Here is a 57,671-nt window from a genome sequence, read left to right on the forward strand (position 1 = left end):
CCCCGGTCGATGCGGGATCCGCTCGCGTACACCGAACTGCTCTGCGGACTCCACCCGGTGGGCACCCCGCGGCTGTGCGTCGACCGGCTGGCCGCGACCTCCGAACGGACCGGCATCTCCCGTTTCGCCCTGCTGACCGAAGGCTCGGGGGATCTGACGGCCACCGAGGAGAACGTACGACGGCTGGGTGCCGAGGTACTGCCGCACCTCCGGTGACTCACCGCCGCGGGGAGCTTGCCGCCCCAGTGACTGATGCACCTCCCGCGTGTGGAGCGGCAAGCAAGCGGCTCACTGCGTCAGCAGTGCCGGAGCACGGCGTCAGCAGTCCCGTAGTTCCGGGGACTGGTTCAGCAACTGATTGCGTACAGAGGTGAAGCGGGCCAGCGTCTCGTCGACCGAGGCGTCCAGCGGGAACACCGCCACACGGTGGCAGTTCTGGAAGGCCAGCCGCACACCGAAGTGCCGCTGCAGGGCGCCGCGTATGGCGTCACTCGCGAGCGCACGCAGCAGCTGACCGCGTGCCTGCTCGTCCGGCGGGGGCGTCTGGTTGTCGGCGAACTGGCCGCCGTCCACCTTCAGCTGGGCCACCAGGGAGCTGATCATCTCCCATGCGTAGGGCAGGGAGGTCCGGACGCAGTCGACGAAATCCGCTTCGTCGACCTCGCCTCGCTCGGCCTGTTCGAGTAGGGCCGGTGAGACGTCGAGCGACATGGGTACTCCTCTCGCACCCCCGAACAGCAGGGGTTGGCGGACAGGTAAGGGAGTTCGCGATGCCAGACACGCTGAGTACACACTCCGCGACCTCCCGTTTACTACCGTAGGCAACGTACGGGGGCCCCACCAGGAGATTGCGTATATGCGACGGTCTCTTCAGGCACACAATCGGCCAGATTTGAACAGACGTGTGCAGGAGACTCTTCAGGACCGGTCACGGGGCGGACCCGGGGCGCGCCGGAGAGGGGCTGGAGAGGGCTGGGCGAATCGCGTCGAGGGCGGCGCGTCGAGTAGCGTTGCCGACCATGCGTCTCGTCATCGCCCGGTGCTCCGTCGACTACGCCGGCCGGCTCACCGCCCACCTCCCCTCCGCTCCCCGTCTGATCCTGGTCAAGGCGGACGGCAGTGTCTCGATCCACGCGGACGACCGGGCCTACAAGCCCCTCAACTGGATGTCGCCGCCGTGCACCCTCAAGGAGGGGGCGGGTGACGAGGACGGCGTCTGGACCGTCATCAACAAGGCGGGCGAGAAGCTCATCATCACGATGGAGGAGGTCCTGCACGACTCCTCGCACGAGCTGGGCGTCGACCCGGGCCTGATCAAGGACGGCGTGGAAGCGCACCTGCAGGAGCTGCTGGCCGACCGCATCGAGACGCTCGGCGACGGCTACACCCTCATCCGCCGCGAGTACATGACGGCGATCGGGCCGGTGGACATCCTCTGCCGCGACGCCGAGGGCCAGACCGTGGCCATCGAGATCAAACGCCGCGGCGAGATCGACGGCGTCGAACAGCTCACCCGCTACCTGGAACTCCTCAACCGCGACCCCCACCTCGCCCCCGTCCGCGGTATCTTCGCGGCCCAGGAGATCAAGCCCCAGGCGAAGGTCCTCGCCACCGACCGCGGCATCGGCTGCACCATCCTCGACTACAACGCCCTACGAGGCATCGAGGACGACAAACTCCGCCTGTTCTGACCGGGCCCGGCAAGCCACGCCGACCCTCCACCGGGCCCGACAGGCTGCGCCCGCTCCGAGCTGGGCGGACAAGCCACACCCGTGTCGAGAACTGCCGCAGGCCACCCCGCCGAAGGCACCGCGACGACGCTCAGCCCGCACGGCGGTGACCGGCGGCACCGAGCCGACCCGAGCCGCGGTCGGCACCGCCGGTTCGCATCGCCGTCGTCGCACGCCCTCGCGGCGGCATCGGAGAGGACCGTGGGCCTCCCGCACGCGGACCACGGCACGCCCACCCACCCCAAAACCGCCGCGACGACGCTCAGCCCGCACGGCGGTGACCGGCGGTGCCGGACCGGCCCGAGCCGGGTTCGGCACCGCCGGTTCCCGTCGCCGTGGTTGCGCGCCGTCGCGGCGGTAATTGGAGGGCGCGCGTGGGACGCCCTGGGCCTCAGATCAGCGTGCCGGTCGACGCTCCGCCGTCGCTGCCCTGCGACGCGCTCGACGTCGTGACGCTCGGGGAGTTGGAGGCGGGGCCGCTCGCCGAGTTGGTGGTGCTCGGCGTGCTGGACGGGGACGGCGAGGGCGACGGCGACTCGCTCGGCGGCGGCGACGACTTCGACGGGCTCGGTGACGGCGACGGTGACGCCGACTTCGAGGGAGACGCAGACGGCGAGTGCGTCGTACCGCCGCCGGACGACCCCTTCGTGCCCGTGGCCGAAGCCGAGGGCGTCGGCGTGTCCGAGGGCGCGCTCGGGTCGTCCGACGTGCCCAGGGTGCCGTCCGGACCCGGATTCGTCGGCTTGCTCGTGGCCGTGCCCGTGTCCCCCGCGCCCGACGTCTGCCCGGGGTCGGCGCCGAGGCTGCCGTCGCCCGTGCCCTCGCTCGCCGACGGGTTGACGCTCACGTTGTTGGACGGATTGTCGGCGTTGTCCTGGGAGGTCATGCCGAGCCCCACCACCGTGCCGAGGACCGCGGTGAGCAGGACGCCCGCCCCCACCCCCACCAGGTTGCGGCGCGCCATGCGCACGAGGCCGCCGCCCTGGGCCGGAGCCGGTTCGGCCGGGACCCGTGGGGTCACGATCGTGTCCAGGACCGGCGAGTGGACCGCAGGGAAGGGTGTCGTGCCCCCGCCCGCCGGGGACATGAACCCCTCGTGGCGGGCGTCGGTTGTCTCGTCGGCCGCCGTCGCGGCGAGGGCCGGAAGGGCATCGCCCGAGCGGTCGGCCACCAGGGCGAGGGCCCGTCGGCCCGCCGTCGTGCCCCGCTTGTCGGAGAGCGCCCCGCGCAGGCCGAGCGAGGCCTCCAGCTCGGCCCGCGCCCGGTCCAGCTGGTCGCCGCAGAGCGCGAGTATGCCGAGTTCGTGGTGGAAGTAGGCCTGATCGCCGACCTCACCGGACAGCCGGGCGGCCTCCGCCCCGGCCCGCAGCGCCCGTTCCCAGGCACTCCACCGCAGCCCCGCGGCGAACGCGGGCGCGGCCGTGCGGGCCAGTCGTACCGGCGTGCTCTCCTCGTCCTCCTTCGGCGGCACCGTCGCGGGGACCACCGCCGTCAGGGCGGCGAGGACCGCGTCGGCCTCGGCGCAGACCCGCTCGGGGGTGACCGAGGGGTGCCCGGCCCACCAGCTGTAGTGCTGGGCGGCGGTGAGGGCCTGGGCCGTCGCGCCGTCGGCGTATCCGGCGGCCTCCAGCTGCTGCAGGACGCCCGCGGCCAGCCGGTAGCGGGAGCCGACCGGGGAGACCAGTCCGCAGCCCGCCAGTTCGCCGAGGGCCGCGTCCGCGTGGGTGTCGCCGATGAGGGCCGGCAGGTGCGCCTGGTGGGGCACCTCGCCGCCCAGGGCGACCGCGAAGCGCAGGGTGGCCCGGGCGGAGGCGCTGAGCCGCGAGGCGAGCAGCGGAGCGGCCGCGGCGGCCTCGCCGAGGGACGGCAGGGGGGACGCTTCGGCGGCCTCGGTGTCGAAGGACGCCTCGGCCGGGAGATCGGACGGGCCGGACAGGCCTGCCAGATCGGACAGGCCGGCCGCGAAGACGCCGAACTCGTCGACGGCGCCCGTGCTGGCCCGCAGCTGGTCGCGCTGGCGCAGCAGCGCGCCGGCCTGGACGAACCGCAGCGGCAGGCCCTCGGACTCGAACCAGAGGTCGCCGGCCCAGTTGGCCTCCTCCTCGGTGAGCACCCGGCCGACCGCGCGCTCCAGGATGTCGACGCCACCGGCCCGCTCCAGGCCGCTGAGGAAGACCTCCTCGACGGCGGAGTCGGCGGCGGGCGCCGGCACGTCCGGGGTTGCGCCGATCAGGAAGGCGCACTCGGGAGTGGCGTCGATCAGCTCGTCGAGCCCGGCGCCGCCGAACTCGATGTCGTCGATGACGACGACCGCGCCGATGTCCCGGACCAGTTCGAGGAGTTCGTCGTGGACGGGGCGGTGCGCGGGCGCCTTGTAGACGGCGTGGAAGAGGTCGCGGAGCAGGTCGTCGGGCGTGCGGTGGAAGCCGTCGAGGCGGACCACGCCGTCGGGGGCGAGGTCGGAGCAGTCGTCGGCGACCAGGTCGAGGAGCGCGGTGCGGCCGGAGCCCGCGGGTCCGGTGAGGCGCACGGAGCGGCCGCGGGCGAGGAGCCGGACGAGCCGCTCGCGGTCGTCCTGGCGCTCCAGGAGCGGCAGTTCGGGCCGGGCGGGACCGGCCGGCACCGGCGGCCGGGCGGCGCGCTCGTAGTCGGCGCGCTCGGCGGCGGTGCGCTTCTCGGGCCTGGCCGGGCGCTCGGTCGGCGGGCAGGGCTCTATCTCACTGCCGTCGACGGGGTTGACGGTCAGCAGGAACTCGCCGCTGACCAGCCGTGTGACGCGGGCCGCCGCCGTCGCACTCTGGCCGAAGTCGGTGGTGAGGGATTCCCTGGGCGGGCGCTGGCGCGGCGTGCTGCCTCCGCCGGTCTCGAACAGGCTCGACCGGGAGGCACCCCCGTCGTCGTGGCCGTACCCCTCGGGTCCCGGGTTGATCGGATCCATAGGTTCCTAGCCCCCCAAAAGCGTCGTGTGCCGTGCATACCGGCCCCTCCCGGCCTTTGCACACCGCGCTGTCGCTTCTGGTCCGGGCCCGCGCTCGAAGGATGGCAAGGGCGGCGGGCGACCGAACCTTAAACCTTGGCACAGTATCTACGACAGTCCGGGGTACCGCGCCGTCCGAGACATCACGGTCTCGTGAGGATTGCGTCTGACGTGCGCTTGCGCGCCGTCCGACCGGGTGACCCCGGGCGCCCGGTTCACACCGGATCGCCGTGTCCCCGTGGTCTGCCGCCCCGCGAGAGCCCCGTCCCCGGCGGAGGGCCGGGTCCGGGCGGTTCGCCGGGTGACGGCGGACCGTCCTGTCCCGGCGGTTCGCGGCCGCACAGCCGGTCACCGGGTCTCGGTCACACCCGGGGCAGCGACTCCACCCCGATCCCTCCCTCGATCGCCAGGATCCGGTGCAGCCGGGTGGCCACCAGCAGGCGCTGCATCTGCGGCGGTACGTCGCGCAGCACCAGGCGGCGGCCGCAGCGGCCGGCCCGCCGGTGGGCACCCATGATCACCCCGAGTCCGGTGGCGTCCCAGGAGTCCAGCTCGGACAGGTCAAGCACCAGGTCGCCGACTCCGTCGTCGACGGCCGAGTGCAGGACCGTACGGGCGTCCGCCGCGCTGCGGACGTCGAGGCGGCCCCCGACGACCAGCTCGGCGTGGTCGCCCCTGATGTACATATGCGCTCCCCGAGAGTGCGTGTCCTACTCCGTAAAAGTGTTGTCCGGTAATGCAACGTCTGACGGCGTTCGCCGGTCAGAGGTTGCCATCTGTAAGCGAACCGATACCGAATTCACCCCCAAGGGTGAAACCTTGGGGTTGTGCGTGGTGAGGGGGTGGTCAGAGGGCCCATGTACTGGTGTCTCAGTACGTGTAGAACCCCTGCCCGCTCTTGCGTCCGATGTCACCGGCGTCAACCATCCGGCGCATCAGCTCCGGCGGGGCGAACTTCTCGTCCTGCGACTCGGTGTAGATGTTGCTGGTGGCGTGCAGCAGGATGTCGACGCCGGTGAGGTCGGCCGTGGCCAGCGGGCCCATGGCGTGCCCGAAGCCCAGCTTGCAGGCGAGGTCGATGTCCTCGGCGGTGGCGACGCCCGACTCGTACAGCTTGGTGGCCTCGACGACGAGCGCCGAGATCAGCCGGGTCGTCACGAAGCCGGCGACGTCGCGGTTGACGACGATGCAGGTCTTGCCGGTGGACTCGGCGAACTCCCGTGCGGTGGCGAGGGTTTCGTCACTCGTCTTGTAGCCGCGGACCAGTTCCACGAGCTGCATCATGGGCACCGGCGAGAAGAAGTGGACGCCGACGACGCGCTCGGGGTGCTCGGTGGCCGCCGCGATCTTGGTGATCGGGATGGCGGAGGTGTTGGAGGCGAGCACGGCCTCCGGGCGCACGATCTTGTCGAGCGCGCGGAAGATCTCGTGCTTGACTTCCAGCTTCTCGAAGACGGCCTCGACCACGATGTCCGCGTCGGCGGCCGCGTCCAGGTCGGTGGTCGTGGTGATGCGGGCCAGGGCGGCGTCGGCGTCGTGCGCCTCCAGTTTGCCCTTGCTCACGAACTTGTCGTACGAGGCCTGGATGCCGCCGACGGCACGGTTCAGTGCCTCGTCGGTGACGTCGCGCAGGACCACGTCCCACCCGGCCTGTGCGGCGACCTGGGCGATGCCGGAACCCATCAAGCCGGCTCCGATGACGGCAAGCTTCCGTGCCACTCCGCTCCCCTTACACGCTGTTGAGGTATGCCTCTTGGGCGGGACCCTAGCGCCCGTCGGGGGCCGGGAAACCCGGTAAGTAACGCGTGTCACGGTCTCAGGACGTGAGACAACCGTCACGTCCCGTCAGCCGGCCCCGGCGGCACCGTCCATGACGCGCCGCGTACGGCGCGGTCCCGCCCCCTCACGCTCCCCGGCCAGGGGCGGCACCGCGGCCTCCGCGGCCTTCGCGGCACCTCTACGCTGACCTCATGGTCAATCTGACGCGCATCTACACCAGGACCGGCGACCAGGGCACCACCGCCCTCGGGGACATGAGCCGGGTCGCCAAGACGGATCTGCGGATCTCGGCGTACGCGGACGCCAACGAGGCGAACGCGGTGATCGGGGCGGCGATCGCGCTGGGCCGGCTGGAGGAGGAGGTCGTCAAGGTGCTCACCCGGGTGCAGAACGACCTCTTCGACGTCGGTGCGGACCTGTCCACACCGGTGGTGGAGAACCCGCAGTTCCCGCCGCTGCGGGTCGAGCAGTTCTACATCGACAAGCTGGAGGCGGACTGCGACCGCTTCAACGAGCGGCTGGAGAATCTCCGCTCCTTCATCCTCCCGGGCGGCACCCCGGGCGCGGCCCTGCTCCACCAGGCCTGCACGGTCGTTCGGCGCGCCGAGCGCTCGACGTGGGCGGCGCTGGAGGTCCACGCCGACACGATGAACCCCCTGACCGCGACCTACCTCAACAGGCTGTCGGACCTGCTGTTCATTCTGGCCCGCACGGCCAACAAGGAAGCCGGGGACGTGCTGTGGGTGCCCGGCGGGGAGCGGTAACAACCCGCTGCGGCAAGGGAGTCGGGGAGCTGACGGACGTATACAGAGTGGTCCAGACCTATTGACCCATGGTCCAGACCTTTCTATTCTCGCGGCACCATGGGCATGAAGGCTCAGTCATGCCCACGTCACCCCCGATCAAGAGGGAGGCGCAGCATGCGCTTCAGACACAGAGCCGCGGCGGGGTTCGCGACCCTGTTGCTCCCCCTGGCCGGTCTGGTCGGCCTCGCGAGCCCGGCCCAGGCCGCGACGACGGCGACCGCGACCTACACCAAGACCCAGGACTGGGGTACCGGCTTCGGCGGCCAGTGGACCGTCAAGAACACCGGCACCGCCGCCATCAGTTCCTGGACCGTCGAATGGGACTTCCCCTCCGGCACCTCGGTCACCTCCGCGTGGGACGCGGACGTCACCTCCTCCGGCACCCACTGGACCGCCAAGAACAAGTCCTACAACGGCTCCCTGGCCCCCGGCGCCTCCGTCTCCTTCGGCTTCAACGGCGCCGGCTCGGGATCGCCCAGCAACTGCTCCCTCAACGGGGCCAGTTGTGACGGCGGCGGCACCGTCCCCGGGGACTCGGCGCCCTCCGCTCCCGGCACCCCGACCGCGTCCGGCATCACGGACACCTCGGTCAAGCTCTCCTGGTCCGCGGCCACCGACGACAACGGCGTCAAGAACTACGACGTCCTGCGCGACGGCAGGGTGGTCTCCACGGTGACCGCCACCTCGTACACCGACTCGGGGCTCACGGCCGGCACCGACTACTCCTACACCGTCCAGGCCCGCGACACCGCGGACCAGACCGGGCCGGTCAGCGGCGCGGTCGCGGTGCACACCACCGGCGGTACGACCACTCCCCCGCCCACCGGCTCCAAGGTCAGGCTCGGCTACTTCACCGAGTGGGGCATCTACGGCCGCAACTACCAGGTCAAGAACCTGGTGACGTCCGGTTCCGCGGCGAAGATCACGCACATCAACTACGCCTTCGGCAACGTCACCAACGGCCAGTGCGCGATCGGCGACGCCTACGCGGACTACCAGAAGACGTTCACCGCCGACCAGTCGGTCAGCGGTGTCGCCGACACCTGGGACCAGCCGCTGGCCGGCAACTTCAACCAGCTGCGCGAGCTGAAGGCCAAGTACCCGAACCTCAAGATCCTGTGGTCCTTCGGCGGCTGGACCTGGTCCGGCGGCTTCGCGCAGGCGGCGGCCAATCCGACCGCGTTCGCGGACTCCTGCTACAACCTGGTCAAGGACCCGCGCTGGGCCGATGTCTTCGACGGCATCGACATCGACTGGGAGTACCCGAACGCCTGCGGGCTGAGCTGTGACACCAGCGGCTCGGCGGCCTTCAAGAACCTGATGGCCGCGCTGCGCGCCAAGTTCGGCTCCTCCGCCCTGGTCACCGCGGCCACCACGGCCGACGGCTCCGCCGGCGGCAAGATCGACGCCACCGACTACGCGGGCGCCTCCCAGTACGTCGACTGGTACAACGTGATGTCGTACGACTTCTTCGGCGCCTGGGCGACCACCGGCCCGACGGCCCCGCACTCCCCGCTCACCTCGTACTCGGGCATCCCGACCGCCGGCTTCGACACGGCCGACGCGATGGCCAAGTTCAAGGCGCAGGGCGTACCGGCGAGCAAGCTGCTGATCGGGATCGGGTTCTACGGGCGCGGCTGGACCGGTGTGACGCAGGACGCGCCGGGCGGCACGGCCACCGGGGCGGCGACCGGAACGTACGAACAGGGCATCGAGGACTACAAGGTCCTCAAGACGTCCTGTCCGGTCACCGGCACCGTCGCGGGGACCGCGTACGCGCACTGCGGCACCAACTGGTGGTCGTACGACACCCCGTCGACGATCGCCGGGAAGATGAGCTGGGCCAAGTCCCAGGGGCTCGGGGGCGCGTTCTTCTGGGAGTTCAGCGGTGACACCAGCGACGGTGAGCTGGTGAGTGCCATCAACTCCGGCATGAGCTGACCCTTCGCCCCACCCACCCCCACCGCGTCGCGGGCGGCCGCCTGGCCGCCCGCGACAGCGCGTTGCAGGCCCCGCACGCCCTCGCGCGCCCCCCGCGTGCGCGGCGACGGGACGTTCGGCCCCCGCCGCGGTCCGGTCGGCCGCTGAGAGACGCCCGCTGACCGGGAAGAATCGTCGTCTCAGCCGAACACCGAGCACGTCCTTCGGGGGAAGAAATGAAGCGCCACAGGTCCCACACACCGCACCCGCCCGCCCGGTCCACGGGAACCGGAGGTCCAGGCTCCTCGCGGGCGACCTCCCTCGGAGTGTTCACCGGGGCAGCACTCGCGGCCCTGCTGGCCGCACTGCCTGTCGACGTGACGGTGACGTTGGGCGACTCCGCGGCCCGTCCCGTCGTGGTGGACGGTCAGGCCGAGGTCACCAACCCGATATGCCAGGCACACTGAACCTCCCCGGACCGCGTACGGGGCACCCTGTCCAACGGACAGAAGATCAGGCCACATTCACCCTCCCCCAGACTTCGTCCGGGGGCACCCCCACCCAACGGGCAGGGAATCAGGCGACATTGACCCTCCCCCAGACTCCGTCCGGGGGCACCCCCACCCAACGGGCAAGGAATCAGGCGACATTCACCCGTTGCCCGGGCGGCGCCGCCTCCAGCCATGCGAGGAAACCGGTCAGGGCATCGTCACTCATGGCGAGTTCGAGGCGGGTGCCGCGGTGGGTGCAGGCGAGGATGACGGCGTCGGAGAGCAGGGCGAGTTCCTCCTCGCCCTCGGGCAGGCGGCGGCCGGCCACCTCGATCCGGTCGCGTTCCAGGACCCGGCGGGGGCGGTAGGCGTAGGAGAAGACGCGGTACCACTCGACGCTGTCGCCGTTGTAGCGGGCGACGCCGTAGCTCCAGCCCTTGCCGCTGGTGTCCGTCTTCTCGGGGACCTCCCAGCGCAGGGAACAGTCGAAGGTGCCGCCGGAGCGCTGGATCAGTCTGCGGCGCAGACCGAAGAGGAAGAGTCCCACCACCAGCAGCGCGACCACGATTCCGGCCACAGTCAGAGCGAGGACCATCGGCACCGACCTCCCCGTCTCCTAGGTAATGGAACGTAAAAAGACCCAGATCTACCTCAGCCGCGGCTGGGACCGGAGTGGCTCCGGCCCCAGCCGCGGCTGGGTTACGTCAACGCATACGCGCAGTGTGTCAGCGCGCGGTCGCCGCCCGCAGACGGACGTCGGCGCGCCGCTCGGCGGTGGCGTCGCCCGCCGCCTTCGCGCGCTCCAGCTCCCGCTCCTCGCGCTGGACGTCGATCTCGTCCGACAGCTCGGCGGTCTCGGCGAGCAGCGAGAGCTTGTTGTCCGCGAACGAGATGAAACCGCCGTGCACCGCGGCGACGACCGTTCCACCATCACTCGTACGGATGGTCACCGGGCCCGACTCCAGCACACCGAGCAGCGGCTGGTGACCGGGCATGACGCCGATGTCGCCGGACGTGGTGCGCGCGACGACCAGGGTGGCCTCGCCGGACCAGACCTGGCGGTCGGCGGCGACCAGCTCGACGTGCAGCTCAGCAGCCAAGGGTGGCTCCTCGGGTCACCACCCGGCAGGGGCGCCGGGTGTTGGGGTCAATTCTAGTAGGCGTGCGTGAGGGGGCGGGACGCGCCCGCCCCCTCACACGAAGAACTCAATGAGTCCGCAAGAACTCACGGTGTTCAGGAGACGCCCAGCTCCTTGGCGTTGGCCTTGAGGTCCTCGATGCCACCGCACAGGAAGAACGCCTGCTCCGGGAAGTGGTCGTACTCGCCGTCGATGATCGCGTTGAACGCGGCGATCGACTCGTCCAGCGGGACGTCCGACCCGTCGACGCCGGTGAACTGCTTGGCGACGTGGGTGTTCTGGGACAGGAAGCGCTCCACGCGACGGGCACGGTGGACGGTGAGCTTGTCCTCCTCGCCCAGCTCGTCGATACCGAGGATCGCGATGATGTCCTGGAGGTCCTTGTACTTCTGGAGGACCGTCTTCACGCGCATGGCGGTGTTGTAGTGGTCCGCCGCGATGTAGCGCGGGTCCAGGATCCGGGACGTGGAGTCCAGCGGGTCCACGGCCGGGTAGATGCCCTTCTCCGAGATCGGACGGGAGAGCACCGTCGTCGCGTCGAGGTGGGCGAAGGTGGTGGCCGGGGCCGGGTCGGTCAGGTCGTCCGCGGGGACGTAGATCGCCTGCATCGAGGTGATCGAGTGACCGCGGGTCGAGGTGATGCGCTCCTGGAGGAGACCCATCTCGTCGGCCAGGTTCGGCTGGTAGCCCACCGCGGAGGGCATCCGGCCGAGCAGGGTCGACACCTCGGAACCGGCCTGCGTGAAGCGGAAGATGTTGTCGATGAAGAACAGCACGTCCTGCTTCTGCACATCGCGGAAGTACTCCGCCATGGTCAGACCCGCCAGGGCCACGCGCAGACGGGTGCCCGGGGGCTCGTCCATCTGACCGAAGACCAGGGCGGTCTTGTCGATGACGCCCGAGTCGGCCATCTCCTCGATGAGGTCGTTGCCCTCACGGGTGCGCTCACCGACACCGGCGAACACGGAGACACCGTCGTGGTTGTTGGCGACGCGGTAGATCATCTCCTGGATGAGCACCGTCTTGCCGACGCCGGCACCGCCGAACAGACCGATCTTGCCACCCTTGACGTACGGGGTGAGCAGGTCGATGACCTTGACGCCGGTCTCGAACATCTCGGTCTTCGACTCGAGCTCGTCGAAGTTGGGGGCCTTGCGGTGGATGGACCAGCGCTCGCCCTCGTACTGCTCGTCGACGTTCAGCACCTCACCGAGGGTGTTGAACACCTTGCCCTTGGTGAAGTCGCCCACCGGGACGGTGATGCCGTCGCCGGTGTCGGTGACCGGGGCCTGGCGGACCAGACCGTCGGTGGGCTGCATGGAGATGGTGCGGACCAGGCCGTCACCCAGGTGCTGGGCGACCTCCAGGGTCAGCGTCTTCTTCTCGCCGGCGTTGGCCGGGTCGGCCACCTCGACGTGAAGGGCGTTGTAGATTTCCGGCATCGCGTCGACGGGGAACTCCACGTCGACGACCGGGCCGATGACCCGGGCGACGCGGCCCGTGGCCGTCGCGGTCTCAACAGTGGTGGTCATTAGCGGTCACTCCCCGCGGTCGCGTCGGCCAGGGCGCTGGCGCCACCGACGATCTCGCTGATTTCCTGGGTGATTTCGGCCTGGCGGGCCGCGTTGGCAAGCCGGGAGAGCGTGTTGATCAGCTCGCCCGCGTTGTCGGTGGCCGACTTCATCGCACGCCGCGTGGCAGCGTGCTTCGAAGCCGCCGACTGGAGCAGCGCGTTGTAGATACGGCTCTCCACGTAGCGCGGCAGCAGGGCGTCGAGGACGTCCTCCGCCGAGGGCTCGAAGTCGTACAGCGGGAGGATCTCGTCGCCCTTGGCGGCGCCCTCCTCCGCGACCTCGTCGAGGCTGAGCGGCAGCAGCCGGTCGCCGAGCGCCGTCTGCGTCATCATCGACACGAACTCGGTGAAGACGATGTGGAGTTCGTCCACCCCGCCGTCTGCCGTCTCCGTCTCGATGGCCTCGATCAGCGGCGCCGCGACCTTCTTGGCGTCCGCGTACGAGGGCTCGTCGGTGAAGCCCGACCACGACTCCACGACCTTGCGCTCGCGGAAGTTATAGTGGGCCAGACCGCGGCGGCCGACGATGTACGTGTCGACCTCCTTGCCCTCCGTCACAAGGCGCGCCGTCAGCTGCTCGGCGGCCTTGATGGCGTTGGAGTTGAAGGCGCCGGCCAGACCGCGGTCGCTCGTGAGGAGCAGCACCGCGGCACGGACCGGGTTCTCCGCCTCCGTGGTGAGCGGGTGCTTGGTGTTCGACCCGGTACCGACCGCCGTGACCGCGCGGGTGAGCTCGGTCGCGTACGGCGCGGAGGCCCGCACCTTGCGCTGCGCCTTGACGACACGCGAGGCGGCGATCATCTCCATCGCCTTGGTGATCTTCTTGGTCGCGGTGACGGATCGGATGCGACGCTTGTAGACCCGGAGCTGGGCTCCCATGAGTCAGGTCCCTTCCTTACGTCACTTGGCCGCGGCCGGGGCGTCCTCGCCGAGAAGCTTGCCGTCCGAGGTCTCGAACTGCTTCTTGAACTCGGCGATCGCGTCGGCAACAGCGGTGAGGGTGTCGTCCGACATCTTGCCGCCCTCCTTGATGGAGGTCATGAGGCCCTGCTCCTTGCGGTGCAGGTACTCAAGGAGCTCCTTCTCGAAGCGGCGGATGTCGGCGACCGGGACGTCGTCCATCTTGCCGGTGGTACCGGCCCACACGGAGACGACCTGGTCCTCGGTCGGCATCGGCTGGTACTGAGCCTGCTTGAGCAGCTCGACCAGTCGCTGACCACGCTCCAGCTGCGACTTCGACGCGGCGTCCAGGTCGGAACCGAAGGCGGCGAACGCCTCCAGCTCGCGGTACTGGGCGAGGTCCAGACGCAGTCGGCCGGAGACCTGCTTCATCGCCTTGTGCTGCGCGGAACCACCGACTCGGGAGACGGAGATACCGACGTTCAGCGCAGGGCGCTGACCGGCGTTGAAGAGGTCCGACTCCAGGAAGCACTGGCCGTCGGTGATGGAGATGACGTTGGTCGGGATGAACGCCGAGACGTCGTTGGCCTTGGTCTCGACGATCGGCAGACCGGTCATCGAACCGGCACCCATGTCGTCGGAGAGCTTGGCGCAGCGCTCCAGCAGACGGGAGTGCAGGTAGAAGACGTCACCCGGGTAGGCCTCACGGCCCGGCGGGCGGCGCAGCAGCAGCGACACGGCGCGGTAGGCGTCGGCCTGCTTCGAGAGGTCGTCGAAGATGATGAGGACGTGCTTGCCGTCGTACATCCAGTGCTGGCCGATGGCCGAGCCGGTGTACGGCGCCAGGTACTTGAAGCCGGCCGGGTCGGACGCCGGGGCGGCGACGATGGTCGTGTACTCCAGCGCGCCGGCCTCTTCCAGGGCGCCACGCACGGAGGCGATGGTCGAGCCCTTCTGGCCGATGGCGACGTAGACGCAGCGGACCTGCTTGTTCGGGTCGCCCGAGCGCCAGTTGTCGCGCTGGTTGATGATCGTGTCGACGGCCAGGGCGGTCTTGCCGGTCTGGCGGTCACCGATGATCAGCTGGCGCTGGCCGCGGCCGACCGGGGTCATCGCGTCGACGGCCTTGTAGCCGGTCTCCATCGGCTCGTGCACCGACTTACGGGCCATGACGCCCGGAGCCTGCAGCTCCAGGGCGCGGCGGCCGGACGTCTCGATCTCGCCGAGGCCGTCGATCGGGTTGCCGAGCGGGTCGACGACGCGGCCGAGGTAGCCCTCGCCGACCGCGACGGAGAGGACCTCACCGGTGCGCTGCACCGGCTGACCCTCCTCGATGCCGCTGAACTCACCGAGGACGATGGCACCGATCTCGCGCTCTTCCAGGTTGAGCGCGAGGCCGAGGGTGCCGTCCTCGAACTTCAGCAGTTCGTTGGCCATGGCCGAGGGCAGGCCCTCGACCTTCGCGATGCCGTCGCCGGCAAGGGTGACCGTACCGACCTCCTCGCGCGAGGCCGCGTCCGGCTTGTACGACTGGACGAAGTTCTCCAGCGCGTCCCGGATCTCCTCCGGCCGGATCGTGAGCTCCGCCATCTGGGTTCCCTGCTCTCCTTGTTGGGCCCGAAGTTTCACTTGGGGGGTCTGGGGGCGACCCCCAGGATTCTTCTTGTACGGCCCAACCAGGGCCGTCGTGAGTACGTACTGCTCTTCTCGTGTACCGGGGGGCTAGCTCGCCATACGGCGGGCCGCGTCCTCCAGCCGGTCCGCGATGGAACCGTTGATGACCTCGTCACCGACCTGCACCCGGATCCCGCCGACGACCTCGGGGTCGACGTCGAGGTTGAGGTGCATCGTGCGGCCGTACAGCTTCGCGAGGGCGGCGCCCAGGCGCTGCTTCTGCGGTTCGCTGAGCGGTACCGCCGAGGTGACGACGGCGACGACGCGGTTGCGGCGCTCCGCGGCCAGCTTGGACAGGGCCTCCAGCCCCGCTTCCAGGCTACGTCCCCGCGGCGCGGTCACAAGGCGCGTCACCAGACGCTCGGTGACCGGCTTGGCACGGCCGCCGAGCAGCCGGTGCAGCAGCTCGGTCTTGGCCGCGGTGCCCGCCTTGCGGTCGGTGAGCGCGGCGCGCAGCTCGGTGTTCGAGGAGATGATCCGGCCGAACCGGAACAGCTCGTCCTCGGCGTCGTCCAGGGCGCCGGACTTCTCCGCGGCCGTGAGGTCGGCGGTGCTCGCCAGCTCCTCCAGCGCGTCCACCAGGTCGCGGGGCTGCGACCAGCGGGAGCGGACCAGGCCGGACACCACGTCGGCGGTCGCCTCGGAGACCTGCCCGCCGATCAGGCGCCGGACCAGCTCGGCCTTGGCCTCGCCGGACTGCGCCGGGTCGGTGAGGACCCGGCGCAGGCCTCCCTCGCGGTCGAGCAGCGCGGTGACGGCCGCCAGCTCGTCGGCGAGCCGCGTCGCGTCCGCGGACGTGGAGTCCGTCAGCGCGTCGAGACGCTCACGTGCGGCTGCCAGTGCCCCGCGGCTCGCTCCGTGCGCTGTCATCGAGCCGCCTCGGCCTTCTCCTCAAGCTCGTCGAGGAAGCGGTCGATCACGCGGCTCTGACGGGCGTGGTCCTCCAGGGACTCACCGACGAGCTTGCCGGCCAGGTCGGTGGCCAGCTGGCCGACGTCCTGACGGAGCGCCTGCGCGGCGGACTTGCGGTCGGCCTCGATCTGCGCGTGACCGGCGGCGACGATCTCCTCGCGCTGCCGCTGGCCCTCGGCGCGCATCTCGGCGATGAGCGTGGCGCCCTGCTCCTGAGCCTCCTGGCGCAGGCGCGCGGCCTCGTGCCGGGCCTCGGCCAGCTGCGCCTTGTACTGCTCAAGGACGCTCTGGGCCTCGGTCTGCGCGGCCTCGGCCTTCTCGATACCGCCCTCGATCGCCTCGCGGCGCTGCTCCAGAACCTTGTTGATGTTCGGAAGGAGCTTCTTGGCGAGGAAGCCGAAGACGATGACGAAGGCGATGAGGCCGATGACGAGCTCTGGAACCGGCGGGACGAGAGGGTTTTCGGGCTTCTCCGCCGCCAGCTGAACCAAGAGGCTCATATCAGTGCCTTTCGTCTAATGGTGCGCGACGGTCGGGTCAGGAGGTCGGGTAGACGAACGGCATGACCAGACCGATCAGGGCGAGCGCCTCACAGAAGGCGAAGCCCAGGATCTGGTTGGCGCGGATGAGGCCGGCGGCCTCGGGCTGACGGGCGAGCGCCTGCGTGCCGTTGCCGAAGATGATGCCGATGCCGACGCCCGGGCCGATCGCGGCGAGGCCGTAGCCGATCGAGCCGAGGTTGCCCTTGATCTGGGTGGCGGCGAGGGTGGCCTGCGCAAGAGCGGACATGCCGGTTCTTCCTTCTCTTTCAATGACCGGTGGGGGTTGGCCACCGGATGACTGGGTGAGTGGTCAGGTTGGCGCTCAGTGGTGCTCGGCGAGCGCGCCCTGGATGTAGCTGCAGGTCAGCAGTACGAAGACGTAAGCCTGGACAGCCTGGATGAAGAGCTCGAAGGCGGTCATCACGAGAACCATGACGAACGAGACACCGGAGTAGGCGATGCCGATGCCGTTCAGCATGTACCAGCTGGCGATCGTGAAGAGCAGCAGCAGGGTGTGACCGGCGAACATGTTCGCGAAGAGTCGCACGGCGTGCGTGAACGGGCGGACGATGAGGTTCGAGAAGAACTCGATCGTCATCGACAGCGGCAGGACCGCGCCGAGCGTCTTGTCGTAGCCGGTGACGTTCTTGAAGAAGCCGACGAAACCCTGGCGCTTGAAGGTGAGCGCGACCCACGTGATGTAGACGATGGCGGCCAGCGCCGCGGGGTACGAGATGATCGCGGTGACCGGGAACTGGGCGACCGGGATGATCGACCAGAGGTTCATCATCCAGATGAAGAAGAACAGCGAGACGACGAACGGAACGTACTTCTCGCCTTCCTTCTTGCCGATGGTCTCGTAGACGACGCCGCGCCGGACGAAGTCGTAGCCGGTCTCGGCGATCATCTGGAGCTTGCCCGGGACGACCTTCGGCTTGGCGAAGGCGGCCCAGAAGAAGCCCACGATGACGATCGAACCGAGCAGCGCCAGCAGCATCGTCTTGTTGAAGTACAGGTTGCTGTCCGCGTCGCCGAAGAGCGGCTTGAACAGGAACGAGTGGAGGCCCGGAGCCGGGAAGCCACACCCGTCGAACAGGTGACAGCTCGTGTCGAAAGCGAGCGTCTGCGTCGGGTCAGCACTCACCGCGGGCTCCTTCATCGTGGCGCATGGGTACGGCAACCTCGTTGTGTCGGCGCGGCGCAGGGCCGCGGTTCGGCACGGGACTGGTGTTACGGATGTGGGGGCGGCTGGGGGGCATCTCGCCTCGCGATTGAACAGGCGTCAGCTCAGATGCCCGCGCCCGCGATGCCGCAGTTGGCACCGGACGATAGCAGCATCTCTCCTGCGCCTTTATCCCGGCCCTACCTCTCACGACGCATGCCCGGTCTTCTCGGTCTCGCCGGCCTTGCCGGGTTCGACGTAGAGAATCTTGGCCTTCAGGTGGGCGCGGGTCTGCGCGACGATCCAGGTGAGCGTGGCGACCACGAGCGTGATGGCGAAGGCCCGCGGGTTGAACAGCGTCGTGTTCTTGAAGACGGCCATGAAGACGATCAGCAGCAGCAACTGCGCCGCGTAGAGCATCAGGCCCATCATCTGGAACAGCTGGGGAAACGACTTGGCGGTGCGTTGCAGGACGTAGAGACCGATCCCCATGAAGAGGATCACGATCACCGTCCCGACGACCGCCCCGATGGCCCCCTTGCCGCCCGCGACCACCCCGCCGACGACGGCGGCGAGCACGCCGACGGCGGCCGTGGGTACGGCGGCCTGGGCCAGGTTCCGGGCGTCATTGGACGGCATGGCGGCAACTCCGCTTTCAAGGGGGGCAGGTGTCGTCATGGACGAGCGTAGTCCCGGTCGGAGGGTCGAAGACCTCACGCTGACGGACCGTCGCAGTCGGGTCCTTCGACTCTGTCCGGGGTTCTCGTGAACCGTATCACAAACTATTTGATGAGGTCTTTACCTGGTAGGTGTGCTTGCTGTCACACATGAGAGTGACTCTGCGCGTCTGAGCGATAACCAGGCCGTTGTGTCTGGTATTGGGGGGCTTTGGTCCCCCACGACTTGGCAATGCTCTAGTCAGATTCTTACCTTGGCAGGGTCAGCGGGAGGTCTCGGAAGTGCGCCGGTCCAGGATGCGGGAACGGGCGCTGAGGGCGGTCGAGCCGTTGACCGAGGTCCTGCTCACGCCGTTCACCGGGGCCGCTCCGGTGGTCACCGGGGAGCGGTGCTCGTCGCACGGCTTCTCCGGTTCCTCCGTCTCCTCCGGCTCGTCGAAGGCCTCCGCCTCCGACGTCGCCGCCGCCGGTTCGACGGCCGCCGCGGCGGTCCCCCGGCGCCGGTAGCGCGGCGGCACGAAGGCCTGCGCCCACATCGGGGCGCGCGGCGTGAACCGCGGCAGCAGGAGCAGCCCCAGGCCGACCGCGCTGAGGATCGCCACACCGAGCACGATCCACATGGAGGCCGAGTTCACCGAGTAGGCCAGCGTGCCGAAGCCGATCAGCGCCGACCAGAAGTACATGATCAGCACGGCCCGGCTGTGCGAGTGGCCGATCTCCAGGAGCCGGTGGTGCAGGTGCCCGCGGTCCGCCGCGAACGGCGACTGGCCCCGCCAGGTGCGCCGCACGATCGCCAGGACCAGGTCGGCGGCCGGCACCGCGATGATGGTCAGCGGCAGGAGCAGCGGGATGTAGACCGGCACCGTCTGGTGCACGGCGTTGCGCTCGGACCCGGCGAACAGGTTCATCACGTCCGGGTCGACCTGACCGGTGATCGAGATCGCGCCCGCGGCCAGCACCAGCCCGATCAGCATCGAGCCCGAGTCACCCATGAAGATCCGCGCCGGATGGATGTTGTGCGGCAGGAAGCCCAGGCACATGCCCATCAGGATCGCCGCGAACAGCGTCGCCGGGGCGGCGGCCTCGATGCCGTACGAGTACCAGATGCGGTAGGCGTACAGGAAGAACGCCGCGGCCGCGATGCACACCATGCCGGAGGCCAGACCGTCCAGGCCGTCGACGAAGTTCACCGCGTTGATCGTGATGACGACCAGAGCGACCGTCAGCAGCGTGCCCTGCCACGGGGTCAGGGCCACGTTGCCGACACCCGGGACGGGCAGCCACAGGATCGTCAGACCCTGCATGACCATGACGCCGGCGGCGATCATCTGACCGCCCAGTTTGATCAGCGCGTCGATCTCGAACTTGTCGTCGAGCACACCGATCAGCCAGATCAGCGCCGCGCCGGAGAGCAGCGCCCGCGGCTCGTTCGACTTGGCGAAGACCTCGTTGAGGTTGGACATGTGGTCGGCGACCAGCAGCCCGGCGCACAGGCCGAAGAACATCGCGATCCCGCCGAGCCGCGGAGTGGGTTCCCGGTGCACGTCACGCGCCCGGATCTCCGGCATGGCCCCTGCCACGATCGCGAACTTCCGCACCGGCCCTGTCAGCAGGTACGTCACCGCGGCCGTGATGCAGAGCGTCAGCAGGTATTCACGCACAGGCTTCCCCACATGTCTCGCTGGCCATCACAGCCCCACACCCTAGCGAGGGACGCATATGTATGGGGACTTCCGGGTAGCGACGATGGTTGCACGTGCGGCTGTGAGCCGGGCGTACAACGCCGGCACGACGCTGCGCCTACCCCGTCTCAGTGGGGATACGGCGGAAATCTACCGGTGAGCTCCCGCACCTCCTCACGCGCCCTCCCCACGTCTGTGACACCGCTCACCACGCCCGCCAGCAACACCGCGATTCGGGTCATCTCCGCCTCGCCCATGCCCTGCGTGGTCACGGCGGCTGTGCCCAGCCGCAGGCCCCGGGAGTCGCCGTGCGGCAGGGCACAGCAGTCCAGCACGATCCCGGCGGCCGCGAGCCGCCCCCGGGCGACCCGGCCGTCGGCCCCGAGCGGCGCGGTGTCGGCGGTGATCAGATGCGTGTCGGTGCCCCCGGTCGTGACGACCAGCCCCTCCTGCGCCAGCCCGGCCGCCAGCGCCCTCGCGTTGGCGACCACCTGGTGGGCGTACGCGGTGAACGCCGGTGCCGCCGCCTCCCCGAACGCGACCGCCTTCGCGGCGATGGTGTGCATCTGCGCGCCGGCCTGGGTGAACGGGAACACCGCGCGGTCGAGCCGCTCGGCGAGCTCCGGCGCACCGCACAGCAGCATCCCGCCGCGCGGCCCGCGCAGCACCTTGTGCGTGGTCGCGCACACGACGTCGGCGTACGGCACCGGGTTCGGCGCGGCGCCGCCGGCGACCAGCCCGATGGGATGCGCCGCGTCGGCGATCAGGTAGGCGCCCACCTCGTCGGCGACCTCGCGGAAGAAGGCGTAGTCGATGTGGCGTGGATAGGCGATGGACCCGCACACGATCGCCTTGGGCCGGTGGCTGCGGGCCAGCGCCCGCACCTGGTCGTGGTCGATGAGCCCGCTCTCGGCGTCCACCCCGTACCCGACGAAGTCGAACCAGCGGCCGGAGAAGTTGGCCGGCGAGCCGTGCGTGAGATGACCGCCGTAGGGCAGCCCCAGGGCGAGCACGGTGTCCCCGGGGCGCAGCAGCGCGGCGTACGCGGCCAGCACGGCGGACGAGCCGGAATGGGGCTGCACATTGGCGTGCGCGGCGCCGAACAGGGCCTTGGCCCGGTCGACGGCGAGCCGCTCGGCGACGTCCACGAGCTCGCAGCCGCCGTGGTACCGGGCGCCCGGATACCCCTCGGCGTACTTGTTGGCGAGCGCCGAGCCCAGCGCCGCCAGCACGGCCGGCGAGGTGAAGTTCTCGGCGGCGATCAGCTGCAACGACGTCGACTGCCGCGCCAGCTCCCCCAGCAGGACCTCGGCCAGCTCCGGATCCTGCCGCCGCAGCAGATCGCCCTCGACGAGGGCGGAGGTGACCGACATGAGGGACTCCGGGCGGTCGACGGTGACGTATGACCAATGTAGGCCCGGTATGGGGCGGATGCGCGGTTTGTGCGTACGACCGTGGTGGCGGGTGTCGCCGCCGGAGGGGAGGTTGCGGAGGGTCGCGCGACCGCGGGAGCGTGGGGGTGTCGCCGCCGGAGGGGTGGTTGCGGAGGGTCGCGCGACCGCGGGGGCGTGGGGGTTGCTCCCGCAGCTCCCCGCGCCCCTTACGGGGCGCTTCGCCCCCGCCCCCGCCGTGGGCAGGCGTTCCGCAGGGCTATGGGGGTCCCCCCGCGCGAGCGAAGCCGAGCGTGGGGGAGGGTGGGCACGGCCTGCAGTGCCGGGTGCCGGTGTGAGGAACGCCGACAGCAGGGGGTTACATCCGCGCCGGCACCCCGGTGAGCGCCGTGACCACCGGGTCCAGCGCCTCGTGTATCTCGTCCCCGATCGACTGGAAGAACGGCAGCGGGGCCCCGTACGGGTCGTAGACCTCGTCCGCCTCCGCCGTAGGCGCCAGCAGCCACCCCCGCAGCGCCGCCGCGGCCCGCACCAGCGCACGCGCGCGGACCACCACGCCGTCCGAGAGCGGCGGCAGCGTCGCCGGGTCTATCGCGCGGACCAGCCGGGTGAACTCCTTCAGCGTGAAGGTGCGCAGACCCGCCGAGTGCCCCATGGAGATGACCTGGGCGCGGTGGTCACGGGTGGCGGTCAGGACCAGGTCGGCCCGGATCACATGCTCGTCGAGCAGTTCGCGGCCCACGAAGCCGGAGGCGTCCGCGCCGAATTCGGCCAGCACGGCCTCCGCGTTGGCTTCCATGGGCGCGCCCTCGTGGCCCCAGGTGCCCGCGCTCTCCACGACCAGCCCGCCGCCCAGGAAGGCGCCGAGCCGGTCCGTCACGAGATGGCGGGTCAGCCGCTCGGTGATCGGCGAGCGGCACACGTTGCCGGTGCTGACGTGGAGGATGCGGAAACTGTCACGAGGCAGCCCCACGAACGTCGTCGTGATCTCCGCCGCGCTTTCCCCGTTGCCTATGCCACGCCCCGCGTCAGGGGCTGTCAATTCGCCACCTCGAGGTCGGGTACGACCTTCCGCAGCTCCTCCGCCGAGATCGCGCCCGCGCGCAGCAGCAACGGAACTTCGCGGGTGACGTCGACGATCGACGAGGGCACGTTGGCGGGGGTCGGACCGCCGTCGAGGTACACGGAGACGGAGTCGCCGAGCATCTCCTGCGCGGCGTCACAGGTCTCCGGGGCCGGGTGTCCGGTGAGGTTGGCGGAGGAGACGGCCATCGGGCCGACCTCGGTGAGCAGTTCGATGGCGACGGGGTGCAGGGGCATCCGGACGGCCACCGTGCCCCTGGTGTCCCCCAGGTCCCACTGCAGGGACGGCTGGTGCTTGGCGACCAGCGTGAGGGCGCCCGGCCAGAACGCGTCGACCAGTTCCCAGGCCAGCTCGGAGAAGTCGGTGACGAGACCGTGGAGCGTGTTCGGGGACCCGATGAGCACAGGGGTGGGCATGTTGCGGCCCCGGCCCTTGGCCTCCAGGAGGTCGGCGACCGCCTCCGAGGTGAACGCGTCGGCGCCGACGCCGTAGACCGTGTCGGTCGGCAGCACCACCAGTTCGCCCCGGCGGACGGCGGACGCGGCCTCGCGCAGACCCGTCACGCGGTCGGTCGCGTCGTTGGTGTCGTATCGCCGTGCCATGTCTAGCGGGCCTCCTCGTACACGTAACTCTGGAGTTCGGAAAACACTGCCTGCGGGGTGCTCACGGCAGCGCCTTGCGGGCGGTCGCGAAGCGGGGGCGGTTGTTGAGGTCCGGGTGGTCGGCCGCGTCGGCCCAGCCCCGCTCCTCGGTGAAGATCCACGGCACCTGGCCGCCCTGGGTGTCGGCGTGCTCGATGACGACGACGCCGCCGGGGCGCAGCAGCCGGTGCGCGGTGCGCTCGATGCCCCGGATCAGGTCGAGGCCGTCCTCTCCGGAGAACAGGGCCAGCTCCGGGTCGTAGTCGCGGGCCTCGGGGGCGACGTACTCCCACTCGGTGAGCGGGATGTACGGAGGGTTGGAGATGACCAGGTCGACATGGCCGTCGAGGTCGTGGAAGGCCTCCAGGGCGTCTCCCTGGCGCAGGTCGACCCGGGAGCCCGCCATGTTCTTGCGGGTCCACTGGAGCGCCTCCTCGGACAGCTCCACGGCGTGTACGCGCGAGCGCGGGACCTCCTGGGCGAGGGCGAGCGCGATGGCGCCGGAGCCGGTGCACAGGTCGACGATGCAGGGCTCGACCACGTCCATGGCGCGCACGGCGTCTATGGCCCAGCCGACGACGGACTCGGTCTCGGGGCGCGGCACGAACACGCCAGGCCCCACCTGGAGTTCGAGGTACCGGAAGTACGCCCGCCCGGTGATGTGCTGGAGCGGCTCGCGCTGCTCCCGGCGGGCGATGACCTCCCAGTAACGGGCGTCGAAGTCGGAGTCCTTGACGGAGTGCAGCGCGCCCCGCTTCACGCCGTGCACGAACGCGGCGAGTTCCTCCGCGTCGGTGCGCGGCGAGGGCACGCCGGCGTCGGCCAGCCGCTGGGTGGCCTGGGCCACCTCGGCGAGCAGCAGGTTCACGCTGGTCCTCCGTGTCGTCACTCGTACATACGTGCGTGCGTACGTGCCTTACGCGGCCGCGAGCTTGGCGGCCGAGTCCGCGTCGACGCAGGCCTGGATCACCGCGTCGAGGTCGCCGTCCAGGACCTGGTCCAGGTTGTACGCCTTGAAGCCCACGCGGTGGTCCGAAATGCGATTCTCCGGGAAGTTGTACGTGCGGATCTTCTCGGAGCGGTCGACGGTGCGAACCTGGCTGCGACGGGCGTCGGCGGCCTCCTTCTCCGCCTCCTCCTGCGCCGCGGCAAGCAGCCTGGAGCGCAGGATACGCAGCGCCTGCTCCTTGTTCTGCAGCTGGCTCTTCTCGTTCTGGCAGGAGGCGACGACTCCGGTCGGCAGGTGCGTGATGCGCACCGCGGAGTCGGTGGTGTTGACGGACTGCCCGCCGGGACCGGAGGACCGGTAGACGTCGATCCGGAGATCGTTCGGGTTGATCTCGACGTCGACCTCCTCCGCCTCCGGCGTGACGAGCACACCGGCCGCGGACGTGTGGATACGGCCCTGGGACTCGGTCGCCGGCACGCGCTGCACGCGGTGCACACCGCCCTCGTACTTCAGCCGCGCCCAGACACCCTGCCCGGGCTCGGTGGCGCCCTGCCCGCCCTTGGTCTTCACGGCGACCTGGACGTCCTTGTAGCCGCCCAGTTCGGACTCGGTGGCGTCGATGATCTCGGTCTTCCAGCCGACGCGCTCGGCGTAGCGCAGGTACATGCGCAGCAGGTCGCCCGCGAACAGTGCCGACTCGTCGCCGCCGGCCCCCGCCTTGATCTCCAGGATGACGTCCTTGTCGTCGGACGGGTCCCGGGGCACGAGCAGCATCCGCAGCTTCTCGGTGAGCTCGTCGCGCTGCTTGTCCAGCTCCTTGGCCTCGGCGGCGAAGTCCGGGTCGTCGGCGGCCAGTTCACGCGCGGTCTCGATGTCGTCGCCGGTCTGCTTCCAGGAGCGGTACGTGGCGACGATCGGGGTGAGCTCGGCGTAGCGCTTGTTCAGCTTGCGCGCGTTGGCCTGGTCGGCGTGGACCGACGGGTCGGCGAGCTTCTTCTCCAGGTCTGCGTGCTCGACGACGAGTTCCTCGACGGCCTCGAACATTTTTGACTCCTGATACTGCTGCGGCGTGCGGAAGGGAAGGCGGGCGACCAAAAACGCCGGTCCCGGGCACACCCCTCACGGGGGCGTGGCCGTGGACCGGCGAAATGGAGCTCGCTACTTCTTGGAGCCGGCGGCAGCCTTGCCGAAGCGGGCCTCGAAGCGGGCCACACGGCCACCGGTGTCGAGGATCTTCTGCTTGCCCGTGTAGAACGGGTGGCACTCGGAGCAGACCTCGGCGCGGATGGTGCCGCTGGTGATCGTGCTACGGGTGGTGAACGACGCGCCACAGGTGCAGCTGACCTGCGTCTCGACGTACTCGGGGTGGATCTCGCGCTTCAAGGTGTCTCCTAGGTATCGGGAGGGCACCGGGTCGCCTTCGCGGGCTTGCGGGGCGTGAACCGGGGCCGACGTATCAGTCTGCCAGGACTGACCGCATCCCCCAAAACCGGGGGGCTTCGATCTTTATTCCGGGGCGTGGGGGGAGGCGGCGCCTAGGGGGGTGCCACGATTTCGTCGTGCGCGGGTGCCGGCCGTCGTGGGTTGTTCGCCCAGTTCCCCGCGCACCTTTCAGGGGCGTCAGCCGTAGCTCCCCTTCAGGAGCGCGGGGCTGTATCGATGTGCGGCTCCGCCGCGTGGGCGCCACCAGCCCCCACCCACCCGCACCCGGACTACGACGTCACGACCCCCTTGGCCTGCCCCGTCGCCGTCCCCTTCGTCGCGCCGGCCGGGATCGGCCGGTCGTTCTTCAGGGCCGTCCAGACCAGCTTGGCCTTCGCCTCGGCCACGATCACCCGGTTCGGGTTCGACGGGTCGTACTCGACCGGCATCGTGACCATGCGCATGTTCTTGGAGCTGATGGACTTCAGGCCGTCCGCGAACCCGGTCAGGGAGCCGACCGAGCCGAGGTCGGAGTCGGTGGTGATCGTCTTCGTCCCGGTGTCGGCGAGGTCGTACAGCTTCTTCGGGCTGGTGAGGACGCCCACCTGGTCGACCTGCTTGACGAGGGCCTTGACGAACGCCTGCTGGAGCTGGATGCGGCCCAGGTCGGAGCCGTCGCCGACGCCGTGCCGGGTGCGCACGAGGCCGAGGGCCTGCCTGCCGTTCAGCTTGTGGGTGCCGGCCTTGAGGTCGAGGTGGCTCTCCCGGTCCTCGATCGCCTTCGTCGTGGTGACCTCGACCCCGCCGAGCTCGTCGATGAGCTTCCGGAAGCCGGAGAAGTCGACCTCCAGGTAGTGGTCCATCCGGATGCCGGTGACCGACTCGACGGTCTTGACCGCACAGGCCGCGCCGCCCGTGGAGTACGCGGAGTTGAACATCACGCCGCTCGCCGCGGGGTGGGTGGTGCCCTTCGCGTCGGTGCAGGAGGGGCGGTCGATCAGGGTGTCCCGGGGGACGGAGACCACGGCGGCCTTCTGGTGGCCCTTGTACACGTGGATGATCATCGCCGTGTCGGAGCGGGCACTGCCGTCGTCCGCGCCGCCGCCGAGCTCCTTGTTGGCGCCCGCGCGGGTGTCCGAGCCGAGGACCAGGATGTTCTCGGAGCCGTTGTCCACCTTGGCGGGCCGGTCGCCGCCGAGCGCCTGGTTGATGTCGACGGTCCTGAGGTTGCCGTTGAGCTTGAAGTACAGGTAGCCGACGCCGGTGCCGCCGAGGACGAGGATGCCGACGGCCGTCCAGGCCGTGACGAGGGCCGCCCTGTGGCCCGCCCCGCGGGGCCCGCGGCGGCGGGCTGCCTTCGTACCGGGCCCGGGTATGCCAGGACCTGGCGTGCTCTCGGCGGACATGGGCTCCCCTGTTCTCCTACGACTGCTCGCGTACCCCCTGCTTTCAGGGTCAGGCCCGGCGTACCAGGATCATCGGTGTGTACCGGACCATCGTCGCTCCGCCTGGTCAGACGGCGAAACCCGGGAAAGGGTTGCACAACGCGGTGTGCCCACCGCGTAGCGCGATGGGCACACCTTGTCACCGGGCAAGTGCGGGCGAACCGCACTCACCAGGTGTTTCAGCCGAAGATGTCGTACTGCTGGAAACCGGTGCCGAGCGACTTCCTTGTGCCGAAGATCTCGCTGGTCCCCTTGCCGGTGCCCGGGTAGAGGTACAGCGTGCCGCCGGTGGTGCGCGCGAGCAGGTCGGCCTTGCCGTCGCCGGTCAGGTCGCCGACCGCGGCGAGGGTGTTGTAGCCGGTCCAGCCGGAGCGGACCTTCACACGGGCCGAGAAGAGACCGGTGCCCGACTTGCCGGTGCCCTTGTACAGGTACAGGTCGCCGCCGCTGCTCTTGCGGGCCAGCAGGTCGGCCTTGCCGTCGCCGTTGAAGTCGCCGACGCCGCGCAGCTGGTTGTACTGGCTCCAGCCGCTGCCGATGCGGACGCGGGCGGCGAAGGTGCCGTTGCCCTTGCCCGGGTAGAGCCACAGGACACCACTCGAGTCCTCGGAGAGGACGTCGGGCAGGTAGTCGCCGGTGAGGTCACCGGGGATCACCATGGCCTTGCGGGTCTTCCAGTTGGTGAAGAGCTTCGTCGTGACCCAGGAGCCGCTGGTCTGGGCGCTGTTCAGCGCGAAGTGGTCCCAGTAGACGTCACCGGTGGAGGACACCCGGTAGACCATGTCCTGGAAACCGTCCCGGTTGAGGTCGGCCTGCAGGATGACATTGACGCCGCTCCAGTCGCCCCAGGACTGGCGGGCGGCGAGCGAAGTGCCCTTGGAGTCCAGCTCGTAGCCGACCTTGGTGGACGACTTGCGGGCGAACAGGTCGGCCTTGCCGTCGGTGTAACTCAGGTTGCTGTCGGCGGTCTGCGCGTAGGCGGCACCGACGTAGGTGCTGACCTTCGTGAAGACTGCGTAGGCACCCGCGGCGACGCAGTCCTCGACGCCCCAGGAGACGACGCCGACGATCCGGCCGCCGACGACCAGCGGACCGCCGGAGTCACCGTTGCAGGTGGTCGTCGTGCCGGTGTCGCTGCCGGTGGCGGGCTTGCCCGCGCAGACCATGTGGCCCTTGACGAAGTCGGTGCTGCCGTAGGTGGCGGTGCAGGTGGCGTCCGAGTCGATCGGCAGCGTGGCCGTCTTCAGCGTCTCGGAGATGTCCTGCGTGGTGGAGCTGGTACGGCCCCAGCCGTAGACCTTGGCGGTCTGGGCGGCCGTGCCGGTGTACGACGCGGTGTCCGTGGACGTCGTCATACGGATCGGGGTGGCCTTGACGGGAGCCGCCAGGGTGAGCACCGCGATGTCGTTGTTGGGAGCGCCGTTGGTCGACACGGTGTACGACGGGTGGTTCCACTGGCGCAGTACGGCGGTGGCGGTGCCGCCGTGCAGGTTGGCGGTGCCGTCGCTGTTGGTGGTGGGCAGCGAGGCGGTGCCGGTGACGACCGCGGAGTCCGTGGTGCTCCACTTGAAGCCCTTGACGCAGTGCGCGGCCGTAAGGATCTTCGTGGGCGAGATGACCGAGCCACCGCAGAAGAAGCCGACGTCGTCGCTGGTGCTGGTGGTGCCCTTGGTGTCGTAGTACCAGAGCTGCGCCATCCAGGGCGCCGCGGAGATGGTGGTCGTACCGCCACCGATGATCTTCGGCGAGACGGCGGAACCGCTCGCGGTGGATTTCGGCGTGGTCGTCGTACCGCTGTCGGCGGCGATCGCACGGGCGATCCGCTGGTTCAGGACGGCCTGCGACGGCGTGCTGACGGCCGGCTTGACCGTGGGCGCCGGCTGGGTGGCCGCGCTCGCGGACGACGACATCAGCGCGGCGGCGACGGCCGCGGCGACCCCGGCCGCCGCGACGGGCAGCGCGAGCCGTATCCGGCGTCTGTGACGACCGCTCCCGGACGTGGGTGTATCCACCTAAGTCCCCCCCTCGGGATAAGGAGTTCGTGATTCGGTCAATTGACCGAAGGCGCGATCGTACATCGGAGAAGGAACACGAAGGACCGCCCCCCGCGTCTTTCGGGGGGCGGACCTCTTCTCGTCCCGGGATGATCGGGGCTACGCGGCCGTGGAGCCGTCGCTCACCGAGCGGACATGCCGAACCGGAGCCGGCGGCCGGGAGGCCACCTGTGCCCGGTGCGCAGGTGGTGACCGGCTGTGCGGTGCCTCCGGTCACGTTCGCCCACGGCATCGCGTAGAGCGAGCCGTAGGCGCCCGGTCCATAGGGCATACCGATGTAGAAATTGGCCCGCGTGCCGTACAGGCTGGTGCCCGCCGCCTGTGCGGCGGTCGGCGTTCCCGGCAGGCCGGAGCTGTTGCCGGCCTCCACCCACCGGTCGGCGGCACCCGGAGTGCCGCGCAGACCGAAGACCTGCACCGCACCCGCGTCGGCAACCGTGCCGATGTCCTCGCCCGGCACGCCGACGGCCACCACCAGACTCTCGTCGGTCGCGGTCGCCCCCGGAGCCCGGTTGCCGAGAGCGACCTGTGCGCCCATGCGGTCCCCGGATTCCGAGGACGCGGTGAGGATGCCTTCGGAGCCCATGCCCTGTTCGAGGTGGAGTGCCGCCTTGCCGGTACCGAGACCTCCGGAGGCTTCCGTAGATCGCGTCCACGGTGCCGGCGTCCGTCGCGCTGCCGACGTCCTCACGGGAGGTGCCGACGACCAGGTCGGTGCAGCCGCCCTTGGTGTAGTCCACGGTGGCGAGGGAGTCGCCGAAGCAGTCGTTCGGCTCGGCGTCGCCGGGCACCGATGCGAGGCCCTGGTTCAGCTCCGACGTGCCCTTGCCACCGCCGTAGACGACGCGTACGAGACCGGCCTTGGCATCACCGCTGACGGTCGCCTCCGGATCGGCGACGGCCATGTCCTCCTTTTTGTCGCAGTTGAAGTCACTGCCGGTCGTCGCTGGCTGAACGGTCACGCCGAGCGCCTGGGCGACGTCGATGCGGGGCGCGTCGGCGCCCGTGTAGGCGACGGTCTTTCCGCTAGCAATGGTGAATGATCGAGGGATCGGCGCAGACGCTGGATCAACTCTTACCGATTTCACAACCACCAGAAAGCAGTGCCACTTTCCTGGGGCAGGGAAAACCGGCCATCAACTGAACGCGAGCAGCCCCTGCAAATGAGTACGCGCACTCATGCACGGCGCGGGGTGACGGCCGGAGACTGCGCGCATGACACCCATTACTGCACCCGTCAGCACGTTCACCCAACCCCGGCGCGCCCTGGCGGCCGCGGCCCTCGCAGCTCTGGCGCTCACCGGTTGTGGCAGTGACGGGTTGGGTGGCAGTGGGACAGCGAGTGGGCCGGCGGGCGCCGGCGCCAAGGTGAGTGCCACCCCCTCGACCGCCGAGCAGGCGGCGTTCGTGGCGATGCTCGACAAGGTCGCGCAGCCGTGTTCCTCGACCGGGGCCCCGTCCGGGCCCACCGACAAGGAACCGACCGGTCCGCAAGGGGACCCCAGCCTCCCCCCTGGCGGGACGCCCCCGGCTGAACCGATCGAGCCCGGCGCACCCACGGAACCGGGTGCGCGGTTGAGTGAGCGCGATCGGTGTGCGAGCGTCCAGCACGAGCAGCGCATCATCCAGGCGCTGCAGGAAGTCTCGGAACCCACCCCAGCCAAGGTTCGCAAGAGCTTGAACCGCCTCGGCTATGTCGACGAGCGCATCCACGATCTCAAGCACGACGGCAGGACCACGCGCTTCTACCTCGACCTGCGCGAGAACGGCGGTCGGCTCTGCGAGGCAGGCGTCGCGGCGGGCGAGGAGACGGATGTCACCCCGTGCATGGGTCCCGCCACCGGATCGTTCTCAGCCAAGGACCTGTTGTCCGGCCGGAAATGATCGCTTGAGGAACACCACAAATGCGGGACGCCGACCGCTCCCGCTCCCGCGACCGGCTCTTTTATCCAAGTAAGCGGAGGAAAAGAAACCGGATTGGTGTGACTGGTATCACTACATCGGACGAGCCCTCTCGGAGGCGCCAGACGAGCAACACAAAGGGTCGCCCCCTGCGCTTTGCGAGGGGCGACCCTTTGCTTTACTTCACGACAGCGATCAGTCGCCGTTACCCGGCGTCGGCGTCGTCTTCTGAATCTGCATCAGGAACTCGGCGTTCGACTTCGTCTGCTTCATCTTGTCGAGGAGCAGTTCGACCGCCTGCTGCTGGTCGAGGGCGTGCAGCACCCGGCGCAGCTTCCAGACGATGGCGAGCTCGTCGGGGGCGAGCAGGATCTCTTCCTTACGGGTGCCGGACGCGTCCACGTCCACCGCCGGGAAGATGCGCTTGTCGGCGAGCTTGCGGTCGAGCTTGAGCTCGGCGTTGCCGGTGCCCTTGAACTCCTCGAAGATCACCTCGTCCATGCGGGACCCGGTGTCCACCAGCGCGGTGGCGAGGATGGTCAGCGAGCCGCCGTCCTCGATGTTGCGGGCCGCGCCGAAGAAGCGCTTCGGCGGGTACAGGGCCGTCGAGTCGACACCACCGGACAGGATGCGGCCGGAGGCCGGCGCCGCGAGGTTGTACGCACGGCCCAGACGCGTGATCGAGTCGAGCAGCACGACGACGTCGTGGCCCAGCTCCACCAGACGCTTGGCGCGCTCGATGGCGAGCTCGGCGACCGTGGTGTGGTCCTCGGCCGGGCGGTCGAAGGTCGAGGAGATGACCTCGCCCTTGACCGACCGCTGCATGTCGGTGACCTCTTCCGGACGCTCGTCGACGAGGACGACCATCAGGTGGCACTCGGGGTTGTTGTGGGTGATCGCGTTGGCGATCGCCTGCATGATCATGGTCTTGCCGGTCTTCGGCGGGGCCACGATCAGACCGCGCTGGCCCTTGCCGATCGGCGACACGAGGTCGATGATCCGGGTGGTCAGCACGCCCGGGTCGGTCTCCAGGCGGAGCCGGTCCTGCGGGTAGAGCGGGGTCAGCTTGTTGAACTCCGGGCGGCCGCGGCCGTGTTCGGGCGCCATGCCGTTGACGGAGTCGAGGCGGACCAGCGCGTTGAACTTCTCGCGCCGCTCGCCTTCCTTGGGCTGACGGACCGCGCCGGTGACGTGGTCGCCCTTGCGCAGGCCGTTCTTGCGGACCTGGGCGAGGGAGACGTACACGTCGTTCGGGCCGGGCAGGTAGCCCGAGGTCCGGATGAACGCGTAGTTGTCGAGGATGTCGAGGATGCCCGCGACGGGGATCAGGACGTCGTCCTCGGCGAGTTGCGGCTCGGCGCCGCCGATCTCGTCACGGCCACGGCGGCCGCGGCGGTCCCGGTAGCGGCCCCGGCGGCCGCGGCGGCCGCCCTCGAAGTCGTCGTCGTCCTGCGGACCGGCGTTACGGTCACGGTCCTGGCGGCCGCCACCCTGCTGCTGCGGCTGCTGCTGCTGCTGCTGACGGTCCTGGCGCTCCGAACGGTCCTGCCGGCCACCCTGGCCGGCCTGGCCGCCGCCCTGCTGCTGTTCGTCGCCCTTGTTGCGCCGGTCGCGGTCACGGCCGCGGTCACGGCGGTCACGGCGGCCCCGGCCGTCGTCGCCGGCGTCGGCCCTGGCCTCGCCCTGCTGCTGGGGCTGCGCGGACGTCTCGCTCTTCGCCTCGGCGGTGATGGTCTCGGCGCCGGTGGCGGTGGGGCTGCCCGCCTCGGCGGTGGCCCGGCGGCGGCGGCGCTCGGCGGGCACGTCGTCGACGGCGCGCTCGGCCTCGCCCGCGCGGGTGCCGCCGGCCGGCTGGCCGGGGATCTCGATCTGCTGCTGGGCCACGGCCTTCTCGGCGGGCGCCTCGGCGGGCTGCTCCGCCTTCTTCTCGGCGTCGTCGCCCGTGCGGGCCTTGGAGGTGGCGCGGCGCTTCGGCTTGGTCTCGGTGGCCGCCTCGGCCTTGGCGGGGGCTCCCCCGCCGGCCTGGGCCTCCTTGATGACCTCGATCAGCTGGCTCTTGCGCATGCGCGCGGTGCCCCTGATGCCGAGGCCGGATGCGACCTGCTGAAGCTCGGCCAGCACCATGCCCTCGAGGCCGGTACCGCGGCGCCGCCGGGAGCCGGCACCGGAGGCAGGCGCGGAGGCGTCCGTGGCGGGCGCGGCAGCGGTCTCCTCGACACGTGCGCCCATCAGATCGGTGGTGTCGCTCACGAAGGGTCCTTCCCTGGAGCGGACGTCGGCCTGTCTGGCTCGGCGACCGGTTGTGCTGTCCGGCTTTCGGTCCTTGCCTGTGTGGACCGTGCCGGGGCGGTGTTCCGCCTGAGCGGCGGAAGAATTTTCTGGTGACGGCGCTTCCGACGAGCCGTGGCACCCGGTGTCACGTGGCGTGGTCGCACCTGTTCCGGAGCGTGCCCAGTGGCCCTCTCAGTGCCCGGGTACGACGTACTGCCCAGGTACGTCATACAGAACGCTGAGTGGCTTGGGAGACTCCCGGAAGAATGTCTGTCCCGGACGGGGACACGAAGCACCTCGCCATGGTGAGGTCGGGTGCAGACTTGAGGTTAACACTACCGGATCCAACAAACATTCCCCCTCTCCAAATCCGGCAACCGTGCGTCACATGTCGCTCGAGGTGTCATGGGCGGGCGCGAGCGGCAGCACGCTGGCGCCCTGGAGGTCGAGGTCCAGCCGGTTGGCCGCCCAGTCCGCACCGGCCAGGGCCTGCACCTTGTCGGCGCTGCCGGCGTCGGCGAGCGCCATCACGGTGGGTCCGGCGCCGGAGATCACGGCCGGGACGCCGTCGGCGCGCAGCCGCTCCACCAGAGCGGCGCTCTCCGGCATGGCGGGGGCGCGGTACTCCTGGTGCAGACGGTCCTCGGTGGCGGGCAGCAGCAGCTCGGGGCGCCGGGTGACGGCCTCGACGAGCAGGGCGGCACGGCCCGCGTTGGCGGCGGCGTCGACATGCGGCACGGTGCGCGGGAGCAGTCCGCGCGCGGTCTCGGTGAGGACCGGCTTTCCGGGCACGAAAACCACCGGAACGATGGAATTGCTGGGCTCCATCCTGATCGCCCGGGCGGCGCCGGCCTCCATCCAGGAGATGGTGAAACCGCCGAGCAGGCAGGCCGCCACGTTGTCGGGGTGGCCCTCGATCTCGGTCGCGAGCTCCAGCAGGGCCGCGTCGTCGAGTCTGGCCTCGCCACCTATGGTCACGGCGCGCGCGGCGACGATGCCGGCGCAGATGGCGGCGGAGGAGGAGCCCAGGCCGCGGCCGTGCGGGATGCGGTTGGCGCACACGATCTCCAGGCCGCGGGGCTGTCCGCCCAGCAGGTCGAAGGCGGTGCGCAGGGAGCGCACGAGAAGGTGGCTCTCGTCGCGTGGCAGCGTCTCGCTGCCCTCCCCCGCGATGTCGATGTGCAGCCCTGAGTCGGCCACCCGGACGACGACGTCGTCGTAGAGCCCCAGCGCGAGGCCCAGGGCATCGAAGCCCGGACCGAGGTTGGCGCTGGTGGCGGGGACGCGCACCCGGACGGCGGCGGCGCGGAACGCTGGACCGGCCATCGCTCGATGACTCTCCTTGAGCTGCGTGATGGTCGAATGACATTCGATAGGTACGTGAGGGACCCTCGGGCCGTGGAGACGGCGCGGCACCGCGCCATATGCGGAGGCATATGCAGCGGGCGGGTTCGGTACAGCCTATCGAAGGAAGGTTCTGTGGCGACATAGGGCGCACAGGAGGCGCACGATGCGTGTCGTAAGCCCCCTGTGCCCCCTCGGTAGGGAGAGCCCTCGCTCCCCCACCTGTGGAGTACGGCCTCCTCCACCTGTCGAGTACGGCTTGAACACTCCTTGAGTACCCCTTGAGCCGTTCTCTAGACGGCGCCGTTCTTGCAGGCGGAGCCGTTCTTCCAGGCGGAGCCGTTCTTCCAGGCGGAGTCGTTCTTCTAGGCCAGGCCCAGCCGCTCGGCCGCGGCGGCCGCGTCGACCGGCACGGTGACCGGCTGCGGGGCGCCGGCGACGGCCCAGTCGGGGTCCTTCAGGCCGTTGCCGGTGACCGTGCAGACGATGCGCTGGCCGGGGTCGACCTTGCCCTGCTCGGCGGCCTTGAGCAGACCGGCCACGGAGGCGGCGGAGGCGGGCTCCACGAAGACGCCCTCCTGAGCGGCCAACAGCCGGTAGGCGCGCAGGATCTCACGGTCCGTCACCTCGTCGATGAGGCCGCCGGACTCGTCCCGGGCCGCGAGCGCGAACTGCCAGGAGGCGGGGTTGCCGATGCGGATGGCGGTGGCGATGGTCGAGGGGTCCTTGACGACCTCGCCGCGCACGATCGGGGCGCTGCCGGAGGCCTGGAAACCCCACATGCGGGGCGTCCGGGCGGAGATGCCGTCACGGGCGTACTCCTTGTACCCCTTCCAGTACGCGGTGATGTTGCCCGCGTTGCCGACCGGCAGGACGTGGATGTCGGGGGCGTCACCGAGCATGTCCACGATCTCGAAGGCGGCCGTCTTCTGCCCCTCGATACGCACCGGGTTGACCGAATTGACCAGCGCCACCGGGTAGTTCTCGCTCAGCTTGCGGGCGAGGGTGAGGCAGTCGTCGAAGTTGCCGTCGACCTGGAGGATCTTCGCGCCGTGCACCAGGGCCTGGCCCATCTTGCCGAGCGCGATCTTGCCGCGCGGCACGAGCACGGCGGAGACCATCCCGGCGCGCACGGCGTACGCCGCGGCGGACGCGGAGGTGTTGCCCGTGGAGGCGCAGATCACCGCCTGCGAGCCCGCCTCCTTGGCCTTGCTGATGGCCATGGTCATCCCGCGGTCCTTGAAGGACCCGGTCGGGTTCGCGCCCTCCACCTTCAGGTGGACCTCGCAGCCCGTGCGCTCGGAGAGCACCTGCGCGGGCACGAGGGGCGTGCCACCCTCACGGAGCGTCACGACCGGCGTGCTTTCGGAGACGGGCAGCCGGTCCCGGTACTCCTCGATGATTCCGCGCCACTGGTGGGTCATTGCTGGTTACTCTCCTTCAACCCGCATGATGCTGGCGACACCCCGCACGGTGTCGAGCTTGCGCAGTGCCTCGACGGTCCCGGAGAGGGAGGCGTCGGAGGCACGGTGGGTGACGACGACGAGGGAGGCCTCGCCGTCCCCGTCCTGTCGTCCTTGCTGCCGCACCGTATCGATCGAAACCCCGTGCTCCGCGAACACGGTGGCGACCTGGGCGAGAACACCCGGTTTGTCGGCGACGTCAAGGCTGATGTGGTAGCGCGTGACGACATCGCCCATCGGGGACACGGGCAGGGCGGCGTACGCCGACTCGCCGGGCCCCGTTGCCCCGCTGAGCCGGTTGCGGCAGACGGCGACCAGGTCACCGAGGACCGCGGAGGCCGTGGGCGCGCCGCCGGCGCCGGGCCCGTAGAACATCAGCTGACCGGAGGCGTCCGACTCCACGAAGACGGCGTTGTACGCGCCGCGCACGGAGGCGAGGGGGTGGGTCAGCGGAATCATGGCGGGGTGCACGCGGGCCGTCACCGAGCCACCGTCCGCGGCGCGCTCGCAGATGGCGAGCAGCTTGATGGTGCAGCCCATGTTCTTGGCGGACACGAAGTCGGAGGCGGTGACCTCGGCCATGCCCTCGCGGTAGACGTCGTCGAGCCGCACCCGCGAGTGGAAGGCGATGCCGGCGAGGATGGCGGCCTTGGCGGCGGCGTCGAAGCCCTCGACGTCGGCGGTCGGGTCGGCTTCCGCGTACCCGAGCGCGGTGGCCTCGTCGAGGGCCTCCTGGTAGCCCGCCCCCGTGGAGTCCATCTTGTCGAGGATGAAGTTGGTGGTCCCGTTGACGATGCCGAGCACCCGGTTGACCTTGTCGCCGGCGAGGGACTCGCGCAGCGGCCGGATCAGCGGGATGGCGCCGGCGACGGCGGCCTCGTAGTAGAGGTCCTTGCCGTGCTGCTCGGCGGCCGCGTGCAGGGCGGCGCCGTCCTGGGCGAGCAGGGCCTTGTTGGCCGACACGACCGACGCGCCGTGCTCGAAGGCGGTGGTGATGAGGGTGCGGGCGGGCTCGATCCCGCCGATGACCTCCACCACGACGTCGATGTCGCCGCGTTTGACGAGGGCGGTGGCATCGGTGGTGACCAAGGTCGGGTCGATGCCCTCACGGACCTTGGAGGGCCGCCGGACTGCGACACCGGCCAGCTCGACGGGGGCACCGATCCGCTGCGCGAGGTCGTCGGCGTGCGTCGTCATGATGCGCGCCACCTCTGAGCCGACAACCCCACAGCCCAGCAGCGCCACCTTCAGCGGACGCGTACGCATCATCCGACCTCGTTTCCTCATACCGTCTACGGTTGGACCAGTCTCACTCACCGGACGGGAGTTTCTACCCTTCGTCCGGATCGTGAGACATCTATTTCATTTTGTGGCGATCACGGACAGGAGATCTTCCTCCCGCGTCACCCGACGTCGAGACGGAGCAGATCCTCCTCCGTCTCCCGCCGGACGATCACCCGGGCCGCGCCGTCGCGCACGGCGACCACCGGCGGCCGGAGCACGTGGTTGTAGTTGCTGGCCATGGACCGGCAGTAGGCGCCGGTGGCCGGTACGGCGATGAGGTCACCGGGTGCCAGGTCGCCCGGCAGGAACGCGTCCTTCACCACGATGTCCCCGCTCTCGCAGTGCTTGCCGACGACGCGGGCGAGCATCGGCTCGGCATCGCTCGTCCGCGAGACCAGGGCGACGCTGTACTCGGCGTCGTACAGCGCGGTACGGATGTTGTCGGACATGCCGCCGTCGACCGACACGTAGGTCCGCAGCCCGTCGAGGGGCTTGATGGTGCCGACCTCGTAGAGGGTGAAGGCGGTAGGACCGACGATGGCCCGCCCCGGCTCGACGGAGATCCTCGGCGTCCGCAGCCTGGCGCCCTCGCACTCCCTCGTCACGATCTCGGTGAGCGCCTTGGCGATCTCGTGCGGCTCGCGCGGGTCGTCGTCACTCGTGTACGCGATCCCGAGGCCGCCGCCCAGGTCGATCTCGGGCAGCTCGATGCCGTGCTCGTCCCGGATGTCCTTGAGGAGCCCCACGACCCGGTGCGCGGCGACCTCGAACCCCGACATGTCGAAGATCTGCGACCCGATGTGCGAGTGGATCCCGATGACCTCCAGCCCGTCGAGCTGCAGCGCCCGCCGCACGGCCTCCGCGGCCTGCCCGCCGGCCAGCGGGATCCCGAACTTCTGGTCCTCGTGGGCGGTGGCGATGAACTCGTGCGTATGCGCTTCCACACCCACGGTGATACGAATCTGCACGCGCTGCCGCCGGCCGAGCTCCCGCGCGATGTGCGCGACCCGCACGATCTCCTGGAAGGAGTCGAGCACGATCCGCCCGACACCGGCCTCGACCGCCCTGCGGATCTCCCCCTCGGACTTGTTGTTGCCGTGGAAGGCGATCCGGTCGGCGGGCATGCCCGCCGACAGCGCGGTGGCCAGCTCCCCGCCGGAGCACACGTCCAGGTTGAGTCCCTCCTCGTGCAGCCAGCGCACGACGGCCCGCGACAGGAACGCCTTGCCGGCGTAGAACACGTCGGCGTCCGGCCCGAAGGCGGCGCGCCAGGCACGCGCCCGGGACCGGAAGTCGTCCTCGTCGAGGACGTAGGCGGGGGTGCCGAACTCCTCGGCGAGGGTCTTCACGTCGACACCGCCGACGGTGACGACCCCGTCGGCGTCCCGGGTGACGGTCTGGGCCCAGACCTTGGCGTCGAGGGCGTTGAGGTCGGTGGGCGGCGCGGCGTAGTGCCCCTCGGGCAGGACGTCGGCGTGCCGGGGCCCGGCGGGGTGTGCGGAACGGCTCATTGCTCTTCTGGCGCTCTCTTCAGAGGTGATCGGGTGCGTCGATGCCGAGCAGGGACAGGCCGCCGGCCAGCACCGTCCCGGCGGCTTCGGCGAGGGCGAGCCGGGCACGGTGGGCGGCCGAGGGTTTCTCCTCGCCACGGGGCAGCACGGTCGGCAGGAACGGCAGGGCGGCGTCGGCGACGGTGACGAGGTGCCGGGCGAGCCGGTCGGGGGCGCGATGGACGGCCGCGCCGGTGAGGACGCGGGGGTAGTCGGCGAGGGCGGCGACGAGGCCGCTCGGGGCGTCCCGGACGTCACCCGGTACGGCGTCGAACCCGAGCCGCCCGGCACCCCGCCCGACGGCCCTCGCCCGGGCGTGGGCGTACCGCACCCGGAACAGCGGATTGCTCTCGCGCTGCACCAGGTGATCGGCAGTGATCCGGGGCCGGTCGTGGGCGGCCGGATGCAGCAGCGCCCACTGCGCGGCGTCGGGCCCGAGCAGCGCCGGATCCTCCGGCGCCGGAACGGGCCGCAGACTGGCGGGCTCACCGTGATCGACCTCACCGCGCCCGCCCTGGGTCGCGACGATCCGCACCACCGCGTCGGCGACGACCTCGGCCCGGACGTCGTACGGCACCCGCAGCGCGACGACCTGCCCGGCGAGGGCGTCGCCGTGGCCGTAGGCGGCCCCGAGCCGGCGGATCTCCCCGACCAGGGCGGTGGTCGGCGAGGACCCGGAGGCGAGGGAGATGTTGAGGAACCCGGGCCCGGTGACGACGACGTCCGCGACGCCGGTCGCGTCCGCGAGGTGGGCCAGCAGGATCTCGGCGACCCGGAGCGGCGGCTGCCCGGCGGGGCCGGCGAGCTGCAACGCGATGTTGGTGGCGTAGTCCCCGCACCCGCCCGGCCCCGGCGGCGTCACCACGACGCGCTCCGGCACGCTCACGCTCAGCTCCCCCTCGTCCACGGCACGGCGCACCGCGCCCAGCACGGTACGGGAGAGCTCCACGGGGGTCACGGGACAAGCGTAGGGGAGGAGGGGGGTGGGTGGGCGAGCCGGTTCGGGCGGGTCCCGGGATGTGGACGGAGGGATCCGGCGACGCCGCGCCATGCCTTCACGCCGACGTCACCACGACCACGGCCTCGACCACTGCACTCGACCCCGCCCCCGACCCCGACCCCGACCCCGACCCCGACCACAGCCTCGTCCACGACCACGGCCGCACCTTGGCCTCGATCACAGCCACGGCCACGACCACGACCACGGCCTCGACCTCACCTTGACCTCACGGATAGGCGGGATTGCCCCCGGCCCGCTCCCCGGCCCGCTCTCCCTCTTCAGAGCCCCGCCGCCGCTCGATCAACTCCCGCACCGTCCGCACAAGTTCAGCCGGCTCGAAGGGCTTGGCGAGAAACGCGTCGACGCCGACGCCGAGACCGGCCTCGACCTCGTACTGCGTACAGGCACTGACGATGGCGAGCGGGAGATCACGGGTCCGGGGATCGGCACGCAGCTGGGCGGCCGTCCGCAGCCCGTCGAGCCGAGGCATCACCACATCGAGGGTGATCACATCGGGCCGCACCCGATGAACGACTTCCAGACACTCGGCACCATCGGCCGCGGTCACGACCTCGAGACCTTCCAGTTCGAGATTGACCCTGATCAGCTGCCGGATGACCTTGTTGTCGTCCACAACAAGCACCCGGCCCGACGCCCCTGGCACAACTCGAGAGTAGGTCGAGACCGGCCACCGCGTCCGGGTTTTCCCGACTTCCGCCCACTGCGGGGAGGCACCCCGGGAAACCTGTTCCTGATCACCCCGCCCGAGCTGGTAGTGTTCTACCCGTCGCCGCGAGCAACAGCTCAACGCCAGACGCCCCCGTAGCTCAGGGGATAGAGCAACGGCCTCCGGAGCCGTGTGCGCAGGTTCGAATCCTGCCGGGGGCACATCCCATTAAGGCCCTGACCAGCGGAAACGCGGGTCAGGGCCTTTCTTGTGCATGCCAAAACGCACACGGCCTACCTGCTCGTGACCACTCGATCCGATGAGTCTTCGACCTGCGGTTTTCCGACACCACACGGATGGAATCCCAAATGTCCGATCCCGCGAAATCGCTCGCGCGGGACATTCACGGGACGGGAACGGCAAAAGCAGAGCCGACACCGGCAGACACCGGCTGCGAGCTGCACTTTTTCGCGCATGCGCGGTCGGAAAACATGCGGAGGAACGGGCCGTTTGACTTTCCGGATCAGCACAGGGAACCGCTGTGACCTGGGGTTTCATCCAGCATGACGCCCACTGCTGGCGTGCTTGCCCGTGTCGGTACCACGGCGCCCCGGGATACGGCATGCTGGGCGTATGAGTAGGTACGCCGCAGCCAGGGTCTACGCGCTGCCGGAGTCACTCGACGAGCTGGTCGGGCCGATCTCGGGCACCGTGACCCTGCCCCGGCACATCGACTGGGGCCCGCCCTACGCCTACGACCTCGCCGACGAGGCCGACCTGCTCCTCATGTACGAGCGGGTGATCCGCGAGGCCCAGTCCCCGGCCGACCTGCAGTCGCACCTCGATGCCGGCCTGTTGCGCCGGCACTGGAGCGACCTGTTCCTGCCGGCCCCGGCACTTGTGGCCTGGCAGGCCCGCTTCCCCGAGCTCTCGCCTGCGGCGGCTGCGGCATAGTGGACGAGGTGCACCGTCGGCTGATCCGCATCGGGCTCGACGCACTCGCCAACGATTTCGGTTACGCCCTGGCAGGCGGTTACGCCGTCCAGGCGCACCAGATCGTCAGCCGGGTCAGTGACGACGTCGACCTCTTCGCTCCGATCGACCGGGCCACCGCCGAAATGCCCGCGGCCACCGAGCGTGTCATCGACGCCTACGAAGCCGCGGGCTTCACCGTGGAGCTGGCCCACCAGAACGCCGAGCACACCTACACCCGGCTGAACGTCACCGACCCCGTCAGCGGCGTCCAGAACAAGGTGGAACTCGTCGCCGAGTTCCTCAACCATCCGCCCGTGCCCTCCGAACTCGGTCCGGTTCTGCACCCCGACGACGTCGCAGCAGGGAAGACCAGCGCACTGGACGGCCGGGCCGAGGTCCGCGACGCCATCGACGTCGACGGCCTTCTCAAGGCCGGATACACCCGCGAACGCCTGATGGAACTGGCCAGGCAGAACGACGACGGCTTCGATCCGCAGATGTTCGCCGACTCACTTGCCCGCATCCAGCGCTACACGGACAAGCAGTTCGCCGCCTACGGCCTTACCGCCGCCGAGGCCGCAGTGCTGCGCGAGCGGTTCGCCGACTGGCGACGCCAACTCATCACGCCCCAGGACGAGAAACCCGAAGGCAAGCGAACCACTGCAGCGGCTCGCACTCCACCGCGCCGGGACCAGTCTGCACAGCAGAACCCGAACACCACCACGAAGCCCCCTCCCCCCGCCCCCGGCTCTCCCGGCCGAACACCACCCCACGGCCCCCGCAGGGGCTGATCCTCCATCCCGCCGAGTGCCACGTCGATTCGCCGGGTGATCTCCGCAGTGCCCCGGAGGGCTCGCCGACCTGTTGAGATGCGATCCGGCCTGGACGGACACGCTCGCCGGTGGACGGCAGGCCGCCCACGGCTCCCGTCAGGGCACCACACAGGCCGCATACCTGCGGGCCGCCATGACCGACAGCGGACAACCCGTCAGTCAGCCACGTGTCCCGAAGAAGACCAACGAAATCACCTGCTTCGCCCGCCTGTTGGCGCCCCTCGACCGACGACGCCCTGCACACCCGGCGCAGGCATACCCGCTTCCTACGGAAGAAGGGTGCCCGCTCCCTGCTCGTCGTCAAGGACAAGCAGCCCGCAGTTCGGGGAGAACTTCACCGTGGACGGGCTGCCCGACGACGAGGTGTGCATCGGGGACCGCTACCGCATCGGGGCGGCCCTGTTCGAGGTCACCCAACCCCGCGTGACCTGTTACCGGGTGGGACTGCGCATGGGCGAGCCGCAGATGGCCGCACTGCTCGTGGCGCACCACCGCCCCGGCTTCTACCTCCGCGTCATCGAGGAGGGCGAGGTCGAGGCCGGCCAGGCGATCATTAAGGTCTCCACCGGCCCCGAGGCGATGACCGTCGAAGAGATCGACCGGGTGCTCCACCTGCCCGGACACACCCGCGAACAGGTCGAACGGGCCCTGCGGATCCCCGCGCTCAGCCCCGGCTGGCAGAGTTCCATGCAGGCCCTGCTGGACCAGGCCGAGGGCGGCGCCTCTTCGGACAGTGCCGGACTGAGCACCGCGGCCACCGCACCTCCGCCCGCCTGGCCGGGCTTCCGCCCGCTGACCGTCACGCACATCCAGCCCGAGAGCCGCAGTGTGTTCTCCCTGCACCTGGCCGCCGCGGACGGCTCGGCGCTGCCGGGCCAATTCCTCACCGTCAAGGTCCGGCCCAAGGGCGGCGTACCACCCCTGATCCGCAGTTACTCCCTGTCCGGCGAGCCGGGCACCGGCGCGTACCGGATCAGCGTGAAGGTCGAACCGCACGGCGCCGCGAACAACAAGCTGCGCGCCCACATCCGGGTCGGTGACCAACTGGAGGCCGCCGCGCCCCGTGGCACCTTCTACCTGACCGCCGGCGACAATCCGGTGCTGCTGCTGTCTGCCGGGGTCGGCGTCACCCCCGTCCTGGCCATGCTGCACGCCCTCGCCCGCGAACACTCGACCCGTCAGGTGTGGTGGCTGCACGGAGCCCGCGACGGCACCGAGCACCCCTTCGCCCAGGAGAGCCGCGAACTGATCGCCACCCTCCCCAACGCACGGTCGACCGTCTACTACAGCAGGCCGGCCGCCGACGACCGGCTGGGCGTGGACTATGCGGAAGGGGGCCGCCTCTCGGCCGAGCCCATCCGCCGGCTCGGCCTGCCGACCGACGCCGACGCGTACCTGTGCGGCCCCGCGTCCTTCATGGACAGCCTCACCGCCGCGCTCGTGGCCGACGGCCTCGACGCCTCCCGTGTCCACACCGAGATCTTCGGCGCGGGCGCCGCCCTCACCCCCGGGATCAAGGGTGCGGCCACCGCGCCCGCGCCCCACCGGCCGGCGGGTCCGTCGACTACTCACCCGACCCCGTCGAACCCCCCGCCCGGGGCAACATCCTCATCTGCTGCTCAAAACCCGCCGCAGACGTCGTCCTCGACCTGTGAGCCACGGCGGCGGTGAACCTCCGGCGGGTGGTGCGACGGGCCCGAAAACGCCACAGCGCCTGACCCGGCCGAAGCCGAGCCGAGCGCCGCACGGCAGGTCAGAGGGGGTAACCCCCTCCCCGCATCCGTAGGCCGTGTGGGACTCGAACCCACAACCAATGGATTAAAAGTCCTGGCGGGATCTTGCTGGGTGTTTCCGGACACTGGTTCGGGGTCCGGAACCACCTGGTCAGGGCATGCGCTGGTCGGGTCACGGTCTGCTCCGAGCACCACTGCTGCGCCCTCCGCTCACGCAAGCTGGATCAAGTGGAACCGAGTCGCCCCCGGTGAGCAGCAGGGAGGGACATGCTGACGCCTCAGCTTGACAATCAATGCCTCCCCTGAATCTTTCTCCTTCGCTCGGCGAGCAAGCGCGCCACGGCGTCACCGAGTTCGAGGTCGGGGTGGACATCGAGCCATGCGTCCAGTTCTTCCGCCAGGTCCACGTCGACGACCTTCCCCTGGAACCAGCGCGACAGGGAGAGCAGATTGATGATGGTCAGGAGTTCGGCGACGCCGTCAACTTGGACCGCACGGTTGAACTCCTCCTCCTCCAGATCTGCGGTCAGCGCTTCCAGGTAACGCTCACGTCTCGCATCGGCGACTTGCACGGCCTGCTGGCGGGTAAATGAGAAGCAACCCGATATTCGCCCCACCACCGAATCTACCTTCAGATTCAGGGGTATATCCCGCAGCCCGGCCTCTTTCGCCTTGCGTGCGAAACCCACGTACTCGTCGGCGATGCGACTCCAATCGGGAATCTGCAGCTCACGCTCGATGAAATCGAGCAGCCGCGACGCGAAACCGATACGCATCGTGAGGTCAACATCCGGCTCCTCGTTGACCGGATAGGAGTCCGTGATGGCGATGTCCAGCAGGACGAGAATCCACCGTGCCCTACGGCCGTGGGACAACGGCGGCGACAACCGCCACAGGGCCTCCGACAGCTGGGTAGGCTCAAGCCGAACGAGCATCCGGTAGTCACTTATTGGGCTATTCAAGACGATCACCGAGCGTATGGCTGAATGACTTCGTCGGGAACAGGCACGCCCGCATTAAGGAAGGCATCGACGCCCGACTGGAGATAGGAATCAGGGACATCGAGATCCAGCAGAGGATAATAGTGGCCACTCTGGTCACTTATCATACCGACCTCCCCATTTTCAATGATCACGTCTCCGGCACCCCGCACCGGGCCCCCTCGGAACAGTACCGAGTGCTTGATCTTGCGGGATGCTTCCACGAGGATTCGCAGATTTCCATCGGCGCCGACGGCCCAGAGATAGGTCGTGCCCGGCTGGCCGAACTCCTTCGTCACCGCCCCCGAATTGGGCCGGACGTCCTGGTGCCAACTGCTGGGCGCCGTCCATCTCGGCCCCGAGGACGACGTTGCCGAGGCCACCGCCATCCAACGCGTTTCTACGGCGGTGAAAGAATCCCGACGAACCATGAGTCCACGGCCTGACTCTTCCTGTAGAAGGTGTTGGGTTGCACGGGATCGCACAATGCAACCAGGACGTCGCCCTCCTGCAGTTCCACGGCCCTTCGGAACGAACTCGTCCTGCTTTCCCTCAAGCGGATCACCGTGAATTCTAGTTCATGAAGACCAGGCGCGAGTTCGACGAATTTCGGCGCTTTGCTGAATCGGTCTCGATAACAAATCTCTAGGCCGTTCTCGCGGATAGACACGGTACCCGCCCTGTCGGTGAGACTTCGGATCGGCTCTCTGATTTCAGCGATCAGAAGGACCCCCGTCCTGCCGCGCTTCTGTGCTCTACCCAGGCACTTTCTGGCTCGCCAGGGTATCCGCTTCACTTCATCGAGGGCTCCCACGGAGAGAGGCGCATCGGATCTTTTCATGGTCTAGTTGTCCTCGCGCCTGTCGTCACCCAGGTTCCCTCCCGAGGCAGTTCCAATCACTGCGTAGCCGACCGAACTCACGTTGCCAACTCCGGCCAATCCGCGGCTCACCAGCGCTCCGAACTTCATAGACATTCGCGTAAATATGGGGGCCCCTACCGCTTCTTTCCGCAGTGAATCAGCCATCTTACCTGCTCCATATCCAACCCCGGCCATTCCAAGGCTCGCTGCTCCCATGGCACAGCCTCCCCACTGTTGGGAGAAACACGCATCTGCGGTGGTGGCCCCGCCCAGTGCGAAACCAGCAAACAGGGCTGCGTCGGCAACCCACCCCAGTGGGGTGATCATGGAAAGGACACCTAGCGCGATGCCGGCTCCGCCCAGCCAGGTGCTGTATTTCTGCATGAAACCGTGGGAGGCGTCGATTCCCGTTCCTACTCCGCCCGCAGCGCTGCGCAGCAGGTCCCAGGGGGTGGTTGGTCCGCACCAAGCGGAGAGGATGCTACCTGCGCCCACTGCCGCCGTGACGGCCCCCGAGGTCATCGTGGCCGCCGTGCTGCCTTCCTCCAGGCCCAGGAGGTCCGCGACGCCGGCGCCGGCCGAGGGCATGAGCAACCCGGCACCCAAGCCGTACAGCGCGCCTGTGCCGACGGCCGTGCCGAGGCCACTCCAGCTGAAGTCGTGAGGGTGGCTCAGGGAGTAACTAACGCCGCCGAGGACTCCGCCAATGACGCCGCCGATGGCAGCGCTCACGCACAGCGGGCAGGCGCCGGAGGGGTCGGTGAGGGTGGTCGGGTCGTCGTCGGTGTAGGCGTAGGGCGACGTGGCGGGTTCGGTGAGGGATGCAGGTGCGGGGTCGGTGCTGGTGAAGCGGCCGGTGGTGGGGTCGTACGTGCGGGCGCGGAGTTGGTAGCCGAGGCCGGTGCCGGCGGGGTCCTGGTACTGGCCGGTGTAGGCGAAGGGGTTGGCCGGTGCGCCAGTGGCCAGGGTGGTGGCGGTGGTGTTGCCGTACGCGTCGTAGGTGTATTTGGTCTGGTCGGCTCCGGTGGAGGAGGTGAGGTCGGTGACGGAGCCCTGGGGGTCGTGGTGGTCGTAGTAGGTGCCGGCGCTGGTGTGCAGGGCCTGGGGTTCGCCGAGGGGGTCGTAGCGGTAGTCGGCGATCAGGGTCCCGGAGCCGTTGGTCTCGTCCGCGACCTGCGGCAGGGGGTTGTTGATGTCCCAGTAGGTGGTGCGGGTGAGGGTGCTGCCGGTTTTGGTGGTGGTGCGGTTGCCGTCGGCGTCGTAGGTGTAGGCGTAGGTGGTGGACCCGACGGTCGCGCCGGAGATTTCGTTGGCGGCGTTGTACTTGTAGGTGGTGGAGCCGGCGGCGGTCTCGTTGCCGTCAGCGTCGTAGGTGTAGGCGGTGGTGGCCGTGCCGGTGGTGGTCTTGGTGAGTTCGTCGGCCGTGTCGTAGGTGTAGGCCGTGCTGCTGGTGGTGCTGGGGCTGCTCAGGGCCTTGGTGAGCCGATTGCCGGCCTTGTCGTAGGTGTAGGTGGTCTTGGTGGAGCCGGTCGGGCAGCCGGTGGAGCCCGTGGGGGCGGTGCACTCGGAGAGCAGACGGCCGTTGGCGTCGTAGGTGTAGCCGGTGGGCGGGGCGGTGGTCCCCGAGCGGGTAGACGTCAAGGTGGACGGAGAGCCGTTGGCGTCCCTGGTGACCGTCCACTTGGCCAGCGTGGTGGTGGCGTTGGCGGAGCCGACGCTTGCCAACTGACCGGCGCCGTCGTAGGTACGGGTCTCCGTATAGCCGTTGGTGCTGGGCAGTGTGCTGGTGGTGAGGTTGCCGTCGAGGTCGTACGCGTACGTGAGGGAGGCCGAGTTCGCGCTCTGGCCGGTGATCTCGTCGTCAGCGTTGTAGGTGAAGGTGGCTTTGGTGGCGTCCGGGTAGGTGCGGGCGGTGACGTCGCCGTCGGCGTCGTAGGTGTAGGTGAAGGGGGTGGTGCTGCCCGGCGTGGTGAGGGTGAGGAGGCGGCCCGCGGTGTCGTAGGTGGCGGTGCGGCTGCCGGTGGCGTCGGTGATGCCGGTGACCTGGCCCGCGGCGTCGTGGGTGTAGGCGACGGAGGCGGTGCCGTCGCTGTAGGTCACGCCGGTGGGCAGGCCGCGGCCGTCGTAGGCGGTGGTGATGGTCTGGCCGCGGGCGTTGGTGGTCTTGGTCGGGTGGCCGTCGGCGTCGTAGGCGTAGGAGACGGCACGGCTGAGCGGGTCGGTGGTCTTGGTGAGCTGCTGGTCGGCGTCGTAGGTGTAGCCGGTGGTGTGCCCGTTGCCGTCGGTGCGGCTGGTGACGTCACCGAAGGCGTCGTACGCGTAGGCGGTGGTGCCGGTGTCGGGGGCGGTGACGGTGGTGAGGTTGTCGTCGGCGTCGTAGGCGTATGCCGTGGTGTTGCCGCGTCCGTCGGTGGCGGAGGCGACGTTGCCGTCGGCGTCGTAGGTGCGGTGGGTGACGGCGCCGGTGGGGTCGGTGACGCTGAGAGGATTGCCGCTCTTGTCGTAGCCGTAGGTCCAGGTGTACGCGGCCGCGGTGGCGCCGGTGGCGTTGCCCCGGGGATCGGTGGCGGTGAGCCGGCGCCCGTCGCCGTCGACGGTGTAGCTGGTGATCTCGCCCAGGGGCGAGGTGACGGAGGTCAGGTTGTGGTCGGCGTCGTAGCCGTATGCCGTCTTGTAGCTGCGGCCGTCGGTGACGGCTGTGACCACGTTGGTCTTGTCGTAGGTCCAGCTAATGCTCTGGCCGAGCGGGTTGCTGGTCTGTGTGGGGTTGCCGTCGGCGTCGTAGGTGTAGGTGGTGGTTCTGTTCAGCGGGTCGGTGACGGTGACGGGCCGGTGGGATCCGTCGTAGGCGGTGGCGGTGGTCGCCCCGGTGGGGTCGGTGGCGGTGATCTGGTCGCCGGCGCTGTTGTATCCGTAGGTCCAGGTGTAGTTGGCCTTGGTGGCGCCGGAGACGTTGCCGCGTGGCGATGTCGTGGTGAGGAGCCGGCCGGCCTTGTCGTAGGTGTGGCTGGTGGCCCCGCCCAAGGGGTCGGTGACGGAGCTGACCTTGCCGGTCGCCGTGTAGGCGTAGGCGGTGCTCTTGTTGTCCGGTCCCGTGACCGAGGTCCGCCGGTTCGCCGCATCGTAGGCGTAGGAGGTCGTCGCGCCGAGCGGGTCGGTGACCGAGGTCAGATTGCTATCGGCATCGTAGCCGTAGCTGGTCTTCTTGCCCCGCGGGTCAGTGACCGAGGTGACGTTGTCGTCGGTGTCGTAGGTGTAGGTGGTGGTGTTGCCGAGGGCGTCGGTGCCGGTGAGCCGCCTGCCGGATGAGTCGTAGGTCGCGGTCGTCTTCTCGCTGAGCGGCGAGGTGACCGAGGTGAGGTTGCCAGCGTTGTCGTATCCGTAGGAGGTCGTCTCACCGCGGGGCGTTGTCACCGTGGCGGGCAGGCCGGCTGCTGTGTACGTCATCGCGGTCACGGCGCCGGCGGGGTCGGTAACCGAGGTCAGATGCCCGCCGCTGTCGTAGCCGTAGCTCGTCTGGTAGTAGCGTCCGTCGGTGTAGCTGGCCACGTTGCCGGACGTGTAGGTCCAGCTTTGTGTGGCGGTGGGCGTTACCTGCGTGAGCATGTGGCCCGCGGCGTCGAAGCTGTAGGTGGTGTGGTTGCCTAGCGGGTCAAGAACCGAAGTCCGGTTGCCGTAGGCGTCGTAGCCGAAGTAGGTACGGTTCCCGAACGGGTCGTACTGGGCGACGAGCAGGCCGCCGGCATACAGGTCGCTCCAGACTCCCCCGTCGGGAGCGGTGACGTCGGTTTCCCCGGTCGTCGTGTACGCCAGCGTCGTCGTCGCACCCGCGCCGTCGGTCTGCGAGACCACCCGCCCGGAGGAGTCGTACGTGTTGGAGACGACGTCGTTGCCCCGCGGATCGTGAATGTCCGTCAGGCGGCCGGCGCTGTCGTACGAGTAGGTGGTGGTACCCCCGTCGACCCCGGTGACCGAGCTCAGCCGTCCCGAGGTGTAGCCGTAGTCGACGTGCCGGCCGTCGGCGAGAGTGACCTTGCTGAGCGCAGACCCGGTGTAGGAGAGGGTCACGGTGCGCCCGGCCGCGTCCGTGACAGTCGAGGGCTCGCTGCCGGAGTACATGAACGTCAGGCCCTGTCCAGACCTGTTTTTTCTGCTGGTGAGGAGCCCTGCCGCGCTGAATGTCAGCACCTGGTGATCCAGCGTCGTCAGCGTGTAGCCGCCGGAGACCGCTGCCAGCGTCGAGCGGGCCAGGACGGGGGTGGTAAAGGCACCGCTCGTCGTTTTGGTGTAGGTGAACCTGGCGCCGTTCTCGTCGCGGACCGTGACGTCACCATTGGACGCCACGGTCAGGGACGTCTCCCAGGGCAAGGTCCAGCCGGTTCCCAGCGCACCGGACACGGAGTCGTTGGAGGCATAGCCACGCGACAGGGTGAAGGGCACACCGCTCCCCGCCACGGTGGCATCGGTGAACGACTCAGAGAAGGAACCCGTCGCAGTGTTCACCGGGTCGCACCGCAGCGCCTGGGGACGGACTGCTCCGGAAGCCGTGCCGCCGCACCGGCCACCGTAGGATTGTTCAGTCGGCACGCCTGCGAACTTGTAGGCGGAAACGGCGGCTGTACCCCCGCCCCCGCCATCAACCGTTCCCGTCACCGACATGCTGATGTAAGTGCCGATGGAGCAGTCCGCAGGAACCGCATAGCTCGCGTAGACGCGCGGCGGCGTCGACGGGGTAGGATTCATCAACGTATGGCTCGGGTGGGAGGTGACCACTTGGCCGGTGTCGATGATGGTCGACGTACCGCACGCCTCGACGTCCCAGGTGACGTGAACCGGATAGGTGTCGTCCAGGTAGACCTTGTTGACCGCGTCGTAGTCGGTCGCCGAATTCCAGACGTCCGCGCCGAAGGTCAGCGTCTCCCCGGGGATGACCACCCCCGTGTTGGCCGAACGCGGCGAGACCTCCAGGGCATCGACCCACGAACGCGGATCGCCCCCCGGCCCGTACATCACCACGTTATCCAGCGTCCCGTACACGAGGGCGTCGTCCGCCGCAGCCGCCGGCGCGGCGGCTTTGGCCTCCGCTTTGGTGACTGCCCGTATCGCCCTGGCCGAGGGGCGCGTCCTGGGGGCCGAAGGGTGCGTCTTGGGGGCCGCCGACGATACCGAGGTTCGGACCTTGCGGTCTTGCCTGACCTGCGTGCGGCGTTGTGACAGTGACATCGCGCGCCCGGGGTCGGCAGGGGCGGGGCCGCCAGCTGCCGAAACGCTTGTCCCGGGCGCCGGCAGGGGAGCCGCCGTAGCCACAACGGGAATGGCAGAGTTGAGCCCGGCAAGAAGAGCGATCACCACTCCGGCTCTGAGCAGCCTGAAGCGCCGTAAGTCCATGACATAGCCCCTAGGTCCGAACGGTTCCTGGCACCACGACAATCAGCAGGTCATGAACTTGTCGCGGGCCGATCATTCCTTGAGGCCGACGGTCGAACAAGATGCGCTCTGCACACAGAAGCACCTGTGACATCTTTTGCGCCAGAGTGAACCTTCGGAACAACAGCAGCACTTTACCCCGAAAGGCAATCCTCCACTTTGCATGCCATCCGGCCCCATTACCCATTCATTTCCGATGATCTACCTAATTTAGGGAATTTAATTACGGAATCATCACTTCCCTTTCGGAGGGTAAATTTCCAGCATGAGATCGACATGACTCAAAGCCTCCCAAGACGCAGATCCGGGCCCTGACGGGCAGGGCTTGATCAGGTTCCGCAGCTGTTCGGATCGTTGGTGATGCCCAGGATGGGAAGTGCTCGTTCAGGTTCGTCGCGGATTGCCCTGGTGACTGGGCGATGCTGTCGGCTCCGAGGGTTTTCAGCATGCCGATAGCGAGGTTACCGAAGGTCACCATGGCCCGTGGCGCGGTCCCGGCGTGGACGGTGGAGGCGTCCTCGGCGAAGGTGATGTCCCTGATGTGACGGGAGGAGTTCTCCACTCCCAGCGCCCACCGGTCTCGCGTCCACCAGCGGGCTTGCGCCGGCGATGGACACGGATGGCCAGGCCGGCATAGGGAAAAACGATTCCGCCGAGTTCGTCGGCGAACCCGCACGTCTTGATCGAGCGGGACTCGCGGCGTCCGCGTCCAGCCCCGGAGGCGATGCGCTGAACTGCCAGGGCAGGACAGCGAGTTGGGCGTAGGCGGCGGGCTGGCTGGTCTTGATAACGGCGATGCAGTGGGCCTGCTTGGTCTCGACCAGCCAGGAGATGTTCGCCTCCGCCGAGCGCAGGGCATGGAAGGTGACGGCGGTCAGGCTAGGACCGTCCCGCAGCGTGGCGACAGGCCCATGCCCGCCGACGATCCCCACCGAGCCATTCGCCCGCGACCAGCACGAGCATCCGGGACATCACGCACACCAGGCTCGTGAACTGGCAACTTCACGATGACCGGCACTGCCATTGGGCGATCAGGTCGATCACAATGTGTTTTCAACTGTTGACACTGCGACACGAGTGGCGATAACTTGTTCGAAGCTCGTGGGATCCATTTCCGGTGATACCTCTGTGCACTGACCATGCGGAGAGCGGAACAAGGGGGGTTCCCGTACCGATGGACCACGTTAAAGCACCCTGCACTAGAGCGGAATGGCGTCAGCAGGCTCCGGCCCTGCCGCAGGCTGTCCACAAACCTAGCAGGGCATTGCCGCGGTTCCTTATGCAGCAATGAGCCGTCGAGAGCTCGTTGCATCCATCGGCAAGCCGCCTTGCAGTGAGTCCGCTTTCAAGTCGCCAGCAACTCAAGATTTGGCATGCCCCTGCCATGTCCAACCTGTGCTCCACACGTAAGCGCGGACGGCCTCTTCTGCATGTACTGGTTACACCGTGATCCACCATCCCGGGACCGAAGAAAAGGAGTCTTAATGAGAAGATCGCTCGCTTCGACGCGACCTGTACTAGCCGTCGCCGCTGTAATCGCATGGAGCATGCTGCTTGCCGGCATATCGCAGGCATCCCCCGGACCCCAGAGGATATCCCGGAGTGCTCCGCAAGTAGAAACAACGCATGGGCCGGACCCTGCCAAATCGCAGCAGGCAATGACCTTAAAGCAGCGAAGGTCACAGGTAGCACGAGAAGGAAAAGAAAGGAAGACAAGGGCCCCTTTACGCAAATTAGAGGGAAGCGGCCCCGAGAGTAAAATGTCCGCTTCTGCCGATTCGGTGGTCCCGTACGGCATTGAGATTCAGGACGCTCTGCTGACAGACGCCACAGGCGCCCAAGTATCACACTACTATGACGACGAAAACAATGTCGGCCATTACTTCAACGGTTTTTTTCCGAAAGAAGGTGATATCTTCACCTATAAGGCCGAGATCTACTACAACTGGGAAGGGAGCGAGGACGCTGCAACGGAGGATAAGGGGCCACAGTCCGTCGTCGTGCGCCCGCAGATAATATGCGGCAACGCGCTGTCACCAATCTGGTTCGGCGATCCGATCACGGTAACTGCACCGTCGTGGGTCCATTCCAACATGTGGGGACGTGGACCCTTGAGCCCTCCTTTCACCGAAGGTGCGCACGTCTCTTTCACGTACAAGTACGACCCTGACCTGTGTCTCGCAAATACCATAGTCGACAGCGACGCTCCTTCGGAGTTCAGGGCTTCGGTCATTTGGAGAAACAGTGACGGATCGTGGCCCACTCTCATCTATGCTGATGAAGACAATCATGGCTACGCCCTTGCCGGTGTTCCAGCAAACCAGACCTACGGGGCGTTCTGTGGCAGCAATTCCGCCGGTGCGGCACACTGTCAATCATTTCGCGGCGAAGGTGTCAATACGGCAACGGGGGCGTTTGGTCAGGCGTACTCCGATGCCACCTTGTCAGGGTCCGTTCCTCTGGACCTAGTCCGCAGTTATTCGTCAAACAACAGATTGGGCGGCACACTGGCCGCTGACGACGACTCCTCGCCCATTCTCGGCGAAGGCTGGTCGACTCCCTGGGAGGCGGAGCTTGAGAAGAAGAGTGACGGCTCCATCGTTTTCCGAGCTGAAGACGGATCCCAGTACCCGTACGCGAAAAGCGGCGACAGCTACATAGCCCCTGCCACCGCACAGTCGAAACTGACCGCCACTGCCGACGGTTACCAGTTGGTGACACCCGAAGGCAAGATCCTCTCCTTCAATCAGGACGGGAGCCTGACGAAGACCACGGACAAGCAGGGTCGCGCAGTCATCTACAACCGTGACGGAACAGGTAAGATATCCGATCTGACCACTCCGTCTGGGCAGAAAGCAGAGTTCTCGTACACCGATTCAAAGCTTTCCCTCATCTCGCTGTCCGACGGCAGGAAGATAGCCTTCGGCTACGCCGATGGAAAGCTTTCAGATGTGACGGACCCGAGTGGAAATAAGGTCAGCTATCGCTATGACGGTGCGGGTAATCTAAACAAGGTAATCGATCCGCGAGGCAATGCGGCGCTGACGAACACATATAACAGTGCTGGGCAGGTAACTGAGCAGATTGATGAGGCAGGCGCCAGCACAAAGTTCTTCTACAACGGGAAAGAGACGGACGTCACCGCGCCGGACGGCGGTATATGGACTGACGTCTACGAGCAGAATGTGCTTGTGTCGCAATACGACCCTTTCGGAAATCAGACCTCGTACGGCTACAGTTACAAACTCGATCCGGTACAGGTTACAGACGCCCTGGGGAACACGGTAAAGCGGCAGATCGACGGCGCCTCAGGGAAGCTCAAAAAAATCACGACACCGCTGGCCAGCCGAACTTGGTCCTACAACACGGCCGGAAACATCTTCCTCTACACTAACGGGAACGGAAAGAGGAGCTCGTACTCCTACGACTCCAAGAATCAGCTGAGTACAGCTGTAAATTCGCTCAGCAAGAAGACGCTTTTCACATACACCAGTCAAGGTCAGGTAGAGTCGATCACCGACCCGCGTGGGAAGCTGACAAAGTTCGAGTACGACACAGCCGGCGACAAGGTTTCGGAAATATTTCCGGACGGATCCCGGCAGACCTGGGGCTATGATGCCGCAGGCCACGTAACGACCTCGACAGACCCCCGCGGAAATGTCTCCGGAGCCAACCCCGCCGAGTTCACCACGTCCTACGGATACGACCAAACAGGACGACTCGTCTCAACGAAGGACGCTAAAGGCAACACCACCCGCAACACCTACGATGAAGCGGGCAATCTGGCCACGGCCACCGATGCTGCGGGCAACACCACGACGTACACCTACGACGTCGCGAACCGGCTCACCGACGTGAAGGACCCGGCCGGCCACACGGTGCACATGACGTACGACGTCATGGGCAACGTGGCCTCGCGCACGGACGCGACGGGCGCGAAGACGACCTACACCTACGACAAGGCCGGCCGCCTGCTCACGATGACGAGCGCCCGGGGCAACGCCGCGGGCGCGGATGCTTCCAAGTACACCTGGAAGTACGGCTACGACAAGGTCGGCAACCAGACCACGGTCACCGACCCGCTCGGCAACACGACCAAGACTGACTACGACGCCGAGTACCGGCCGGTCACGGTCACCGACCCGCTCGGGCGCGTCCGTAAGACGGAGTATGACGGTGAGGGGAACGTCACCAAGACCACTGACGCCCTCGGCAAAACCACCGTCAACACCTACGACGCCAACAGTCAGCTGCTGACCACCCTCGACCGCGGCGGCAAGACAGCCACCTACACCTACGACGACGCCGGCAACCTGGCCTCCGAGACCACGCCCCTGGGCAACAAGACCACTTACGGCTACGACGACAACGGCCGCCTGACCACCACCGTGGAACCGCGCGGCAACGCAACCGGCGCCGATCCCGCCCAGTACACCTGGACCACCGCCTACGACGCGGCCGGCAACATCCTCAGCCAGAGTGACCCCTACGGGAACAAGACCGTCACCAACACCTACGACGGTGACGGCCGCCTCACCCAGCGGGCCGACGCCCTGGGCAACAAGACCGCCTACGAGTACGACGCCCTGGGCCGCCTGACCAAGGCCACCAGCCCAGGCGGCTCCGTCACCGACCTCGGCTATGACACGGCCGGCAATCTGAGCTCCCGCAAGGACCCCAACGGCCACATCACCACCTACGCCTACGACGACACCGGCCGCCTGACCAAGACCACGGATCCGCTCAGCCGGGCCACCTCCTACGGCTACGACGCCGACGGCAACCGCACCAGCATCACCAACGCCCGCGGCCAGAAGGCCACCAGCACCTACGACGCCCGCAACCAGCTGACGCAGACCACCTTCTCCGACGGCACGGCGACCACCGCGTACACCTACGACGCGGCAGGACAGCCCAAGACGGTCCAGGACGGCACCGGCACCCGTACCCTCGCCTACGACGCCGAGGGGAGGCCGCTGACCATTACCTCACCGGGTGCCACCAGCCCGTTCACCTACGCCTACAACGACAACGGCACCCTCAAGAGCCGTACCTACCCCGACGGCCGGGCCATCACCTACAGCTACGACAGCGACGGCCACATCCTCGGGCAGACAGCTGGCGGCAAAACCACCAACTACACCTGGGACGCGGCCGGCAACCTGCTGACCGTCAAGCTGCCCACCACCACCGCGGTCACCGAGGCCCGAACCTACGACCGCGCCGGACGGCTCGCCTCGGTCTCCCAGGGCACCGGCGCCCGCTTCGTCGACCGCGACGCCGACGGCCGCGTCACCAAGGACTATTTCAAGGACGCCACCACCACCGGCCTTGCCGACCGCTACGCCTACGACGCGGCAGGCCGGGTGACCCGGGCCTGCACCGACACCTCCGCCACCGCCTCCTGCCTGCCCACCACCGGCGGCAGCACCTACAGCTACGACAAGGTCGGCAACCTCACCACCACCACCACGCCGACCAGCACCCGCACCAACACCTACGACGCCGCCGACCAGCTCACCAAGCGCGTCGAGGGCACCACCAGCCTCGACTACACCTACGACGCCGACGGCAACCTCACCAAGGACGCCGCCGGAACCTACACCTCCGACCCGCTGGGCCACCTGAAGTCCGCCGTTGTCGGCGCCAACACCTACACCTTCGTCAACGACGCCGACGGCAACCGCACCCTCACCAACCTCAACGGCGCACTCTCCCGCACGACCCGGTGGGACATAAACAACCCCCTGCCCCAGATCGCCACCGAGACCAACAGCCAAGGCGGCCTCATCGCCGACTGGCAGTACAATCCCGAAGGCATCGCCGAATCCCAGAACCGCACCACCGGCACCTTCTACCTGCGCCACGACCGGCAGAACTCCACCGCCGCCGTCTACGACGCCACCGGCAGGGAGACCTACTCCTACACCTACAGCCCCTGGGGCGTGGCCACCGGCAAGACCAACGTCACCGACCCCACGTCCAGCCTCTTCCAGTACACCGGCCAGTACCAGGACCCCGTCCTCCCCGGCCGCCTGTACCTGCGTGACCGCAGCTACGTCCCCGACACCGGACGATTCACCAGCACCGACCCCGAGCCCGCGAGCAACGACAGCCCCAACCTCTCCCCCTACGCCTACGCCGGCAACGACCCCGTCAACCAGTCCGACCCCTCAGGCCGCTGCCCCCTCTGCGTCAGCGCCGGCATCGGAGCAGCCATCGGCGCCACCGTCGAAGGCGGCATCTACGGATGGCAGCACCGCAACGGCGGATTCACCTGGGGCGGCTTCGCCACCGCCACCGGAGAAGGAGCCCTCACCGGCGCCATCGCAGGCGCCATCATGCCCGGCGCAGGAAACGCCGCAGCCAGCATCCTCGGCCTGAGCGGAGGCCGCGCCCTCGCCACCTCAGCAATCGTCAACGCCGGCGT

44 protein-coding genes, 1 tRNA gene and 1 pseudogene (2 of these 46 running past the window's edge) are annotated in these 57,671 nt (G+C 68.7%); 13 read left to right on the forward strand and 33 right to left on the reverse strand.

The annotated features are described in order from the left end of the window. Positions 1–216, forward strand: partial view of an LLM class flavin-dependent oxidoreductase gene (locus LQ326_RS30285; RefSeq protein ID WP_234542232.1) — the 3' end only. The gene continues 813 nt to the left of window position 1, outside the view; only the last 216 of its 1,029 coding nucleotides appear in the window; the start codon falls outside the window, past its left edge; it ends in the stop codon at positions 214–216. Between the two features lie 102 nt (positions 217–318). Here the strand turns inward: LQ326_RS30285 and LQ326_RS30290 are convergent, their stop codons facing one another. Next, positions 319–711 carry an SCO5389 family protein gene (locus LQ326_RS30290; RefSeq protein WP_181807263.1) on the reverse strand — a complete coding sequence of 131 codons (393 nt, stop codon included), beginning with the start codon at positions 709–711 and terminating at the stop codon, positions 319–321. Between the two features lie 308 nt (positions 712–1,019). On the opposite strand from LQ326_RS30290, the gene nucS reads away from it, so the two are divergent. Further along, a complete protein-coding gene (gene nucS / locus LQ326_RS30295; RefSeq protein ID WP_234542233.1) occupies positions 1,020–1,691 on the forward strand; it encodes an endonuclease NucS in 672 nt (223 codons plus the stop codon). 430 nt (positions 1,692–2,121) lie between these two features. On the opposite strand, the gene LQ326_RS30300 is transcribed toward nucS, so the two are convergent. The 3 genes from LQ326_RS30300 to LQ326_RS30310 form a co-directional block, all read right to left on the reverse strand. Continuing rightward, positions 2,122–4,668: an ATP-binding protein gene (locus LQ326_RS30300; RefSeq protein WP_234542234.1), complete on the reverse strand. Its 2,547-nt coding sequence runs from the start codon at positions 4,666–4,668 to the stop codon at positions 2,122–2,124. A 401-nt stretch (positions 4,669–5,069) separates the two neighbouring features. Continuing rightward, the gene (locus tag LQ326_RS30305) at positions 5,070–5,393 is read right to left on the reverse strand and encodes an STAS domain-containing protein (RefSeq protein ID WP_031040714.1); all 324 of its coding nucleotides are present in this window, start codon (positions 5,391–5,393) and stop codon (positions 5,070–5,072) included. 184 nt (positions 5,394–5,577) lie between these two features. Next, the gene (locus LQ326_RS30310; RefSeq protein WP_234542235.1) at positions 5,578–6,426 is read right to left on the reverse strand and encodes a 3-hydroxyacyl-CoA dehydrogenase family protein; all 849 of its coding nucleotides are present in this window, start codon (positions 6,424–6,426) and stop codon (positions 5,578–5,580) included. A 251-nt stretch (positions 6,427–6,677) separates the two neighbouring features. Between LQ326_RS30310 and LQ326_RS30315 the strand changes: the two genes are divergently transcribed. The 3 genes from LQ326_RS30315 to LQ326_RS30325 all read left to right on the forward strand — a co-directional run bounded on the left by LQ326_RS30315 (position 6,678) and on the right by LQ326_RS30325 (position 9,679). Beyond that, the gene (locus LQ326_RS30315) at positions 6,678–7,250 is read left to right on the forward strand and encodes a cob(I)yrinic acid a,c-diamide adenosyltransferase (protein ID WP_234542236.1); all 573 of its coding nucleotides are present in this window, start codon (positions 6,678–6,680) and stop codon (positions 7,248–7,250) included. A 156-nt stretch (positions 7,251–7,406) separates the two neighbouring features. After that, positions 7,407–9,233: a glycosyl hydrolase family 18 protein gene (locus LQ326_RS30320; RefSeq protein ID WP_234542237.1), complete on the forward strand. Its 1,827-nt coding sequence runs from the start codon at positions 7,407–7,409 to the stop codon at positions 9,231–9,233. Between the two features lie 305 nt (positions 9,234–9,538). Then, positions 9,539–9,679: a hypothetical protein gene (locus tag LQ326_RS30325; RefSeq protein WP_234542238.1), complete on the forward strand. Its 141-nt coding sequence runs from the start codon at positions 9,539–9,541 to the stop codon at positions 9,677–9,679. 172 nt (positions 9,680–9,851) lie between these two features. On the opposite strand, the gene LQ326_RS30330 is transcribed toward LQ326_RS30325, so the two are convergent. From LQ326_RS30330 to LQ326_RS30420, 19 genes are all read right to left on the reverse strand, one after another. After that, positions 9,852–10,298 (reverse strand): DUF2550 domain-containing protein, encoded by a 447-nt coding sequence (locus tag LQ326_RS30330; protein WP_234542239.1) that lies wholly within the window; start codon positions 10,296–10,298, stop codon positions 9,852–9,854. A gap of 130 nt (positions 10,299–10,428) precedes the next feature. Then, complete coding sequence (locus tag LQ326_RS30335; protein WP_189268499.1) at positions 10,429–10,803, reverse strand: F0F1 ATP synthase subunit epsilon; 375 nt, start codon at positions 10,801–10,803, stop codon at positions 10,429–10,431. Between the two features lie 134 nt (positions 10,804–10,937). Next, entirely contained in the window at positions 10,938–12,374 is a 1,437-nt protein-coding gene (gene atpD, locus LQ326_RS30340; protein ID WP_234542240.1) for a F0F1 ATP synthase subunit beta, read from the reverse strand. Next, complete coding sequence (locus LQ326_RS30345) at positions 12,374–13,294, reverse strand: F0F1 ATP synthase subunit gamma (protein ID WP_234542241.1); 921 nt, start codon at positions 13,292–13,294, stop codon at positions 12,374–12,376. The genes atpD and LQ326_RS30345 overlap by 1 nt, the downstream gene beginning before the upstream one ends. Positions 13,295–13,315: 21 nt before the next feature. Beyond that, on the reverse strand, positions 13,316–14,905 hold the full coding sequence (gene atpA, locus LQ326_RS30350) for a F0F1 ATP synthase subunit alpha (RefSeq protein WP_234542242.1): 1,590 nt from the start codon (positions 14,903–14,905) through the stop codon (positions 13,316–13,318). 132 nt (positions 14,906–15,037) lie between these two features. Continuing rightward, the gene (locus LQ326_RS30355) at positions 15,038–15,859 is read right to left on the reverse strand and encodes a F0F1 ATP synthase subunit delta (protein WP_234542243.1); all 822 of its coding nucleotides are present in this window, start codon (positions 15,857–15,859) and stop codon (positions 15,038–15,040) included. Continuing rightward, positions 15,856–16,401 (reverse strand): F0F1 ATP synthase subunit B, encoded by a 546-nt coding sequence (locus LQ326_RS30360; RefSeq protein ID WP_234542244.1) that lies wholly within the window; start codon positions 16,399–16,401, stop codon positions 15,856–15,858. Before LQ326_RS30360 ends, LQ326_RS30355 begins: the two co-directional genes overlap by 4 nt. A gap of 37 nt (positions 16,402–16,438) precedes the next feature. Beyond that, positions 16,439–16,690, reverse strand: coding sequence for an ATP synthase F0 subunit C (gene atpE, locus LQ326_RS30365; RefSeq protein ID WP_093499060.1), 252 nt, complete (start codon positions 16,688–16,690; stop codon positions 16,439–16,441). Positions 16,691–16,765: 75 nt separating this feature from the next. Next, positions 16,766–17,602 carry a F0F1 ATP synthase subunit A gene (atpB, locus tag LQ326_RS30370; protein WP_181805890.1) on the reverse strand — a complete coding sequence of 279 codons (837 nt, stop codon included), beginning with the start codon at positions 17,600–17,602 and terminating at the stop codon, positions 16,766–16,768. A gap of 210 nt (positions 17,603–17,812) precedes the next feature. Continuing rightward, positions 17,813–18,244 (reverse strand): Cg1360 family ATP-synthase-associated protein, encoded by a 432-nt coding sequence (locus tag LQ326_RS30375; RefSeq protein ID WP_234542245.1) that lies wholly within the window; start codon positions 18,242–18,244, stop codon positions 17,813–17,815. 301 nt (positions 18,245–18,545) lie between these two features. Beyond that, on the reverse strand, positions 18,546–19,943 hold the full coding sequence (locus LQ326_RS30380; RefSeq protein WP_234542246.1) for an MraY family glycosyltransferase: 1,398 nt from the start codon (positions 19,941–19,943) through the stop codon (positions 18,546–18,548). 149 nt (positions 19,944–20,092) lie between these two features. Next, the gene (glyA, locus tag LQ326_RS30385; protein WP_234542247.1) at positions 20,093–21,337 is read right to left on the reverse strand and encodes a serine hydroxymethyltransferase; all 1,245 of its coding nucleotides are present in this window, start codon (positions 21,335–21,337) and stop codon (positions 20,093–20,095) included. Between the two features lie 376 nt (positions 21,338–21,713). Then, a complete protein-coding gene (locus tag LQ326_RS30390) occupies positions 21,714–22,397 on the reverse strand; it encodes an arsenate reductase/protein-tyrosine-phosphatase family protein (protein WP_181805128.1) in 684 nt (227 codons plus the stop codon). Then, complete coding sequence (locus LQ326_RS30395; protein WP_234542248.1) at positions 22,394–23,041, reverse strand: L-threonylcarbamoyladenylate synthase; 648 nt, start codon at positions 23,039–23,041, stop codon at positions 22,394–22,396. The genes LQ326_RS30390 and LQ326_RS30395 overlap by 4 nt, the downstream gene beginning before the upstream one ends. Positions 23,042–23,102: 61 nt before the next feature. Continuing rightward, positions 23,103–23,948 (reverse strand): peptide chain release factor N(5)-glutamine methyltransferase, encoded by an 846-nt coding sequence (gene prmC, locus LQ326_RS30400; protein ID WP_234542249.1) that lies wholly within the window; start codon positions 23,946–23,948, stop codon positions 23,103–23,105. A 48-nt stretch (positions 23,949–23,996) separates the two neighbouring features. Continuing rightward, a complete protein-coding gene (prfA, locus tag LQ326_RS30405; RefSeq protein WP_234542250.1) occupies positions 23,997–25,073 on the reverse strand; it encodes a peptide chain release factor 1 in 1,077 nt (358 codons plus the stop codon). Positions 25,074–25,187: 114 nt separating this feature from the next. Beyond that, the gene (rpmE, locus tag LQ326_RS30410; RefSeq protein WP_030049623.1) at positions 25,188–25,412 is read right to left on the reverse strand and encodes a 50S ribosomal protein L31; all 225 of its coding nucleotides are present in this window, start codon (positions 25,410–25,412) and stop codon (positions 25,188–25,190) included. 329 nt (positions 25,413–25,741) lie between these two features. Then, entirely contained in the window at positions 25,742–26,857 is a 1,116-nt protein-coding gene (locus LQ326_RS30415) for an LCP family protein (RefSeq protein ID WP_234542251.1), read from the reverse strand. 218 nt (positions 26,858–27,075) lie between these two features. Beyond that, on the reverse strand, positions 27,076–28,806 hold the full coding sequence (locus LQ326_RS30420; RefSeq protein WP_234542277.1) for a trypsin-like serine protease: 1,731 nt from the start codon (positions 28,804–28,806) through the stop codon (positions 27,076–27,078). Between the two features lie 1,359 nt (positions 28,807–30,165). On the opposite strand from LQ326_RS30420, the gene LQ326_RS30425 reads away from it, so the two are divergent. Then, positions 30,166–30,834: a hypothetical protein gene (locus LQ326_RS30425; protein ID WP_234542252.1), complete on the forward strand. Its 669-nt coding sequence runs from the start codon at positions 30,166–30,168 to the stop codon at positions 30,832–30,834. A gap of 213 nt (positions 30,835–31,047) precedes the next feature. Here the strand turns inward: LQ326_RS30425 and rho are convergent, their stop codons facing one another. From rho to nrtL, 6 genes are all read right to left on the reverse strand, one after another. Then, positions 31,048–33,102, reverse strand: coding sequence for a transcription termination factor Rho (rho, locus tag LQ326_RS30430; protein WP_234542253.1), 2,055 nt, complete (start codon positions 33,100–33,102; stop codon positions 31,048–31,050). 405 nt (positions 33,103–33,507) lie between these two features. Beyond that, a complete protein-coding gene (gene thrB / locus LQ326_RS30435) occupies positions 33,508–34,449 on the reverse strand; it encodes a homoserine kinase (RefSeq protein ID WP_234542254.1) in 942 nt (313 codons plus the stop codon). 383 nt (positions 34,450–34,832) lie between these two features. Next, complete coding sequence (gene thrC / locus LQ326_RS30440) at positions 34,833–35,891, reverse strand: threonine synthase (protein WP_234542255.1); 1,059 nt, start codon at positions 35,889–35,891, stop codon at positions 34,833–34,835. Between the two features lie 6 nt (positions 35,892–35,897). Continuing rightward, positions 35,898–37,196, reverse strand: coding sequence for a homoserine dehydrogenase (locus LQ326_RS30445; RefSeq protein WP_234542278.1), 1,299 nt, complete (start codon positions 37,194–37,196; stop codon positions 35,898–35,900). 137 nt (positions 37,197–37,333) lie between these two features. Beyond that, on the reverse strand, positions 37,334–38,725 hold the full coding sequence (gene lysA / locus LQ326_RS30450; protein ID WP_234542256.1) for a diaminopimelate decarboxylase: 1,392 nt from the start codon (positions 38,723–38,725) through the stop codon (positions 37,334–37,336). A 19-nt stretch (positions 38,726–38,744) separates the two neighbouring features. Further along, on the reverse strand, positions 38,745–39,722 hold the full coding sequence (gene nrtL, locus LQ326_RS30455) for an ArgS-related anticodon-binding protein NrtL (protein ID WP_234542257.1): 978 nt from the start codon (positions 39,720–39,722) through the stop codon (positions 38,745–38,747). Between the two features lie 29 nt (positions 39,723–39,751). Here nrtL and LQ326_RS30460 point away from each other — a divergent pair, with 29 nt between their 5' ends. Beyond that, positions 39,752–39,988 (forward strand): hypothetical protein, encoded by a 237-nt coding sequence (locus LQ326_RS30460; RefSeq protein ID WP_234542258.1) that lies wholly within the window; start codon positions 39,752–39,754, stop codon positions 39,986–39,988. Between the two features lie 2 nt (positions 39,989–39,990). Here LQ326_RS30460 and LQ326_RS30465 read toward each other — a convergent pair whose 3' ends face one another. Further along, entirely contained in the window at positions 39,991–40,428 is a 438-nt protein-coding gene (locus LQ326_RS30465) for a response regulator (protein ID WP_234542259.1), read from the reverse strand. A 152-nt stretch (positions 40,429–40,580) separates the two neighbouring features. Here LQ326_RS30465 and LQ326_RS30470 point away from each other — a divergent pair. From LQ326_RS30470 to LQ326_RS30485, 4 genes are all read left to right on the forward strand, one after another. Continuing rightward, positions 40,581–40,652, forward strand: a tRNA-Arg gene (locus LQ326_RS30470). Positions 40,653–41,064: 412 nt separating this feature from the next. Then, entirely contained in the window at positions 41,065–41,385 is a 321-nt protein-coding gene (locus tag LQ326_RS30475; RefSeq protein WP_234542260.1) for a hypothetical protein, read from the forward strand. An 8-nt stretch (positions 41,386–41,393) separates the two neighbouring features. Continuing rightward, positions 41,394–42,197, forward strand: coding sequence for a nucleotidyl transferase AbiEii/AbiGii toxin family protein (locus LQ326_RS30480; protein ID WP_234542261.1), 804 nt, complete (start codon positions 41,394–41,396; stop codon positions 42,195–42,197). A gap of 321 nt (positions 42,198–42,518) precedes the next feature. Continuing rightward, the gene (locus tag LQ326_RS30485) at positions 42,519–43,910 is read left to right on the forward strand and encodes an MOSC domain-containing protein (RefSeq protein ID WP_234542262.1); all 1,392 of its coding nucleotides are present in this window, start codon (positions 42,519–42,521) and stop codon (positions 43,908–43,910) included. A gap of 352 nt (positions 43,911–44,262) precedes the next feature. Here the strand turns inward: LQ326_RS30485 and LQ326_RS30490 are convergent, their stop codons facing one another. Then, on the reverse strand, positions 44,263–44,943 hold the full coding sequence (locus LQ326_RS30490; RefSeq protein ID WP_234542263.1) for a hypothetical protein: 681 nt from the start codon (positions 44,941–44,943) through the stop codon (positions 44,263–44,265). Further along, the gene (locus tag LQ326_RS30495) at positions 44,940–45,251 is read right to left on the reverse strand and encodes an IQM protein middle domain-containing protein (RefSeq protein WP_234542264.1); all 312 of its coding nucleotides are present in this window, start codon (positions 45,249–45,251) and stop codon (positions 44,940–44,942) included. Before LQ326_RS30495 ends, LQ326_RS30490 begins: the two co-directional genes overlap by 4 nt. On the opposite strand from LQ326_RS30495, the pseudogene LQ326_RS48405 reads away from it, so the two are divergent. Next, positions 45,223–45,378, forward strand: a pseudogene (locus LQ326_RS48405) (NF041680 family putative transposase); the annotation flags it as partial. The gene LQ326_RS30495 and the pseudogene LQ326_RS48405 overlap by 29 nt on opposite strands. 418 nt (positions 45,379–45,796) lie before the next feature. Here the strand turns inward: LQ326_RS48405 and LQ326_RS30505 are convergent. Further along, positions 45,797–50,824, reverse strand: a complete 5,028-nt coding sequence (locus LQ326_RS30505; protein WP_234542279.1) for a DUF6531 domain-containing protein — start codon at positions 50,822–50,824, stop codon at positions 45,797–45,799. A gap of 2,177 nt (positions 50,825–53,001) precedes the next feature. On the opposite strand from LQ326_RS30505, the gene LQ326_RS30510 reads away from it, so the two are divergent. Beyond that, positions 53,002–57,671 carry the 5' portion of an RHS repeat-associated core domain-containing protein gene (locus LQ326_RS30510; RefSeq protein ID WP_234542265.1) on the forward strand. 598 nt of this gene lie beyond the right edge of the window, so only the first 4,670 of its 5,268 coding nucleotides appear in the window; it begins with the start codon at positions 53,002–53,004; its stop codon lies beyond the right edge, outside the window.

This window comes from Streptomyces shenzhenensis (assembly GCF_021462265.1).
In the GTDB taxonomy this organism is placed as follows: Bacteria; Actinomycetota; Actinomycetes; order Streptomycetales; family Streptomycetaceae; genus Streptomyces; species Streptomyces shenzhenensis.

Coding starts and splice junctions, on each gene's coding strand:
- thrC (WP_234542255.1), bottom strand. CDS start 35,891: ATGACCCACCAGTGGCGCGGAATCATCGAGGAGTACCGGGACCGGCTG.
- LQ326_RS30290 (WP_181807263.1), bottom strand. CDS start 711: ATGTCGCTCGACGTCTCACCGGCCCTACTCGAACAGGCCGAGCGAGGC.
- glyA (WP_234542247.1), bottom strand. CDS start 21,337: ATGTCGGTCACCTCCGCCCTCGTCGAGGGCGATCTGCTGCGGCGGCAG.
- lysA (WP_234542256.1), bottom strand. CDS start 38,725: ATGAGCCGTTCCGCACACCCCGCCGGGCCCCGGCACGCCGACGTCCTG.
- LQ326_RS30360 (WP_234542244.1), bottom strand. CDS start 16,401: ATGAGCCTCTTGGTTCAGCTGGCGGCGGAGAAGCCCGAAAACCCTCTC.
- atpA (WP_234542242.1), bottom strand. CDS start 14,905: ATGGCGGAGCTCACGATCCGGCCGGAGGAGATCCGGGACGCGCTGGAG.
- atpD (WP_234542240.1), bottom strand. CDS start 12,374: ATGACCACCACTGTTGAGACCGCGACGGCCACGGGCCGCGTCGCCCGG.
- nucS (WP_234542233.1), top strand. CDS start 1,020: ATGCGTCTCGTCATCGCCCGGTGCTCCGTCGACTACGCCGGCCGGCTC.
- LQ326_RS30320 (WP_234542237.1), top strand. CDS start 7,407: ATGCGCTTCAGACACAGAGCCGCGGCGGGGTTCGCGACCCTGTTGCTC.
- LQ326_RS30355 (WP_234542243.1), bottom strand. CDS start 15,859: ATGACAGCGCACGGAGCGAGCCGCGGGGCACTGGCAGCCGCACGTGAG.
- LQ326_RS30445 (WP_234542278.1), bottom strand. CDS start 37,196: ATGCGTACGCGTCCGCTGAAGGTGGCGCTGCTGGGCTGTGGGGTTGTC.
- LQ326_RS30425 (WP_234542252.1), top strand. CDS start 30,166: ATGACACCCATTACTGCACCCGTCAGCACGTTCACCCAACCCCGGCGC.
- LQ326_RS30375 (WP_234542245.1), bottom strand. CDS start 18,244: ATGCCGTCCAATGACGCCCGGAACCTGGCCCAGGCCGCCGTACCCACG.
- LQ326_RS30420 (WP_234542277.1), bottom strand. CDS start 28,806: ATGTCGTCGTCCGCGAGCGCGGCCACCCAGCCGGCGCCCACGGTCAAG.
- LQ326_RS30475 (WP_234542260.1), top strand. CDS start 41,065: ATGAGTAGGTACGCCGCAGCCAGGGTCTACGCGCTGCCGGAGTCACTC.
- LQ326_RS30315 (WP_234542236.1), top strand. CDS start 6,678: ATGGTCAATCTGACGCGCATCTACACCAGGACCGGCGACCAGGGCACC.
- LQ326_RS30505 (WP_234542279.1), bottom strand. CDS start 50,824: ATGTACGGGCCGGGGGGCGATCCGCGTTCGTGGGTCGATGCCCTGGAG.
- LQ326_RS30395 (WP_234542248.1), bottom strand. CDS start 23,041: ATGGCACGGCGATACGACACCAACGACGCGACCGACCGCGTGACGGGT.
- LQ326_RS30415 (WP_234542251.1), bottom strand. CDS start 26,857: ATGTCCGCCGAGAGCACGCCAGGTCCTGGCATACCCGGGCCCGGTACG.
- LQ326_RS30330 (WP_234542239.1), bottom strand. CDS start 10,298: ATGGTCCTCGCTCTGACTGTGGCCGGAATCGTGGTCGCGCTGCTGGTG.
- thrB (WP_234542254.1), bottom strand. CDS start 34,449: ATGGCCGGTCCAGCGTTCCGCGCCGCCGCCGTCCGGGTGCGCGTCCCC.
- LQ326_RS30300 (WP_234542234.1), bottom strand. CDS start 4,668: ATGGATCCGATCAACCCGGGACCCGAGGGGTACGGCCACGACGACGGG.
- LQ326_RS30345 (WP_234542241.1), bottom strand. CDS start 13,294: ATGGGAGCCCAGCTCCGGGTCTACAAGCGTCGCATCCGATCCGTCACC.
- prfA (WP_234542250.1), bottom strand. CDS start 25,073: ATGTTCGAGGCCGTCGAGGAACTCGTCGTCGAGCACGCAGACCTGGAG.
- atpE (WP_093499060.1), bottom strand. CDS start 16,690: ATGTCCGCTCTTGCGCAGGCCACCCTCGCCGCCACCCAGATCAAGGGC.
- LQ326_RS30305 (WP_031040714.1), bottom strand. CDS start 5,393: ATGTACATCAGGGGCGACCACGCCGAGCTGGTCGTCGGGGGCCGCCTC.
- atpB (WP_181805890.1), bottom strand. CDS start 17,602: ATGAAGGAGCCCGCGGTGAGTGCTGACCCGACGCAGACGCTCGCTTTC.